Annotated in this window: 49 protein-coding genes (2 of these 49 running past the window's edge); 40 read left to right on the top strand and 9 right to left on the bottom strand. The window is 55.7% G+C overall.

Annotated elements, in window-relative coordinates; translation table 11 throughout:
- The 10 genes in view from STHERM_RS11505 to STHERM_RS07785 are tightly spaced (at most 59 nt apart) and all read left to right on the top strand, a layout consistent with a single transcriptional unit that may run on beyond the window.
- On the top strand, positions 1 to 1,242 hold the 3' portion of the coding sequence (locus STHERM_RS11505; RefSeq protein WP_071650343.1) for a flippase. 105 nt of this gene lie to the left of the window's left edge; the window shows 1,242 of its 1,347 coding nt (coding positions 106-1,347); its start codon lies off the left edge, out of view; the stop codon is at positions 1,240 to 1,242.
- Positions 1,229 to 2,257, top strand: a complete 1,029-nt coding sequence (locus STHERM_RS11595) for a nitroreductase family protein (protein WP_158304550.1) — start codon at positions 1,229 to 1,231, stop codon at positions 2,255 to 2,257. Before STHERM_RS11505 ends, STHERM_RS11595 begins: the two co-directional genes overlap by 14 nt.
- Entirely contained in the window at positions 2,254 to 3,558 is a 1,305-nt protein-coding gene (locus STHERM_RS11495; RefSeq protein WP_071650341.1) for a polysaccharide pyruvyl transferase family protein, read from the top strand. The genes STHERM_RS11595 and STHERM_RS11495 overlap by 4 nt, the downstream gene beginning before the upstream one ends.
- Positions 3,555 to 4,469 (top strand): glycosyltransferase, encoded by a 915-nt coding sequence (locus STHERM_RS11355; protein ID WP_052295676.1) that lies wholly within the window; start codon positions 3,555 to 3,557, stop codon positions 4,467 to 4,469. Before STHERM_RS11495 ends, STHERM_RS11355 begins: the two co-directional genes overlap by 4 nt.
- Positions 4,439 to 5,719 carry a glycosyltransferase family 4 protein gene (locus STHERM_RS07810; protein ID WP_237223227.1) on the top strand — a complete coding sequence of 427 codons (1,281 nt, stop codon included), beginning with the start codon at positions 4,439 to 4,441 and terminating at the stop codon, positions 5,717 to 5,719. The genes STHERM_RS11355 and STHERM_RS07810 overlap by 31 nt, the downstream gene beginning before the upstream one ends.
- Complete coding sequence (locus STHERM_RS07805; RefSeq protein WP_013314350.1) at positions 5,716 to 6,774, top strand: glycosyltransferase family 2 protein; 1,059 nt, start codon at positions 5,716 to 5,718, stop codon at positions 6,772 to 6,774. Before STHERM_RS07810 ends, STHERM_RS07805 begins: the two co-directional genes overlap by 4 nt.
- Positions 6,775 to 6,833: 59 nt before the next feature.
- Complete coding sequence (locus STHERM_RS07800; RefSeq protein WP_052295675.1) at positions 6,834 to 7,943, top strand: glycosyltransferase family 4 protein; 1,110 nt, start codon at positions 6,834 to 6,836, stop codon at positions 7,941 to 7,943.
- Entirely contained in the window at positions 7,936 to 9,273 is a 1,338-nt protein-coding gene (locus STHERM_RS07795; protein ID WP_013314348.1) for a hypothetical protein, read from the top strand. Before STHERM_RS07800 ends, STHERM_RS07795 begins: the two co-directional genes overlap by 8 nt.
- A complete protein-coding gene (locus tag STHERM_RS07790) occupies positions 9,264 to 10,376 on the top strand; it encodes a glycosyltransferase family 4 protein (protein WP_013314347.1) in 1,113 nt (370 codons plus the stop codon). Before STHERM_RS07795 ends, STHERM_RS07790 begins: the two co-directional genes overlap by 10 nt.
- A 3-nt stretch (positions 10,377 to 10,379) precedes the next feature.
- Positions 10,380 to 11,525 carry a glycosyltransferase family 1 protein gene (locus STHERM_RS07785; RefSeq protein WP_335322627.1) on the top strand — a complete coding sequence of 382 codons (1,146 nt, stop codon included), beginning with the start codon at positions 10,380 to 10,382 and terminating at the stop codon, positions 11,523 to 11,525.
- Here the strand turns inward: STHERM_RS07785 and STHERM_RS07780 are convergent.
- Positions 11,522 to 12,757: a glycosyltransferase family 4 protein gene (locus tag STHERM_RS07780; protein ID WP_237223435.1), complete on the bottom strand. Its 1,236-nt coding sequence runs from the start codon at positions 12,755 to 12,757 to the stop codon at positions 11,522 to 11,524. The genes STHERM_RS07785 and STHERM_RS07780 overlap by 4 nt on opposite strands.
- Before the next feature lie 142 nt (positions 12,758 to 12,899).
- Between STHERM_RS07780 and STHERM_RS07775 the strand changes: the two genes are divergently transcribed.
- The 11 genes from STHERM_RS07775 (at position 12,900) to STHERM_RS07725 (ending at position 25,670) form a co-directional block, all read left to right on the top strand.
- Entirely contained in the window at positions 12,900 to 14,024 is a 1,125-nt protein-coding gene (locus STHERM_RS07775) for a GumC family protein (RefSeq protein ID WP_041623446.1), read from the top strand.
- Positions 14,025 to 14,033: 9 nt separating this feature from the next.
- Positions 14,034 to 14,999, top strand: coding sequence for a glycosyltransferase family 2 protein (locus STHERM_RS07770; protein WP_013314343.1), 966 nt, complete (start codon positions 14,034 to 14,036; stop codon positions 14,997 to 14,999).
- Complete coding sequence (locus tag STHERM_RS07765) at positions 14,996 to 15,892, top strand: glycosyl transferase (RefSeq protein ID WP_237223224.1); 897 nt, start codon at positions 14,996 to 14,998, stop codon at positions 15,890 to 15,892. The genes STHERM_RS07770 and STHERM_RS07765 overlap by 4 nt, the downstream gene beginning before the upstream one ends.
- A gap of 6 nt (positions 15,893 to 15,898) precedes the next feature.
- Entirely contained in the window at positions 15,899 to 17,374 is a 1,476-nt protein-coding gene (locus STHERM_RS07760) for an oligosaccharide flippase family protein (RefSeq protein ID WP_041623444.1), read from the top strand.
- A 285-nt stretch (positions 17,375 to 17,659) separates the two neighbouring features.
- Entirely contained in the window at positions 17,660 to 19,255 is a 1,596-nt protein-coding gene (gene aepX / locus STHERM_RS07755) for a phosphoenolpyruvate mutase (protein WP_013314340.1), read from the top strand.
- Positions 19,255 to 20,367 (top strand): phosphonopyruvate decarboxylase, encoded by a 1,113-nt coding sequence (aepY, locus tag STHERM_RS07750; protein ID WP_013314339.1) that lies wholly within the window; start codon positions 19,255 to 19,257, stop codon positions 20,365 to 20,367. The genes aepX and aepY overlap by 1 nt, the downstream gene beginning before the upstream one ends.
- The gene (locus tag STHERM_RS07745) at positions 20,364 to 22,223 is read left to right on the top strand and encodes a 2-aminoethylphosphonate aminotransferase (RefSeq protein ID WP_013314338.1); all 1,860 of its coding nucleotides are present in this window, start codon (positions 20,364 to 20,366) and stop codon (positions 22,221 to 22,223) included. The genes aepY and STHERM_RS07745 overlap by 4 nt, the downstream gene beginning before the upstream one ends.
- Positions 22,224 to 22,475: 252 nt before the next feature.
- Entirely contained in the window at positions 22,476 to 23,351 is an 876-nt protein-coding gene (locus tag STHERM_RS07740) for a LicD family protein (protein WP_013314337.1), read from the top strand.
- 145 nt (positions 23,352 to 23,496) lie between these two features.
- Positions 23,497 to 24,612, top strand: a complete 1,116-nt coding sequence (locus STHERM_RS07735; protein ID WP_013314336.1) for a DUF362 domain-containing protein — start codon at positions 23,497 to 23,499, stop codon at positions 24,610 to 24,612.
- Positions 24,613 to 24,985: 373 nt separating this feature from the next.
- Positions 24,986 to 25,381 carry a HEPN domain-containing protein gene (locus STHERM_RS07730; protein WP_013314335.1) on the top strand — a complete coding sequence of 132 codons (396 nt, stop codon included), beginning with the start codon at positions 24,986 to 24,988 and terminating at the stop codon, positions 25,379 to 25,381.
- Positions 25,329 to 25,670, top strand: a complete 342-nt coding sequence (locus tag STHERM_RS07725; protein ID WP_041623442.1) for a nucleotidyltransferase family protein — start codon at positions 25,329 to 25,331, stop codon at positions 25,668 to 25,670. Before STHERM_RS07730 ends, STHERM_RS07725 begins: the two co-directional genes overlap by 53 nt.
- Before the next feature lie 283 nt (positions 25,671 to 25,953).
- Here the strand turns inward: STHERM_RS07725 and STHERM_RS07720 are convergent, their stop codons facing one another.
- Genes STHERM_RS07720 through STHERM_RS07710 form a run of 3 tightly spaced genes read right to left on the bottom strand, consistent with a single transcriptional unit; the run spans position 25,954 to position 27,220 of the window.
- A complete protein-coding gene (locus STHERM_RS07720; protein WP_013314333.1) occupies positions 25,954 to 26,541 on the bottom strand; it encodes a MarC family protein in 588 nt (195 codons plus the stop codon).
- 59 nt (positions 26,542 to 26,600) lie between these two features.
- Positions 26,601 to 26,903 (bottom strand): DUF86 domain-containing protein, encoded by a 303-nt coding sequence (locus STHERM_RS07715; protein WP_237223221.1) that lies wholly within the window; start codon positions 26,901 to 26,903, stop codon positions 26,601 to 26,603.
- A 26-nt stretch (positions 26,904 to 26,929) separates the two neighbouring features.
- Positions 26,930 to 27,220, bottom strand: a complete 291-nt coding sequence (locus STHERM_RS07710; protein WP_013314331.1) for a nucleotidyltransferase family protein — start codon at positions 27,218 to 27,220, stop codon at positions 26,930 to 26,932.
- A 207-nt stretch (positions 27,221 to 27,427) separates the two neighbouring features.
- Between STHERM_RS07710 and STHERM_RS07705 the strand changes: the two genes are divergently transcribed.
- From STHERM_RS07705 to STHERM_RS07680, 6 genes are all read left to right on the top strand, one after another.
- On the top strand, positions 27,428 to 31,861 hold the full coding sequence (locus tag STHERM_RS07705; RefSeq protein WP_013314330.1) for an acyl-CoA dehydratase activase: 4,434 nt from the start codon (positions 27,428 to 27,430) through the stop codon (positions 31,859 to 31,861).
- Positions 31,862 to 32,167: 306 nt separating this feature from the next.
- The gene (locus STHERM_RS07700) at positions 32,168 to 33,406 is read left to right on the top strand and encodes an IS256 family transposase (RefSeq protein WP_013314126.1); all 1,239 of its coding nucleotides are present in this window, start codon (positions 32,168 to 32,170) and stop codon (positions 33,404 to 33,406) included.
- A 137-nt stretch (positions 33,407 to 33,543) separates the two neighbouring features.
- Positions 33,544 to 34,089: a hypothetical protein gene (locus STHERM_RS07695; RefSeq protein WP_013314329.1), complete on the top strand. Its 546-nt coding sequence runs from the start codon at positions 33,544 to 33,546 to the stop codon at positions 34,087 to 34,089.
- A 19-nt stretch (positions 34,090 to 34,108) separates the two neighbouring features.
- Positions 34,109 to 34,306, top strand: coding sequence for a hypothetical protein (locus tag STHERM_RS07690; RefSeq protein WP_013314328.1), 198 nt, complete (start codon positions 34,109 to 34,111; stop codon positions 34,304 to 34,306).
- Positions 34,307 to 34,471: 165 nt separating this feature from the next.
- Positions 34,472 to 34,774 (top strand): hypothetical protein, encoded by a 303-nt coding sequence (locus tag STHERM_RS07685; RefSeq protein WP_158304549.1) that lies wholly within the window; start codon positions 34,472 to 34,474, stop codon positions 34,772 to 34,774.
- 36 nt (positions 34,775 to 34,810) lie between these two features.
- Entirely contained in the window at positions 34,811 to 35,608 is a 798-nt protein-coding gene (locus STHERM_RS07680) for a class I SAM-dependent methyltransferase (RefSeq protein ID WP_013314326.1), read from the top strand.
- A 169-nt stretch (positions 35,609 to 35,777) separates the two neighbouring features.
- On the opposite strand, the gene STHERM_RS07675 is transcribed toward STHERM_RS07680, so the two are convergent.
- From STHERM_RS07675 to STHERM_RS07655, 5 genes are all read right to left on the bottom strand, one after another.
- Positions 35,778 to 36,134, bottom strand: coding sequence for an FAD-dependent oxidoreductase (locus tag STHERM_RS07675; RefSeq protein ID WP_041623440.1), 357 nt, complete (start codon positions 36,132 to 36,134; stop codon positions 35,778 to 35,780).
- Positions 36,135 to 36,221: 87 nt separating this feature from the next.
- On the bottom strand, positions 36,222 to 37,259 hold the full coding sequence (locus tag STHERM_RS07670; protein WP_013314324.1) for a phytoene desaturase family protein: 1,038 nt from the start codon (positions 37,257 to 37,259) through the stop codon (positions 36,222 to 36,224).
- Positions 37,256 to 38,155, bottom strand: a complete 900-nt coding sequence (locus STHERM_RS07665; RefSeq protein ID WP_013314323.1) for a hypothetical protein — start codon at positions 38,153 to 38,155, stop codon at positions 37,256 to 37,258. The genes STHERM_RS07670 and STHERM_RS07665 overlap by 4 nt, the downstream gene beginning before the upstream one ends.
- A 50-nt stretch (positions 38,156 to 38,205) precedes the next feature.
- On the bottom strand, positions 38,206 to 38,862 hold the full coding sequence (locus STHERM_RS07660; RefSeq protein WP_013314322.1) for a TetR/AcrR family transcriptional regulator: 657 nt from the start codon (positions 38,860 to 38,862) through the stop codon (positions 38,206 to 38,208).
- Between the two features lie 237 nt (positions 38,863 to 39,099).
- Positions 39,100 to 39,786: a hypothetical protein gene (locus STHERM_RS07655; RefSeq protein ID WP_148223891.1), complete on the bottom strand. Its 687-nt coding sequence runs from the start codon at positions 39,784 to 39,786 to the stop codon at positions 39,100 to 39,102.
- Between the two features lie 137 nt (positions 39,787 to 39,923).
- On the opposite strand from STHERM_RS07655, the gene STHERM_RS11350 reads away from it, so the two are divergent.
- The 13 genes from STHERM_RS11350 to STHERM_RS07595 form a co-directional block, all read left to right on the top strand.
- The gene (locus STHERM_RS11350) at positions 39,924 to 41,837 is read left to right on the top strand and encodes an LVIVD repeat-containing protein (RefSeq protein ID WP_013314320.1); all 1,914 of its coding nucleotides are present in this window, start codon (positions 39,924 to 39,926) and stop codon (positions 41,835 to 41,837) included.
- Between the two features lie 135 nt (positions 41,838 to 41,972).
- A complete protein-coding gene (locus tag STHERM_RS11880) occupies positions 41,973 to 42,146 on the top strand; it encodes a hypothetical protein (protein ID WP_013314319.1) in 174 nt (57 codons plus the stop codon).
- Positions 42,147 to 42,215: 69 nt separating this feature from the next.
- Entirely contained in the window at positions 42,216 to 43,283 is a 1,068-nt protein-coding gene (locus STHERM_RS07645) for a LacI family DNA-binding transcriptional regulator (protein WP_013314318.1), read from the top strand.
- Positions 43,284 to 43,420: 137 nt separating this feature from the next.
- A complete protein-coding gene (locus tag STHERM_RS07640; RefSeq protein WP_013314317.1) occupies positions 43,421 to 45,289 on the top strand; it encodes a methyl-accepting chemotaxis protein in 1,869 nt (622 codons plus the stop codon).
- A 144-nt stretch (positions 45,290 to 45,433) separates the two neighbouring features.
- Complete coding sequence (locus STHERM_RS07635; RefSeq protein ID WP_013314316.1) at positions 45,434 to 46,831, top strand: ABC transporter substrate-binding protein; 1,398 nt, start codon at positions 45,434 to 45,436, stop codon at positions 46,829 to 46,831.
- 64 nt (positions 46,832 to 46,895) lie between these two features.
- Positions 46,896 to 47,813, top strand: coding sequence for a carbohydrate ABC transporter permease (locus STHERM_RS07630; RefSeq protein ID WP_041623438.1), 918 nt, complete (start codon positions 46,896 to 46,898; stop codon positions 47,811 to 47,813).
- Between the two features lies 1 nt (position 47,814).
- A complete protein-coding gene (locus tag STHERM_RS07625) occupies positions 47,815 to 48,681 on the top strand; it encodes a carbohydrate ABC transporter permease (RefSeq protein ID WP_013314314.1) in 867 nt (288 codons plus the stop codon).
- A 100-nt stretch (positions 48,682 to 48,781) separates the two neighbouring features.
- The gene (locus STHERM_RS07620; RefSeq protein WP_013314313.1) at positions 48,782 to 51,100 is read left to right on the top strand and encodes a glycoside hydrolase family 65 protein; all 2,319 of its coding nucleotides are present in this window, start codon (positions 48,782 to 48,784) and stop codon (positions 51,098 to 51,100) included.
- Positions 51,084 to 53,267: a glycoside hydrolase family 65 protein gene (locus tag STHERM_RS07615; protein ID WP_013314312.1), complete on the top strand. Its 2,184-nt coding sequence runs from the start codon at positions 51,084 to 51,086 to the stop codon at positions 53,265 to 53,267. The genes STHERM_RS07620 and STHERM_RS07615 overlap by 17 nt, the downstream gene beginning before the upstream one ends.
- Positions 53,255 to 54,025: a beta-phosphoglucomutase gene (gene pgmB, locus STHERM_RS07610; protein WP_013314311.1), complete on the top strand. Its 771-nt coding sequence runs from the start codon at positions 53,255 to 53,257 to the stop codon at positions 54,023 to 54,025. The genes STHERM_RS07615 and pgmB overlap by 13 nt, the downstream gene beginning before the upstream one ends.
- 44 nt (positions 54,026 to 54,069) lie before the next feature.
- A complete protein-coding gene (locus STHERM_RS07605) occupies positions 54,070 to 55,404 on the top strand; it encodes a glycoside hydrolase family 71/99-like protein (RefSeq protein ID WP_013314310.1) in 1,335 nt (444 codons plus the stop codon).
- A gap of 55 nt (positions 55,405 to 55,459) precedes the next feature.
- Positions 55,460 to 56,194 (top strand): hypothetical protein, encoded by a 735-nt coding sequence (locus tag STHERM_RS07600; RefSeq protein ID WP_013314309.1) that lies wholly within the window; start codon positions 55,460 to 55,462, stop codon positions 56,192 to 56,194.
- 144 nt (positions 56,195 to 56,338) lie between these two features.
- Positions 56,339 to 57,671: the 5' portion of a hypothetical protein gene (locus STHERM_RS07595; RefSeq protein WP_237223219.1), read on the top strand. 119 nt of this gene lie beyond the right edge of the window; only the first 1,333 of its 1,452 coding nucleotides appear in the window; its start codon is at positions 56,339 to 56,341; its stop codon lies off the right edge, out of view.

Here is a 57,671-nt window from a genome sequence, read left to right as displayed (position 1 = left end):
TTTCTTGTTGGGGTATGGGTAGCCAGATATCTTGGACCAGAGAACTATGGGATTCTGAGTTTTGCTCTTAGTTTAGTGGCTCTTTTGGGTGTAGTTGCCAAGCTGGGATTGGATGATATCGTTGTCAGAGAGGTTGTAGAGAATCCTCCACTTACAACCACTATTATAAGCACCTCGATGGTTATCCGTACAATAGCGGGAGCGGTTGCCTTCTTGATCTTGGTGTTGCTTGTGCTGATTCTTGATTTGGCATTCATTGAAAAAGTAGCGGTGATACTTGTAGGAATAAGTCTCTTTTGCTCAAGTTTCGAAACATTTGATGCTTTCTTCAGGGCAAAATTGAAAGGTATATACTCAGGTATTGCTGGGATGGTTGCACTCCTCTTGAGTTCAGCTCTCAAAGTTTTGTTCATACTCCTTAATGGTTCTTTATTCTATTTCGCTATCGTGGTTGCAATAGAAATGGTAGTCAAAGGAATTTTCCTTTTTCTCTTTTTTGTGCTTACATCTGATAAGCCCATGTCGCTTCAGGATTTCTCCTGGAAAATAGGGAAAAGACTTATTGCTGAGAGTTGGCCTTTACTCTTTTCGTCTTTTTCAGTAATTGTCTATATGAGAATAGATCAACTTATGATTAGATCAATGCTCAATGTAGAGGCTGTTGGATTATATTCTGCAGCAGTGAGAGTGGCTGAATCTTGGTATTTTGTACCTGTAACTATAGTCAATTCTTTATTCCCAGCGATGATAACAGCGAAAAAAAATAGTGAGTCTGTTTCGAAGCAAAGGTTGCAATATTTGCATGATTTACTCTTCTGGTTTGGTATAAGCATTTGTGTTGTGTTCTCTATAACATCTGAGGAGATTGTTTCGTTTCTTCTCGGATCAGAATACATCCAATCCGCAAAGGTTTTGAGCTTGTACGTCTGGGTAGGAGTCTTGGTGGGACTTTCTTATGTGAGAGGACGTTATTGGATTGCTGATAGATCTACACATGTAATAATGGTTTCTACACTGATTGGTATGTGTGCAAATGTATTTCTAAATTATTCATTTATAAAAACGGTCGGATTCGTAGGGGCTGCATGGGCTACTTTATTAAGTAGACTTCTGTCATTCTTTCTGATCCCTATTATCTACACGAAGTATGGTCATCTTAATTCAATGTTTTTTAGGTCTTTACTATTTCCTTTGTTCCTGTTTAAAAAACTCAGTGGAGGCAAGAAGAGTGGGTGCAATTAGTCTATTAAAAAGAATTTATAGAAAACTAAGGATAACTATTTTGAGAAAAAGTATACTATTGGCGTCAAAAAGCAAATTAGTTCTAGTATTATTCCTCATATTAGATAAACAATTAATATGGGAGTATGTGAGATATCTAAGAGGTTTGCACAGGTATAATAGATTAGAAAGATTAAGTAGAAATGAGTATTCTTTACGACGACATCTTCATGGAATTGAAAAAGGGTTGACCCAAAAGGCATTTCGTTCCGAATTTGCACTTTCGTATATTCTTGAGACAGTAATGACACTAAAAAATCTCGCTCCATACCTTCATAAAAAGAATCCCTCTTTCTTTAAATATTCCTTGCAGGTGCTTGAAGAATATTTCTTTAGAACACACAGTGATGATGAGAGATATATTAGAGCAATGGAGATTTTTAATGAATTGAAAGCGGGTCATAGTGTTGAGGAGATCCCAGAAGAAGAGAAATGTGCGAATGGTGACTCCTCTTTCTTCTCTTTTCTCTGTAGTAGGAGTAGTGTTCGTGTGTTCTCTAAAGAAGTCCCAACTGATGAAGTTCTCAAATATGCAATAAGATGCGCTCTTCAAGCCCCTTCTGGCTGTAACAGACAACCTTACAGATTTGTTATCATAAAAAATGATAAAGAGCTGCTCAGAAAGGTAGCGGCATTACCTCCAGGTGGAGGAAAAAAGGCATTTGATGCACCCGTTGTTGTTTTTGTAATTGGGGATTATAGTGCTTTTCCTACAACAAGATCATTCCATGAAGTATATGTGGATAGTGCTCTAGCCTCTTTGGCTTTTGTGTTAGCTCTGCATGAACAAGGCGTTGATTCATGTTTTATGAACTGGCCTCGTGATTATAAGCTCAGTCGGAGGGTTGAGACTCTCTTAGCTTTGAAGCCATATGAAACCGTGGTAACAAGTATTGCTGTGGGATATAGAGAGATGGACTCTCGTATTGCTCTTTCGATTAGAAAAACGATAGATGAAATTCTGGAGATAAAATGATTCGTAAAGAGAGAACGAAGGGGAGAATCAGATATCAGGAGGGGAGTATAGTCATAATAGGTGGTAACTTTGTGAATAAAGGAGCCCAACTTCTTCTGGACACCACCCTTGATCTCTTGTCTTGCTATTATCCTTATATGGAAAAGTATATTGTAGATTCTTTTCCCATCCGAGTAAGAAAGTCCTATGGGAAACATCGAGTTTTACAGATTCCCTATATTTATAACTTTTGTTGCATATTGTTTGACTCAGATATAAGTCGAGATATAAAAATAAAGATACTAATCAGAAGTATAAAGTTTTTTATGAAAAGAATTGTGGCGCTCAGATTAATACTTGACATTAAAAATATCTTTTACCTTTTGCGGGTAAAGAAAGAAGTTGTCTTAGTTATAGATATCTCCGGATATGGTTATAAGATCAAAGGAAACGACCACGATATTATGAATTTTATTCAACTGAGCTTTGGTAAGTTGTTCAAAAAAAGTACGTATGTTTTTTTTCCACAGTCTTTTGGGCCTTTTGACGTGAGAGGAGAGAATCCAATTGTAAAGCAAATACAAAAACACCTATCAAGGAGTGTGGTTTTTGCACGGGAGACCACATCTTTAGAAACGCTGAGATCGTTAGGTATAGAGGCTATTTTCTGGCCTGATATTTGTTTATTATATTCTTTTAAATCAAAAGATGATGTAATTTCCCTTTCGCGCTGCTATTTCCCTCAGAATAAAAGTGTCATCGTCATTCCCAATATGAGACTGTATGATTACTATCCATCGGAAATAGTGGACTCTTTTTATAAGTCATTATTAAAAGGGTTGATCGCTCTTGAAATTCCTACGATACTGCTCATGCATAGTTTAGATGATGCTCCAATATTCCTACGGCTAAAGGCTGAATTCTCGGATCACAATCGCTTTCTCTTTCCATTTGATAAGGATTTGACTCCTAATGAGATTGAAACGATAATCAAATCGTATGGTGCTGTAGTAGTAAGTGGCAGATATCATGGACTCGTAGTCTCATTGAGAAATCATATCCCAAGTATTGCTACGGGATGGGCTCATAAGTATGAGGATCTTTTTGAATTACTTGGTATTGGAAATTTTGCTTTTGATATTACTGTACCAGGAATATGCGAGCAGATTTTAAATAGAGTAAAATGCCTTTATTATAGCCCACATTCCAGAAAAGAATTGGTAACTTCTCTTCACGAGCGCATAAAAAGATTGAAAGAAAAATTTCCACTCTCTGAATTTATTAGTTACATATCGAATAAAACTGGAGGAATTTATTCATGAAAAGAATCACACCTGTAGTGATGTTTGTATATGATCGTCCGTACCATACCCAGCAGACACTTTTCTCAATCTGTCAGAATGAAGGAATTGAAAGAAGTGTCTTATATATTTTCTCTGATGGTCCTCGGACTGCCAAGGATGAGGTTAAGGTGAATAAAGTAAGAGAACTCCTCAAAAAAGCAAAAGGTTTTAAAGATATAATAATAATCAAAAGAGAGGAAAATTGGGGTCTTGCGCGCAATATTATTGACGGTGTCACCTCTGTGATTACCGAGCATGGGAGAGTTGTTGTCCTTGAAGATGACTTAGTGACGAGCCCTTATTTTCTTTCTTTTATGAAAGCCGCACTTGAACGGTATGAACACGACCCTAAAGTATGGCACATAAGCGGATGGAATTATCCTATAGATGCTACAGGATTGGGGGATGCCTTTCTTTGGAGAGTAATGAATTGTTGGGGATGGGCTACCTGGGCTGATCGTTGGGCTTATTATAAAAAAGATCCACAACAACTAATAACCCTTTTCTCTAAGGAGGATATCCGCAAATTTAATCTGGATGGAGTTGAGAATTTCTGGAGACAGGTCCTGGATAATTTTCATGGAAAGTTGGATACATGGGCAATTTTCTGGTATGCTACAATTTTCCAACATCAGGGATTATGTCTTAATCCTTCTATCTCATATGTAAAAAATATTGGACTTGATGGTTCGGGGATGCATTGCGGACGCACTCATTGGTTTGATACTTCTTTAAACATGAAGAAAGGAATAAACTTTCCGTCGATAACTGAAGAAAATTCACTTGCGGTAACTCGGATCAAGAGATTCTACCGGCAAAGCCGAGGGACCCTTCTTCAGCGGATAGTTAGAAAAATAAGATGGGCATATGGGGAGATAAAAGACAGATGAGGATTCTTCACATAAACACCAATGACATCTTCGGAGGGGCAGCTCGTGCTGCGTACAGGTTGCATAAGGGGCTCCAAAAAGTAGGGGTGGAGAGCTGGATGCTGGTGCAGCGGAAGATGGGGGATGACCTATCCGTCCTGGGGCCGAGAACGAGGTGGGAGAAGGGAGTGTCTTTGCTTCGCCCCTTTATCGATCAGTTACCAGTAAGAAGATACAAGAATAAATCGACTACTCTTTTCAGTCCCTCGTGGGTGCCTTCGCCGCGCTATGTGTTTGAGATTATAGATGAACTGGATCCCGATGTGGTGCATCTGCACTGGATCACAGGTGGTTTCCTCCGGATCGAGGATCTCAAAAAAATAAATAAACCGGTTGTATGGACCATGCACGATATGTGGCCCTTCAGCGGAGGTTGCCATCTCACCGGAGAGTGCCGAGCATATGAGGCTGTATGTGGGAAGTGCCCTGTGCTTGAGAGTGGGAGAGAGAAGGATCTGAGTAATTCAGTGTTTTCGAGAAAACAGCGCACATTTAGAGATGTCGCTCACAAAATACATATCATCAGCCCGAGCCATTGGTTAGCAGATTGTATATCAAGAAGTGCGCTTTTAAAGAATTGTGCTGTAGGTATACTGCCCAATCTCATCGATACAGCGGTATTCAAACCCGTAGAAAAATCATTCGCAAGAGAGTTGTGGAATTTGCCGAAAAATAAAAAATTAATCCTTTTTGGAGCAATATCTGCGACTGTGGATCCCAATAAAGGATTTCATCAACTGTTAGGCGCTTTAGAGAAATTACGCCATTTCCCTAGGAAAGTGGATGATATTTTGCTTGTGGTTCTTGGTAGTTCAGGTGGAGGAACTACTATCTATGGGTTTCCTGTTTATTATATGGGACATGTGAACGATGATACAAGTCTTGTAGCTTTGTATACTGCGGTTGATGTGGTCGTGGTTCCCAGTCGGCAGGAAGCTTTCGGCCTAGTGGCTGAAGAATCTCTCGCTTGCGGGACGCCGGTCGTCGCTTTTGGTGCTACGGGGCTTCTCGACATAATCGATCATCAACACAATGGCTACCTCGCCCGCCCCTATGATCCAGAGGATCTCGCGCGCGGGATAGAGTGGGTGCTTTACGAATCTGATTATGAGAGACTCTCGCGCAACGCAAGGAGAAAGGTGGTCGAACACTTCTCTTTCGAGAAGGTCCTCCCTCGTTATCTCGCTCTCTTGGAGGATCTGGTGTCATGAAATCACGGCAGGTTCTCTCTCTTGGTAGCTTGAGCACTACTCGTTATCTCATCCGACACATTCCACAGGTCGATATTCCTTCGACGGAAGAAGCCTTTTCTACTCTTCTTTCCCTTCCCCCCCATCCTTCTCGGAAAAGAGAAGATGGTCTCAGAAAAAACGGTCTCTATAAGTACTCCTTCCGCCAGGAAGATGGGAAATGGTGGGCAGTGGAAAATGGTGTGCTTCTTTTTCCAGTGGGAGGAAGGATCGTCTCTCCCTTTGAGGGTATGCTTCCTCTTGTCACGGTTATCACCGTCTCGTATAACGCTGAGAGACATCTCCGCGATGCGATAGAGAGCGTGCTCTCTCAGACGTATCCTAATGTTGAATATATCGTGATCGATGGGGGCTCTACCGATGGTACTCTCCGTATCCTCGAAGAGTATTCACCTTCTCTTGATTACTGGGTGAGTGAGCCTGATGAAGGGATTTATCATGCCTTCAACAAGGGGCTCCTGCTCGCCAGGGGCGAGATCATAGGGATCTTGAATGCAGATGACGAATATTTCCCCCATGCTGTAGAAGAGAGCGTGGGAGCCATTCTCTCTTCAGGTGTCGATTACAGCATAGGAGAGGTGATCCATATGGATCAGAAGATCCTTATGAAGCCTATCTTTCCTCTTTCCTCAAAGAGGATATATCAAGAGATGCCGTATCCCCACATAGGAGCATTTTTCAGAAGATCAGTGTACAAAAAAACGGGCCTTTTTGATACAAGATACACGATTGCGGCCGATCATGACATGGCGCTTCGGATCATAGAGAGGGGATTCCTCCCGGTATATGCGAAACGTGTGATAGGGAAGGTGAGAGGAGGAGGCATCAGCGATTCGATTGGTGCTAATGAAGAATTTATGAGCATAGCTATTGCCCATGGGAAGCCACGATGGAAAGCGTATCTGAGTTTTGCTCTCCAATTGGTCAAGGGCGGGATTCAGCGAATCCTTCCCGGTTTTCTCGTAAAGTGTATTAAAAGAATGAAGAAGAGCAGATTCGAGATGCTCCTCCCCTGATTCTTGCATCGATACATAAATATCTGTAGAGTTGAAACACACATGGAGAGTAGATCGAGATGCATGTAGTTCATGTCCTCACCAGGTCCGATACAAGAGGGGGTGTTCAGGTTCACGTAAGGGATATCGCTTCTTTCATGTTGCGTGAAGGACATAAAGTTACCGTGTTGGTCGGAGGTTCTGGACCTTTCCTGGAAGAACTTGAGAAGGAGAATATCCCATACAAAGTCGTATCTTTCCTCCACCGTGAGATTTCTCCTTTTCATGATCTCTTTGCGCTATGGCATCTCATTCGTTTATTCCGGCAACTGAAACCTGATCTCGTATGTACACACACCTCAAAGGCTGGGGTTCTGGGAAGATGTGCCGCCTGGTTGTTGGGAATCCCTGCTACTTTTACAGTGCATGGATGGGCCTTCACAGAAGGGATCACCTCCAGAATGCGGAGTTTTTATGTCTTGGTGGAGCGGATAGCGTCTCTCTTTGCGCGCAAGATAATTACCGTTTCAGAGTACGATCGTACTCTTGCGCTTCAACAACGTGTGGCAGATTCGAAGAAGATAGTTACCATCCATAACGGTATCCCGGTGGGCAATGCCTCTTCTGGTAGAAGAATCTGGAAGAATCCTCCTGGCCTCGTAATGGTAGCTCGTTTTGAATATCAGAAGGATCACCCTACTCTTTTCAAAGCCCTTTCGTTGCTGCGTGACCTCGAGTGGAGCCTCGTCTGCGTGGGTGATGGCCCTCTCCTTGAATCGATGAAGGAAGAGGCGAAGGCCTTGGGGATTGGAGACAGGGTGGAATTCCTCGGTTTCTGTGAGGACGTGGAGGGAGTACTCGCCTCTTCTCAGATCTTTGTGCTCGCTTCCAGATGGGAGGGGTTCCCCATCAGTATCCTGGAGGCCATGCGCGCCGGGCTTCCGGTAGTAGCTTCTGATGTGGGGGGGTGCAGGGAAGCTGTGGTTGAAGGGGAGACGGGCTACCTCGTACCTCGGGGCGATCACATGGTTCTTGCCGAGCGATTGCGCGAGCTTATTCTCGATCCCGGCAAGCGGGAGAGGATGGGTCGGGCGGGTCGTGAACGGTTTCTGGCCCATTTCACCTTTGATCATATGATGGAGTTGTTACTCGATCTCTACAAGGAGTTGACGGAGAGCCGGTATGAATAAGTCGTGGGGTGGGAAGAGAGAGCGAATACAGGAAATGGGTATCGTACTGGTTTCTCTTGTACTGATAGGGATAGCGCTTCCTGTCATCTTCAAAGCCGCCGGTGTGTTCTACTGGGAGTTCTGGCGATATAAGTACCTGGGTATGGATCTCTTCTGGGAGTTCGTGTATCCCCTCATTTGGTCGGGTATTCTCTTCGTCGTATCTTTGATGCTCTTGTACTATTTGGACTGGTATAAAAGCCTCTATGTGATGGGCTATCTCTGGAGGATGATCATTATCCTCTTGTTCTTTCCTTTCTATGAATCGACATATTTCGAGGCGTTCGACGCGTTTGTTTTCTACTCAGAAGGGGTCTGGCGATTCCGACCTTTCCTTGCACTCGGCAATGCCACACAGAGTATGTATACGGTAGTTTCCTGGATCCATGGAATTCTCGGACCCTCCTATCGATTGGTCATCGTGATATTCGGTACGCTCAGTTGGTGGGCAAGTATAGTGTTCGATAGAGTGCTCCTCAAGGAAGTAAAGGAGGGTCTGCGAAAGTCTTTTCTCGAAGTGCTCCTGTTCTTTGAGCCCATGTTTCTCTTGTGGTCGAGCCACTACGGAAAGGACCCTCTTATCTATGTGTTTTCCATTATCACTTCCCTCCTGCTCTATCGATTCTCGCGGGAACCCAGCGTAAAGAACGCCGTGTGGATCTTGCTCTCTCTGGTACCTTTCATGTATTTCCGTTTCTGGTACGTGGCCATCTACGGCGCGGTGCTCTATGTGCTCTGGGTGGTGTATGCGCGTGGAAGGAAACGGGTGGTGGGTGCGGTGCTGGGTGGTGTGGTAGCTCTGGGAGGGATGTGGGGCGTCCTCAGTTTGTTCGGAATAAGCAGCCTGGATGGTCTTCTCCTCTTTGTGGTGAAGTGGTCGCAGGCGTGGGCTCATGGGGGGGCGGCCCAGACGGCGTCCATCACTTCGTGGGGGGATCTCGTGAGGTGGTATCCCTGGATGTGGTTCACGGCTCTCTTCAGGCCTCTCCTGTGGGATGCGCACAATATGTTTGCCGCCTATGCGGCCCTGGTGAATACCGGTCTTCTCGCGTATTTCCTTTTTTCCTTGGGAAGGCTCAAGAGAATGACGAAAGAGGAACGAAGGCTCTTCTTTCTGGCTCTGGTGGTGATCACCATCTGGGGAGGGGCGTACGCCATTGTCTCTTATCAGAACTTGGGTACTGCGGTTCGTTTCAGGAGTCCCATATGGCACTGGATGCTGATCTTTTTCACGATAGTAGGGGTGGGAACGGATAAGGAGGAGAAAGAGAGGGAACCGGAATGCACATAGTGTATGTCCTTACCAGGTCCGACACCAGGGGCGGAGTGCAGGTCCATGTCCGTGATCTCTGCAGGGCGCTCATGGCTCTGGGGCATCGGTGTACCGTGCTTATGGGTGGGAGAGGCATCTTCCTTGATGAACTTGCCGAATGTGGTATCCCTTACGTGGTAATACCTTCATTGAAGAGAAGCATCTCCCCGTTCAAGGATCTCGAGGCGGTCTTGAAGATCAGGAAGGTGTTGAAGGATCTCCGTCCGGATCTCGTCTCCACCCATACGTCGAAGGCCGGTGTCCTCGGGAGATTGGCGGCGCGTTCCCTCGGCATCCCCGTGGTCTTTACCGCCCACGGCTGGGCCTTCACGGAAGGAGTGCCTGCTGCTTCCCGGTGGATCTATCGCCTGCTGGAACGTATCGTGGCCCCCTGTGCTCGAAAGATCATCACGGTGTCCGAGTTCGATAGAGAGATCGCCCTCAAGGGAAAGGTGGGAAGGTCTTCCCAATTGATTGCCATCCACAACGGGATGCCGGATGTGTCTGTCGAGCATCATGCGAAACCCGAACTCCAGCCTCCCCGAATGGTGATGCTCGCACGGTTTGAGCCTCAGAAAGATCACAAGACGCTCTTCCTCGCGCTCTCGAAACTGCGACATATGGAATGGCACATGGAGTGTGTGGGAGACGGTCCGCTTCTCGAGGAGACTAAGAAACTCGCCTACAGGCTCGGACTGGAGGAGAGGATATCTTTCCCCGGATTCCGAGGTGATATAGAAGCAGTCCTCGCCCAATCCCAGATCTATGTGCTCATCTCTCACTGGGAGGGCCTCCCAAGAAGCATCCTTGAGGCCATGAGGGCTGGGCTTCCTGTGGTGGCATCGCGTGTGGGGGGGGTGGAAGAAGCGGTGGAAGATGGCGTTACAGGATATGTGGTGGACAGGAGGGATGTGGATGCGCTCGCCCAGAGACTCGAGCGGTTGATCGCTGATCCCCGGTTGAGAGCTTCCATGGGCAGGGCCGGAAGGGCACGGTACGAAACCCATTTCACTTTCGAGAGGATGCTGAAAGAGACGCTCGAACTTTATCAGCAGGTCCTGGAAGAAGAGAGAAGAAACTGAGGCATGGATATGAAGATCCTCGTCGACGCCCTCGCGGTAGTGGAGCACATGACTGGAGTCTCACGGTATGCGTTTCAGCTTCTTACCCATCTGGCCCGTGTGGATGAGAAGAATTCGTACAGGGTCCTGGTGCCTTCTTCTTTGTCTCCAGATCACCCCCTGATACGGAGACTTGAGGGCTGTGCCAACTTTTCCCTGATGAAGGCGGATATTCCTCCGGTTGGACCGAAGAGGGATATAAGGTATAGAGCTCTCGCTGGGTTGGATTTCGATGTGTATCACTGTTTGAACTCGAATTATCCCCTTGGGTTCCATTATCCGAGGGGAGTGGTGACCATCCACGATCTGAAATATCTAAAGTATCCTCGTTTCATGGGAAACGCGTGGTGGCTCAAGACTCGCTACCTCGAGCTGGTATTCAAGAGTGCAGCCAAGCGATGCGCAAAGGTGATCGCTGTCTCCCATGCCACGAAAAGGGACATCGTCGACCTCTTCTCCATCCCCGATCCTGATCGTATCGTGGTCATCCACGAGGCGGGAGGTCTCTTTTCAGCCTCTTCGAATGTCCCTGAACAGGGAGACCGTATCCTCGAAACATACGGGGTGAAGAGACCGTATTTCCTTTTCCTCGGTGAGCACCGCCCGCACAAGAATATAGAAGGTGTGATCGAGGCCTTCGAACGCTTCAGGCAAATGTGTCGAGATCCGTTCCACCTTGTGATCACCGGGAAGGTCCATCCTTCTTACAGGGCGAGGATGACTCGACTGAAGTGGGGGCGAGACGACGTGGTATTCACAGGATTCATTCCCGATGAGCATCTTCCTGTGCTCTACCGGCATGCGTATGGGTTTCTCCTGCCTTCTTTCTACGAGGGCTTCGGCATTCCCATTCTTGAGGCGATGGAGGCAGGAGTACCGGTGATCACCTCGAATGTCTCTTCCATGCCGGAGGTGGGAGGCGACGCGTGTCTCACCGTCTCTCCATATGATCCCGAGGATATCGCCCGGAAGATGTACGTGCTTGCCACGGATGCGGGGTTGCATGCCCTCTTGAGGGAAAAAGGCTATGCGCGGGCCAAGGAGTTCTCTTGGGAGAAAGCCGCCCGTGAGACGCTTAAGGTATACGAACAGGTGGGTTCGAATAGTTAATCGTGTTCGAGGATATACTTGTACATTTCCACCAGTTTGTCTGTGGTGTGCCTCCACGTGAAAGAGGCGCTTCGCTCCAACCCCTTCTGTGAGAGCCGTTGCCGAAGTTCGGAATCAGTCACGATTCTACATATCGCTTCCGAGAAGCCATGGATATCATATGGATCGAGGAGGATCCCCGCATCTCCTACCACTTCGGGGAGCGATGAGGTGTTGCTGCAGATGACGGGAAGGCCGCAGGCCATGGCTTCGAGTGGAGGAAGGCCGAATCCTTCATAGAGGGAGGGAAAGACGAAGGCCTTTGCCGCGGAGTAAAGGGCTCTCACCCTGTCGTCCGGAAGAAATCCTGTAATGATGACGTGTGAAGCGATACTGAGTTCGTTGAGCACCGTGAGGATCTTTTCCCTTTCCTCTCTGGGGGTGTAGCCGATGAGCACATACCTCAATTCGGGAATTTCTTTTTTTGCGGCAGCGAACGCCCTGAGTGCAGTGAGGAGGTTTTTCCTCTCCTGAAGGGTGCTGAGGGAGACGATATAGGGCGTGCCCGGTTCGAGCCCATAGTATGCGAGTGTTTTCTCTATGGCCGACGTCTCTGTTTCCCGGAAGAAACGGGAGGAAATCCCGTTGGGAACCACGAAAACATGGCCCGGATCGAGGTGCGGTGCGTAGGTGAGAAGATCCTTTTTCGTGGCCTCGGAGATGCAGTGGATCCAGACTTCAGGATGCAGTTCACCGAGCTTCCGGATGAGAAAGTTCCTGAAAAGCGGGTCTTCTCCTGAGGGGAGGAACAAAGGTATGAGATCGTGCACGGTGATGACCATAGGAATGGGAAGGGAAGGTATACTCGGACCGATGAAAGAAGGAAGGTGGAGTATGTCGTAAGGTGTAAAGAACGATGGAGGGATCTCCATGATGGAAGAAAAGGTTCCCCACGATTTCCGAGTGAAGCGTTTGTAGATGTCGTGGAAGGGACGCCCCATCTTCAATATGAGGGCAGAAGCGTACGCCGGGAGCTTGGAAGAGGGGAAGGCAAATGGTATCTGGCGTTCAGCCGGCAGCCTTTTCGTATAGAAGTATGAGGCACCGCACAATCCCTTTCCCGCAAGAGAAGTGAGGGTGAGAGAGACCTCACTGTGTGGGCCCAGATGCTTCACGAGTTCTTCTATCACCCTGAAGATGCCTCTCTTCCCCCGGGGAAGATAATCGGTCCACACGTTTCCCAGTCGGGTCACATCGAACAAGAGTCGTATCATACAAAGTGGAGCTTCAAAGACAGAGACGGGAATGTCAAGGTATCAGGGACATACCTTACTGGATTGCAGCGGGATGGGGATTCTGATATAGTACTCCTACTGCCAGCATCTGGAAGGGACTATGCAGAGAGAGCAGGATCTTTCTTTGATCACCCTGATACAGATTTTCCGTGCGAGAATCAAGTTGTTCTGGCTCGTCTTTTTTCTGAGCATTATCGTAGCGATCGCTTATGCTCTACTCGCGAGGCATCTCTATACTGCACAGGCCGTAGTGCTCACCCAGAGCGTCTCCAGCTCTACGAGCAGTATCTCCAGTTCGGTTATGGACCAGCTCTCCTCTTTGGGATTGAGTGGGGGTACGGCTCCTTTGGAAGTAATTCTCTATCCTAATGTCCTAGAGAGTGACACGGCGGCACTCTATGTATACGAGAAGCTCGCTCTTTCCCACTACGAATTATTCAAAGGAGAGACCACGGAGGACAGGATAAAGGCCCTTCGTGACAGGGTGAGAATCCATGCCGATTCCTATAACAGAAGAGTGATCATCGAGGCCACCACCCCTGATCCTCAGCTTTCCGCGGACATCGTGAACGCCTTTGTGGAAGCCCTCGAAAAACTGGTGGCACAAGTGCAAGCCAGTCCGGCGCGCAGAAAGCTAGCTTACCTGGAAGACAAGCTGGTGAAGGTGAAACAGGAACTGGATGATGCTCAGAGAAAACTCAAGGAGTTCCAAGAGACGTACCTCTTGTGGGATGTGGAAGAGCAGGCTTCGAAGCTCATAGAAGAGGTGACCGAACTTTCAGTTGAAAAGGAACGTCTGTTGCTGAGCCTCAACACCGAGCAGAAACTTCTGGGTGGGAGCGGCCCTGGAGACAGTATCCAGCGAAGCAGGATAGCCGCCTATGATGACGCGATAAAGCGATATCAGGAAGAATTGAAACGTATCGCAGGGTTGAGTGGGGTGTTGGCCGACCTCATGCGGGAAGTGGAAGTGAAGGAAGCGGTATATACATTCCTCATCACTCAATACGAGCAGGCCAAGCTGGAGGAAATGAACGAGGTCTATGTGGTGCCCGTGTTGGAGTATGCCAGGGTCCCTGAGAAACGAAGCTGGCCCACCCGAAAACTTATTGCAGGTATAGGTCTGGTTGCAGGGATTCTTGGCGGACTCTTTCTGGTATTCTTCCTCGAGTTCTGGAACAGGTTCAGAGAGAAACTCCGGGAAGCAGAGCGGGAATCGCTATAGGGCGGATCGATGGAGTCTTCACTCGATCTCTCTGTCATCATCCCTCATTTCGATTGCCCTGAGCTGCTTTATAGGCTTCTCTCCACCATTCCCCCGCATCCAGGGGTGGAGGTGATCGTCGTGGACGACAACAGTGAGAAGAAGCCGGATCCCTCTAGGCTCTCCAGGTTTCCCCATGTCGTGTATTATGAGAATACTTCGGGGAAAAAGGGTGCGGGTACCTGCAGGAATATAGGCCTCGAGCACGCGAAGGGCAGGTGGGTGATATTTGCGGATGCCGACGATATCTTCCTCCCGGGATTCTATTCCATTGTGGCGAAGTACTTCACCGCTGAAGAGGATGTGATCTTTTTCGTTCCCACCAGCAGATATTCCGATTCCGGAGAGCCTGGCTTCCGGCACGAGGCGGATGCGGGTATTCTCTTGCGCTATCTAAAGGAACGGGACCACAAGTCGGAGCTCCTGGTCCGGTACTACATTGCAGCACCGTGGTCGAAACTCATACGGCGGGACTTCATAGAGATGCATGGGCTTCGTTTCGATGAGGTTCTCGCCTCCAACGATGTGATGTTTGCGACAAAACTCGGCTATCACATGAAGAGATTCCAGGTTTCTCCCGAGACCATCTATTGTGTGATGTTGAGGCATGGAAGCTTGGTCATGCGCAAGTCGAGAGAGGTGATCGAGGCCAGGATAGATACTCATATACGATATGTCCAATTTCTCAAGTCGCATCTTCCGGGGAAGGATGCACGATACGTATTTCTTAGTCGAGCCTTCAAGCGGAGTCTCGGATTGCTGAATGCTGCAAGAAGGATAGGTGTTACATATTTCTTATCCACCTGGTTTCGTTTTATCAGATCGGGTATCCCAATTGTGAGCTGGAGATTGATCACCCCCTCGTTTGTGTGGGAGAAGATTACTAAAACCCTCCCCAACATGAAGAGAGAATCTCGTTTTTATACCGGGAGATGAGTAAGATGCGAATTCTCACGAAGCTGTATCATAGAATAAGAAGGGGGACAAAAAAGAGGATCCAATATCTGTTTTACCTGTTGCGATTGAAAAAAGAGATCCTTGTCAGAAAGGATGTACATCTTGCTCTCGATTCCTCGTCTAATGATGAGGTGATCATCAGCCTCACCTCCTTTCCGGCACGATTCGGTGTATTGGGGGGGTGTCTCAAAAGTCTACTCTATCAACGAGTACGTCCTCACCGATTGATCGTCTGGCTTGCGGAGGAAGAGGTAGAGGGTTTAGATCTTTCGAAACAGATCCCGGAATTTGAGTTTTTTGTACGAAGCGGGATAGAATTCGCCCTCATAGAGGAAAACCTGAGGTCCTATAACAAATTACTGCCTGCTCTAAAGCGCTATCCAAGAGGAATAATCGTAACATGTGATGATGATATTCTCTATCCTCCATGGTTTCTGGAGAAGATGGTTCGTGCGTATAATCCAGAGGAGATATGCTTTTATAGGGCATGGGAGATGGAAACGGATCCTAGAGGGAGAATGGCTCCCTATCACACGTGGAATGATGCTTCTTCAAAGACTCCCTCTTCAAGGTTGTTCTTTACTGGGGTAGGAGGCGTGCTCTATCCCCCTGGTTCTCTTGCCGAGGAGGTATTCAATGTGTCCCGGATACGGGAACTATGCCCTTCGGGTGATGATATATGGTTCAATGCCATGGCCTTGCTCAAGGGGACAAAAAAGCGATTGTTACTTTCGAATTCCTATTCCTTTCCCATAATCAAGGAATCACTCTCCCAGAGGAGTGCCTTGAGAGAGCGAAACGTGGCCCAGGGCTTCAATGATGTGATGTTGCGTGCAGTCTTTGATTGTTATAACCTGTATCAGTTTTTGTGAGAGTATATGTCATCAAGAAGATCCTTAGTGAAGGGCTTTCTTTCTTTCTCGATCGGACCATGGCTCAGTGCTCTTGTCGCGTTTGTCACTACGCCTCTCATCACGTGGTTGCTTTCGCCTGAGGAGTTCGGGAGAGGCTCTCTTTTCCTTACCGCATATGGATTGCTCATTACCATGGTCCTGCTCGGTTTCGATGGCGCGTATGTACGGTATTTCCATCAGTACAATGATTCAAGGGAGCGGGCTTCCTCCCTTCTCCTTACCTTTCTCGTTACACCTCTTACGACGGTGTTTCTCTTTTCTTTGTTTCTAGGACTCTTCAAAGAGGAAATCTCTTTCTTATTGACTGGGACTTCGGATAATGCCGGGAGTATGATGTTGTTCTTGGGACTTCTGCTTCTGGTGGGAGTCTTGCAGAGGTTTGCCCTTCTGATAGTAAGAATGCAACAGAAAGGAGTATTGTTCTCGCTTCTCACGTTGCTGAATTCCCTGGCCAATGCGGGTTTCATCATCGGCTATAGTCTCCTGGTGAGAAAAGATTTCAATGCAATGCTCTGGGGACGTCTGGGGGGGCTCTCCCTCACTTTTCTGGCGGCGAGTCTCCTGGTGGAACGGACGTTATGGATCGGTTTTTTCAGGAAACGAGTGACTTTGAACGCTTCTCTCATGAAAGAGGGATTCCTCTACGGGCTCCCGCTTGTACCGGCCGAACTTCTCACCTGGGTGCTTAATTCCATGGATAAGATCGCGCTCCGGAGCTTCTCTTCCTTTTCCGAAATTGGACTTTATACGGCAGCGAATAAATTGCTCTCAGCCCTTCTTCTATTGCGGACGAGTTTTAGTATGTTCTGGGTCCCTGTTGCGTACCAGAAGTACGAAGATGACGGGGATGCAAGATTTTTTGGGAAGGTTGCGCGCATAATGACTGGTCTCCTTTTCCTCTTGGCCATGGGAGTGATTCTGGCAAAGGACCTCGTGGTACTCCTGCTCGCGGGAGAGTATAGAGGAGCGGCGAGCGTCATGCCCTTTTTGGTTTTCGTTCCCACAATGTACACGCTTTCTGAAGTGACAATGGTGGGAATAAACTTCAAGAAGCAGACCCATTGGCACATCGTCGTCTCGGGTATTTCTGTGGTGGTGAACTTGGTGGGTAATTATCTTCTTGTACCTCGTTTCGGAGCCAAGGGGGCAGCCATCGCTACGGGGGGTTCTTATATCGTATTTTTCTATATGAGGACGATTGTCTCCCGACGATTGTTCCCTGTGGACTACGGGATGGTTAGAATCACTGTCGGAGTTATTCTCCTTATGAGTGTAGCATTTGTGAATACTTTTCTCCCTTCCCTGTGGGGGATGGCTGCCGCAGGGGTCGGGATCGGGGTGCTAGGTGTGCTATATGTGCATGAAATAAGAAAGGGTTTCTCCTTTGGAATTGGAATACTCCGATCCCGAATGATGAGGAAGGACTTGGATTCGAGGTGAGGTTGTAGTTCTGATGATATGGTGTCTGTATATCTATGATCTATGCGTCCTCGTCCCCGTCACTATCGGAAGTCAACCTGAGGAGAAGAAGCGCCTCTCTATCCCCTCTCTTTGATCGAATCAGCGGGCAGGGGGCGGAGACTGATATCTGGGATCCTGATGGGCTTGTGTGGTCGTGGAGTACGAGTTTTGCATCTCTTGATATCTATGGAGCATGTGAGATATGATTATGCTTACATCTCTGATGAACCTGTTGGGAGTCCTATTCCAAGGTGAGTACTTACAATGAAAAAGACCACTCAACTGAAACGACTTTTACTCTCTGATGACGTTGAATTCCTCATGGAAGCACATAATGGAATCTCGGCGAAAATCGTAGAGGAAGCGGGGTTCAAAGGGATCTGGGCTTCCGGTCTTACTATCTCGGCCTCCCTAGGGGTCAGGGACAACAATGAGGCATCATGGACCCAGGTCCTGGAGGTGGTGGAGTTCATGAGTGATGCTACGAACATACCGATCCTGCTGGATGGCGATACAGGGTATGGAAATTTCAACAACGCGAGGCGGCTTGTAAGGAAATTGGAGCAACGCGGAGTTGCGGGTGTTTGTATCGAAGACAAGTTGTTCCCCAAGACCAACTCTTTCATATCCGGAGAGACCCAACCGCTGGCTAATACTGAGGAGTTTTGTGGCAAGATAAAGGCCATGAAGGATATCCAGGAAGATCCTGATTTCGTGGTGGTCGCGAGGGTGGAGGCCTTTATCGCCGGGTGGGGGCTTGAAGAAGCCTTGCGGAGGGCCGAAGCGTATCGCCAAGCAGGAGCAGATGCTGTTCTCATACACTCCAAACGTTCTGATTTTAGAGAAATTGAAGCCTTCATGCGGGAGTGGGGGAATCGTTTGCCTGTGGTGATCGTGCCTACCAAGTATTATTCGACTCCTACCGATGTGTTTCGATCCGCAGGGGTGAGGCTGGTAATCTGGGCGAACCATAACTTACGGGCTGCTATTTCTGCTATGCAGCATGTGAGTGCCGCCATTTTCAAGAGCGAGACACTCATGGTGGTGGAAGATCAGATAGCCCCACTCTCGGAGGTGTTCAGGCTCCAGGGAGCGTCTGAGCTTGAAGCTGCGGAGGAGAAGTACCTTCCCACAGCAGGGAAAAAGGTGAATGCTGTGATCCTTGCTGCGGCCCAAGGGGAGAAATTGGGGGATCTCACCTCAACAACTCCCAAGGCGATGTTGAAGGTGCACGGTAAGCCTATCTTGGGGCTTATTGTAGAGAAGCTCAATAGAGTAGGTGTCAAAGATATCACAGTGGTGCGCGGTTTTGCGAAAGAGAAGATACAGATGCCCAATACAACAACAGTAGATAATGATCGTTATGCGGAGACTTCTGAAGTGTACTCTCTCTATCTTGCGAGGGATAGAATCAAAGAAAACACGGTCATATCCTTCGGGGATATCGTATTCAAAAGCTGGATCCTCAATGAATTGCTGAACGATGATGCTCCTGTGACAATCATCGTGGATGCGGAGATTCAAAAGGATGATTCATGGCGGGATTACGTGGTATGTGATCGGGCATATTCCCGAACGTTGTTCAATACCCCTGTGGCATTGAGGACCATGAGTCATACCCTCTCCCCTGATGAAGCACATGGGGAATTTATAGGCCTTTTCAAAGTCACAAAGGAAGGGGCCGAGGCCCTTACCGCCCTTCTGCAGGAACTCGCAGATGAAGGAATTATCGAATGTGTGCGGATCGACGAAATGTTTACCCGTCTGGCCTCCCGTGTGAGAGTGGGGGTGAAATATATCCTTGGCTCATGGGTGGATGTGAACATGCTGGTTGATCTTCAGAGAGCAGGAGAGTTGTGATGTTAGACACAGAAGTCTTTGGGAAGGAACTCCAGAGAAGGGGGTTCGATTTCTACTCCGGTGTACCGTGCTCGTTTCTAAAATCTCTTATTAATTATGCCATCAATGAGTGCGAGTATGTGATGGCAGCCAACGAGGGGGATGCCGTAGCGATCTGCGCAGGCGCTCGACTGGGAGGGCGTAAGGCTGTAGTACTCATGCAGAACTCGGGGTTAGGGAACGCGGTTTCTCCTCTTACGTCTCTCACCTCCATTTTCCGGATTCCTGTGTTGGGATTTGTGAGCCTTAGAGGAGAGCCCGGATTGGGGGACGAACCTCAGCATGAGCTCATGGGTACGATCACAGATGAGATGCTCTCCACGATGAAAATCCCCTGGGAGTATCTCTCTGATGCTGTTGATGAGGCCGTTTCGCAGCTCGACAGAGCGGAGGAATGCCTTTCGCGGGGGGAGTCTTTTTTCTTTATCGTGAAGAAGGGCACTTTTTCCCCCGTGCCCCTTAAATCAGAAAGACAAAAAGCTCAGGATTCTTCTTTGCCTGATCGGGTGAGCATGCTACAGGCCGTCAGGGAGGCCCGCTCTGAAGACACTCTTCTACTTGCTACTACAGGATTTACGAGTAGAGAGCTCTATACCTTGGGCGATGAGGAACGTAATTTTTATATGGTAGGGTCGTTAGGGTGCCTTTCTTCATTTGCTCTTGGTCTCAACCTTGTGCGTCCCTCTCATGGGATAATAGCTCTGGATGGAGATGGTTCTCTTTTGATGAGGACGGGAGCTATGGCTGTGGTCGCAGCATATCGACCGCAGAAGTTGTTGCATATACTTTTCAACAACGAAGCCCATGAATCCACCGGGGGACAATCTACAGTGTCTCCAACTGTTGATTGGGAGAATCTCGCAAGGGGATTCGGATATCCGGAGGTCTATGCAGTACAGACCCCTGAAGAACTTAAGCGTGTGGTGAATGAGTGGGAAAGTCAGGGAGGGCTTGCCTTCGTTCACGTGAGAATAAGGCAGGGGACTCTGCCGGATCTGGGGCGGCCGAAGGTAAAACCTTTCGAGGTAGCGAAGAGGATCGCTCACTTTATTGAAAAGAGAGAGAGCATATGATACGAGAGGCGGTTATTCTCGGGGCGGGATTGGGATCCCGCTTGAAGGAAAGAACTGCGTCGATGCCGAAGGGATTTTTGGTAGTGGGGGGGATGCCTATTGTAGAGCATTCGGTGAGAAATCTTATAGAAGCCGGTGTAGAGCGCATCATCATCGGTACAGGGTACTGCGCGGAATATTACGAAGCTTTGGCCCGGAAGTATCCGGTGATAGAGACATTGAGGAATCCTCACTATGCTACAACCGGTAGCATGAGGACTCTGTACGAGTTGAGGGAGCTGGTTTCCTCGGATTTTTTCCTCCTCGAATCGGATCTCGTGTACGATCCCGCAGGACTGTTCGTCTTGGCGAATGATCCCAGAGAAAACGTGGTTCTTGTCAGCGGAAAGACCAATTCTGGAGACGAGGTGTACGTTGAAGTCGATGAACGAGGATGTCTCAGAAATCTGTCAAAGGATCTTGCAGACGTGTCTTCAGTATATGGAGAACTCGTGGGAATAACAAAACTCTCTCCCCATGCGCTCGCAAAGATGTGTGAATATGCCGAGGGTGTGTTCGCCGATCAGCCCTTGCTGGACTATGAGAGGGCTCTCGTTGCTGTTTCGACCAATGGCGTCCCGATCGGAGTGCGTAAAATCGAACACTATTTGTGGAGGGAGATCGATAACGAACAACACCTCTCGATGGCCGTAAAGGATATCTGGCCTGCTATACAAGAAGCTGAAGAGCTTCGGAAGGTCCGCCGCGAGGTATTGCTCAATCCTGGGCCTGCAACGACTACGGATTCTGTGAAATACGCCCAGGTGGTCCCTGACATTTGTCCTAGAGAAAAAGAATTCGGTGATCTGATGGATCAGATTCGTAGAGATTTGACTTCTTTCGTTGCAGACTGGTCGCACTATACCACGGTCTTGTTCGGGGGGTCGGGAACTGCGGCGGATGAAGCCATGATCTGTTCTGTGGTACCTGAGGATGGACGACTCCTGGTGATCGACAACGGAGTTTATGGGGAGCGAATGGCTCGTATGGCATCGGTCTATAAATTGAACTACGAAGTCTTCGAAAGTTCTCCTACCGGACCCGTGGATTTGGACGTTATGGAACATACCCTGAAGAAGGGAAAATTCACCCATCTCGCAGTGGTGTATCACGAAACGACTACCGGGCTGTTGACCGATCTGCCTTCAATCGGAGAAATATGCAAGCGTCTAGGTATTGTCACCCTTGTGGACGCGGTGAGTGCGTATGCGGGAATACCTATGGACCTGGAGAAACTCAATGTCCATTTCATGGCTGCCAGTTCGAATAAGAATCTCCAAGGTATGGCCGGAGTGGCGTTCGTAATATGCAATCGCGAGAGTCTGGAAGCGACCAGAAGTATCCCAATGAGAAGTTATTATCTTAATCTCTATGACCAACATGTTTTCTTTGAGAAAACAAAACAGACCCGGTTTACCCCCCCAGTACAGACGCTTTATGCATTACGTCAGGCCATCTTGGAGACGAAAGTTGAGACCGTGGAGGCGCGTTATGCACGGTACACGGCATGTTGGGAAATTCTGATGGATGGGATTGCACGACTGGGGTTGGAAGCCTTGGTTCCGCGGGAGTATCAGTCCCATTTGATCACAGCGATCGTGGAACCATCTCGCCCAGGATATAGCTTTGAAGATCTTCATGCATATGCGCGCAAGAGAGGATTCACGATATACCCGGGGAAATTGAGTAATGCACAAACGTTCCGTATTGCGAATATTGGAGATATACAACCTGAGGAGATGCAACGATTCGTAGAGATCCTCGGTGAGTACCTCCTCTCACTCGATGAGTCCGAGGAGAATCTGAAATGTGAATGATCTTGACCGGCGGATGACGGATGCTTTCTGTAGCCTCTCTTCAATCCGATGGAGCAGCATTCGGGAGTGACATGAATAACTGATGAGGGGCTTTGAGGCCCCGGTTGTGGATTTCCTTCTCGAATTTCTTTGGTTCGGATCGGTGTTCATGTGGTATTGGGAAGAATGAGACTTTCTTTTTTGTTAGAATAATGTTAAGGTGTTGAGATTCGGATAGAGTCCGTAGTGCGCTGAGCGTCGGGAGGCTCCATTTTGATTAGAGTAAGGTTGCCGAGAGCGCTGGTTTCCTTCCGGAAGGTGAAGGAGCCCACAGAGGAGGTGCTTTCCACCCTCAAGAGGAAACAGCTCGAACTGCTCAAAGAATTCGATAGGGTATGCAGGATCCTGGGTATCCCTTACAGTTTGAGTTCCGGAACCCTTCTCGGAGCCGTTCGCCATAGAGGATACATACCGTGGGACGACGATATCGATGTGATGATGGTGAGAGAGGAATACGAGCGATTTCTGAGGGAAGCTCCCGCCCATCTGTCTCCGCACGTGGTAATCCAGAACTATCGTACTGAGCCCTACTCGGTGGGATATTTCACAAAGCTTGTAGATAGTACCACCTTTCTTGTAGAGCTTGGAATGAGTGAGTTGCCCATCACGAAAGGTGTCTATATCGATATCTTCCCAGTCGATAGAGCGGCTTCCCGTTTCAGTGTCATGGTGATGGATAATATCGCCAAGCGAATATTGCATGCATTGAGGCGGTCTTATACGCTGGAAAGTTGTTGTGCTCCTTCTCGAAGATATGCAAGGATGTTCAGGCTCCTTTTGTTTCCTTTGGCTCGGCTCCTGGGTTTGTACAGAATCAATAAGATGGACACCTACGTCCGGATACGTCATAATTCGGGAGGACGAGAGGGGTATACCTATGCGGACTACGCTGAGATTCCGCTCTTCAGGAGGCCCCCCTTTCCTATGCGCATCTTTTTCGAGGTAGAAGAGATCTCGTTTGAAGACGGCAAATTCTTTGCGATAAAAGAGTGGGATCTGTATCTAGAGAAAATGTACGGAAATTATTGGAAGCTGCCTCCTAAGGAAAAGCGGAAGCCCGCCCATAAGATTCTTGAGCTCCAATTGTGATCCCCTGCGAGGAGTATGGGATTTTCCCGATCAACTTTCCATGGGGTTCCAATACGAAGCGGGCTGTCTGCGGATGGAGATTTGTTGGATTTTCCCTTATACACTATAAAAAATGGTGAAAGGGGACCCTCTAAGAGAGGATCGTATGAGTGATGTAGTGGTTGTCCGTGTCACCGACTATGATATAGAGGCGATCGAGGGGGTGGTGCGGGGGTGGGTAGGGGGGTGGGTGAGGGGAGGGGAGCGGGTGTTGCTCAAGCCGAATGTGCTGGGGGCGTATCCTCCTGAGAGGCATGTGACCACCAACCCCGCGGTGGTGGAGGCGGTGGTGCGGGTGCTTCTCGATATGGGGTGCCGGGTGTGGGTGGGGGATTCGAGCGGTATGCCGGTCCACAGGGGGACGGCGCGGGCGCTCGAGGCGGCGGGGATGAGTGAGCTCGCACACCGGTATCCGGTGAAGGTGCTTCCCCTGGAGGATGTGCCTGCGGTGGATCTTCCGGTGCCACAGGGGAGGGTGCTCGAGAGGGTGCGTGTGTCGGGGCTCATCGAGGAGGTGGACTGGGTGGTGAACCTCCCCAAGCTCAAGGCCCACCAGCTCACGCGGTACACCGGTGCGGTGAAAAACCTCTACGGCTGTGTGCCGGGCGGGATCAAGCAGCAGTACCACGCCCAGGCCCCCACCCCCTCCGCCTTCGCCCACCTCCTCCTCGACCTGTACAGCGCGCTCGCCCCCAAACTCCTCTTCTCCCTCATGGACGCGGTGGTCTCCCTGGAGGGCTCCGGCCCCGGCCCCACCGGCACCCCGCGCCGCACCGCCTTTCTCGCCTTCTCCCCCGACGCCCCCGCCCTCGACCTCGCCTGCTGCAGGGCGGTGGGCCTCGACCCCTCGTCGGTCCTCCACCTGCGGTTCGCGCAGGAGCGGGGTCTGGTGGGCCCCCTCCCCGGCGAGGCCCCTGAAGAGGCCGCGCCCCTGCTCGAGGCCCCCATGCGCTTCCCCGGCTCCAGCCCTGCCGGCTGGCTCGGCATGGCCGCGAGCCGCTGGGTGCGCTCCCGCCCCCGGGTGATCGAAGACCGGTGCAGGCGGTGCGGCTACTGCGCTCGCGTCTGCCCTGTCTCGTGCATCACCATGGACGGCCTGCCGGTGTGGGACTACAGCCGGTGCATCTACTGCTACTGCTGTCACGAGAACTGTCCCCACGAGGCCATCGAGCTCAAGGAGCCGCTCCTCCTCAGGCTCTACCGCGCCTTCTCGGGAAGGTGAGCCCCGCGGGGCACACGCCCCCTGCGCCTCGGATGCCCGCCGCGCTTCTGTGGCGGAAGGAGTGACGCTTCTTCTACATCCGGAGCTACCCTATGAGTGGAAGAGGTAAGGAACAGATACCTTTGTGGAGAACCTCTTTCGTCACTTGAGGGCGTTTCTTCATCGGTATCCTGAGCATCGAGAGGTGCCCATGTGGATGAGTCGGGAGGCCTCATTGTGGTGGGCGTACCCATACACCCACAGGGATGGGAGACCTGCCCCTCCGAGCTCTAGTTCACTTTCAACGCCCCACCTTGAGGGTGCCCGAGAGGGATGAAGGCTTTGCATCTCAAGGGAAAATGATGTAAAGTAATGTCAAAGGAGCGTGCAGGCTGTGGAACGGAGCCAAGACTGGATTGACGCAGCAGAAGGAGATCTCGAACACGCGCGTCATGATCTGGAGAAAGGGTTCTACAACTGGGCCTGTTTTTCCTCTCAGCAGGCTGCTGAGAAGGCCGTGAAGGCAGTGTTTCAGAAGATAGGAGCCGAAGCGTGGGGCCATTCGGTGTTCGATTTATTGGAGGAACTGAGTGGCTCCTATGAAGTGCCTGAGAGGCTCATCGAGATGGCACTCGAGCTCGACAAGGCCTACATCCCCACACGGTATCCCGATGCCCTCCCCTCTGGTTCTCCCAGGACCCGATACTCGAGGCTGGAAGCCGAAAGGATGATCACCTATGCCCAGGAAATCTTCGAGTACTGTAAAGGTCTTTTATCCTCGGTACAGTAGAGAGGAGGTGCTCCACCACATACGAGCATCCCTCCCTCTATTGAGAGAGGCGCTGCCGGTGCTATCCGTAGTGCTCTTTGGGTCCTACGCAAAGGGGACGAATACTGCTTTCAGCGATATCGATCTTCTCGTGGTCTACCAAGACCCCCCTCGGCAAGATGCGTACACACTGGTGAAGAGGAGTATCCCCCTCAGAGGCCTGGAACCCCACGTCTATGCACGAAGCGAATACGAGCAGGTGAACGACGTGGTGGAGAGAATGATAGAGGGAGGAGTGAGGGTGGTGTAGCATATGAGATGAATAAGCGCATAGGTGATCCTTGTGTACTCCTCCTTACTGGTTACTGGAGGGCTCCCTCGAGAGGGGTAATCACTTTTCTTCTTTACACGTTCTTACCCGGGAACTCTCCACGTAAGGAGTGGATGAACGGGGGGCGACCTTTCCCCCATGTGAATGAGTATGGTGTGAAGCCCTTGGAACGTGCGACCTTTGTTGGAGTATTCGTGAGGGCGTCTTGCCTCCCTTGTGGAGGAGGCGGTGCGGCTCCTGGATGAAGCCGGGTAGCCGCCCCCTATCCCGCGAGGGCGAGGTAGTCGCGGATCCCGTCGAGGAGCATCTGGGCCGCCATGGCGGTGAGGAGCATGCCCATGAGGCGCTCGACGGCCTCCAGTCCGTTCTTTCCCAGGAGGCGCTGGAAGAGCTCCGAGCCGAGGAGCACGAGCACGCTCACCAGCCACGCTCCCCCGAGGGCCAGGCCGAGCTCGAGCCTGTGGGCCGGGTAGCGGGTGGAGAGCAGGGTGATCATGGCGATGGCCGACGGTCCTGCGATGAAGGGCACGGCGAGGGGCACGATGAGCGGTTCCGACTCCTCCTCGGTATAGGAGCCGGTGCCGGGGAAGATCATGCGGATGGCGATGAAGAAGAGCACCACCCCGCCTGCGATCCCGAGGGCGGGCTTTTTTATCTGCATGGCGTCGAGGATGAGGTTGCCCGAGAGGAGGAAGATGAGGAGCACCGCCAGGGCGATGAACATTTCTCGGATGATGATGCGTCTCCGCTGTTCGGATGTGTAGTTTTTGAGCACGGCGAGAAAGGCAGGGATGTTGCCGAACGGATCCATGATGAGAAGAAGGGTGATCATGGTGGCCCACAGGTTCATGCTGCCTCCTTACGGTCTGGTGAACGATCCGGCGAGTGGAGATGGGGAGACTCTCTGTCTTACCGTTCGTCCAGAAGTCTCTCGAGGGATGCCTTCAACGAGGGGATATCATGCTCCACCGTGTACCATACTTCGTCGAGATCTATTCCAAAATATTCGTGTACGAGGAGGTTCCTCATGCCCACTATCTTCTCCCATGGGATAAAAGGGGTGCGTGCCCGGAGGTCTTTGTCCACCCGTGCAGCGGCCTCTCCAATGATTTGCAGGTGATAGAGCATCCATACCTGAATGAGCTCGTTTTCTTTAAATGCCTCATATCCTTTTCCCCTATGTCGCTCTATCTTGGATATGGCATCCAACATATCACGAAGGTACTCTCGGGAGTCCCTCATAAGGGTCTGGCCTCTTTGAGAATCCTTTCGCGGATGCGAGGTTTTATCCCCTTATCGCTTACCACATCGACCTTGCATCCTGTGATCCTTTCCAGGTCCCGCACAAGTTGGGCGTGATCGAGGAGCGAGACGGGCTGTGTGAATTCCACAAGGAGATCGATATCGCTGGCCTCAGTGGCCTCCCCGCGGGCGACTGAGCCGAATACCCGGACGTTGGAAACCCCGTAGGATTCACAGATCCGAAGGATAAGTGATTTTTTCGCATGAAGGATCTCTCGAGGTCTCATGTGTTCCAGCCCTTCTCTAGTCTTCTCTAACTACATTCTCTGTGATCCGGGCGGCTCTGTCAATCTGAACATCGAGGAGTGTATCCGGTGGGTTCCGGCAATAGCGGGGAAGAAGGCCGTCTCGTCAACATGTCATCTCAGGAGGGCTCTGCTACGCTCTTCCCTCTTTCGTGCCTTTTGTATAGGATGAAGGAAAGGGGTGTTTCTATGGATCGCGAGCTGCTGGTGGGGCTGGATGTGGGGTCGACCACGGTGAAGGCCGTGGTGCTCGATCCCGATTCGCACGAGGTGCTGCACGCCCGCTACAGGCGGCACCAGGCAGAGCAGGGGAGGTGCAGTCTCGAGCTGCTCGAAGAGGTGGAGGCGCGGTTTCCCGGCGTGTCCTTGAGGGTGAGCGTGTGCGGATCGGGAGGGGAGGGGATCGCCCGGGCGTTGGGGGCCTTCTTCGTGCAGGAGGTGGTGGCCAACGCGGTGGCGGTGCGTATCTGGTACTCCCACGTGCGGGTGGCGATAGAGCTGGGGGGGCAGGACGCCAAGGTGATCTTCTTCACCCGGGACGAGCGCACGGGTCAGCTCGTGGCCTCGGACATGCGGATGAACGGGAGCTGTGCGGGGGGCACGGGTGCCTTCATCGACCAGGTGGCCGAGCTCCTCGGGATCTCCATAGAGGAGTTCGAGCGCTATGCAGCGGCGGGCCGCACGGTCTACGATATCTCGGGCAGGTGTGGGGTGTTTGCCAAGACCGACATCCAGCCCCTTCTCAACCAGGGGGTCTCCCGTGAGGACATCGCCTTCTCCACCTTCCATGCGATCGCCAAGCAGACCATAGGGGGGTTGGCCCAGGGGATGGAGATACGCGGGCCGGTCATCTTCGAGGGGGGACCGTGCACCTTCAATCCCACGCTCGTGCGAGTCTTCGCGGAGCGGCTGGGGCTGGGGTCCGATGAGGTGGTGGTGCCCTCCCGGCCTGAGGTCTTCGTGGCCATGGGGGCTGCGCTCGCAGGGGTGGCGCTCTTCGGCGAGGAGGAGAGTCGGTACGAGCGCGGCAGGTCGCTCGAGCGGCTCGCGGAGCGGGTGGCGGAAGGTGGGGCCTCTGCAGGTGAGGGGAGGGTCTTCTTCGCCTCGCCCGAAGAGGAGGAGGCCTTCTTCGCCCGCCACAGACGGGAGGAGTTCCGGCCTCCTGTGGTCGCGCCTGGCACCGAGCTCGAGGTGTACCTGGGGATCGATGCGGGGTCCACCACCACCAAGTTCGTGCTCCTCGACACCGAGGGGAGGGTGGTGAACCTGTTCTATGCCCCTAACCGTGGGGATCCGCTCCTCATCCTTCGCGATGCCCTCATCCGCATGCGCGAGACCTACCGGAAGGAGGGGGTGAACCTCAGGGTGAAGGGGGCGGGGACCACCGGGTACGGCGAGTTGCTCTTTGCAAAGGCCTTCGGCGCCGACTACCACACCGTGGAGACCGTGGCGCACGCGCGGGCGGCCCGCGAGGTGGATCCCGAGGTCTCGTTCATCCTCGACATAGGCGGGCAGGACATGAAGGCCATCTGGCTCCACGATGGGGTCATCTCGGCCATCACCCTGAACGAGGCCTGCTCGGCGGGGTGCGGCTCGTTCCTCGAGACGTATGCCCGGTCGCTGGGGATCCCCCTCGACATGATCGCGCCTCTGGCTTTCAGGGCGCGCAGGCCGTCTCGGCTCGGCTCGCGGTGCACGGTGTTCATGAATAGCTCCATCATCACCGAGCAGAAGAACGGCAAGGGAGTGGACGATATCCTCGCAGGGCTATGCATGTCGATCATCGAAAACGTGTTCACCAAGGTGGTGCGGGTGCGCAACTTCGACCTGCTCGGGGATCACGTGCTCGTGCAGGGGGGGACGTTCAAGAACGATGCGGTGCTGCGGGCCTTCGAGCTCTACACCGGGAAGATCCCCCGCAGGCCGGCGCTCGCGGGGGAGATGGGGGCGTGGGGGATTGCCCTGCTTGTCAAGGAGTACGTGGAGCGGCGGGAGCGGGAGGAGGGGAGCTTTGTGAGCGGGTTCTGGGATCTGGACCGGCTGGAGGAGTTCTCGTTCGAGAAGGAGCCGGGGCTCGTGTGTCCGTTCTGCGCCAACAGCTGCAGGCGGACGGTGGTGCGGTTCTCGAACGGGGAGTACTTCGTGACCGGCAACCGGTGCGAGCGGGGTGCGGTGCTGGGCGACCCGGAGGATCCGGTGGTGCGGAGCAGGGTGCGGGAGGCCTCCCGCAGGGAGCGGGGGGTGCCGAACACGCTGGAGCTGCACGCCGCGCTCCTGGCCCGGCCGTACGAGGGGCCGGTGGTGTGGGACGGGTCTGCGCCGGGGGTGGGGGTGAGGGGGCGGGCGATGGTGGTGGGGATCCCGCGGGTCCTGGAGTTCTGGAACAGCCTGCCGTACTGGGTGGGGGTGTTCGGGGCGCTGGGGTTCAGGGTGGTGGTCTCGCGGCCGAGCTCCTACGCCCTGTTCGAGCGCGGGCTTGCGGGGGTGCCGTCGGATACGGTGTGCTTCCCGGCCAAGCTGGCGCACGGGCACGTGCTGGATCTGGTGGCGCAGGGGGCTGAGCGCATCTTCATGCCCATGATGATACGGGTCCCGAAGGAGAACCGCCGGGCACAGGGTTCGGAGGTGTGTCCCGTGGTGCAGGGCTACCCCATGGTGGTGGCGAAGCACGAGGATACGGGGCGGCGGTACGGGGTGGCCTTCGATCACCCGGCGTTCCACTTCTTCAACGAGCGGCTCCGGGCCCGGCAAACGGTGCGGTTCCTGGTGGAGGAGTGGGGGGTGGACGAGGCGGCGGCGCGGGAGGCGGTGCGGAGGGGCGAGGAGATGTTGGGGGCGTTCAGGGCGCGGATGCGGGAGGAGGGGAGGCGGGTGCTCGCGTGGCTTAGGGAGGACGAGCGGCGGTGGGCGGTGCTGGTGGCGTCGCGGCCCTACCACGCGGACGGCCTGGTGAACCACGGGCTTGGTAGGCTGTTCGTACGGGAGGGGGTGCCGGTGCTCACGCCGGATGCGGTGGAGGAGCTGGAGGAGCAGGAGGTGGAGCGGGCGCGGATGGACAGCTACAACCCGTTCCACACACGCATGCTCGCGAGCGCGCTCTGGGCGGGAAAGCACCCCCAGATCGAGCTCGTACAGATCGTGAGCTTCGGCTGCGGGCACGACGCCATCATAAGCGATGAGATGCAGCGTATCCTCCACGAAACCTCGGACAAGGAGATGCTCATCGTCAAACTCGACGAGGGCGACAACCCCGGCCCGCTCTCCATCAGGGTGAAGTCGTTCGTGGAGAGCGTGCGGCAGCGCCGGACGCGGGGCATGGGGAGGGTCAGCCGGCCGCTGGGCAGACCCTTCCCGCGGCCCTACACCCGCAGGGACAGGGAGCGGGTGGTGCTCATCCCCAACCTCTCCGAGAGCTTCACCTACATGAGCGCCCGCATCCTCCGGATGCTCGGCTACAAGGCAGAGCCCCTCCCCGTGGCCGACGAGCGGGCCATCGAGCTCGGCAAGAAGTACGTGCACAACGACATCTGCTTCCCGGCCCAGGTGAACATCGGCGAACACCTCGCCTTCCTCGAGCGGGGTCCCTACCGGCCCGAGCAGGTGGTGGCGAGCTTTGCCCGCAACTGCATCGCCTGCCGGGCAGGCCAGTACGCCATGCTTGCCCGCAAGGCCTTCGACGATGCCGGCTACACCGACCTCCCCATCGTCACTACGGGGAAGGACGACAAAGGGATGCACCCCGGCTTCCTCCTCTCCCCTGCGTTCCACCTCAACATGCTTGTGGGGATCGCCGCCTCGGACGGCCTGGAGTACATGCTCCAGCGGACCCGCCCCTATCTCGACGATCCGCGTATGGCCGACTCCCTGTTCTGGACCTGGCTCGACCGCGTGGCGAGCGCCCTCGAGCGGGGGTGGCGGGCAGCCTTCCGGGCCCTGGAGGCCGCGGTTGAGGCCTTCAACGACCTTCCTGTGGTGCGCACGCTCCGCAAGCCCCGGGTGGGGATCGTGGGCGAGATCCTCATGAATTACCACCCCGGGGCCAACCGGCGCATCGCCGAGTACCTCGAGCGTCACGGCATGGAGCCGCTCATCCCCGGGATAGTGGACTTCTTCAGGCGAAAGAACGTGGTGGAAGAGGAGATGAGCCGGAGGGAGCTCCATCCCTCCCCCCTCATCCTCGGGCTTTTTACCGGGATAAAGGACTGGGCCTTCGATCGGGTTATACGTCGCCTGCACGCGGCCCTCGAGCGGTTCACGTGGAAAGACCCCCTCTACACCATTCGTAATATTGCGCAGAAGGTGAAGGAGCTGATCGACCTCTCCTACCTCATCGGCGAGGGATGGCTCCTTCCCGGCGAGATCATGATGATGGCCGAGCAAGGGGTGCGCTCGTTCGTCATCCTCAACCCCTTTGCGTGCATGCCCAACCACATCACCGGCCGCGGGATGATCAAGCCCGTCCGCGAGCGCTACCCGCACATACAGATCCTCTCCCTCGACTACGACCCTGACGTGAGCTTTGCCAACATAGAGAACCGCCTTCAGATGCTCATCATGAACGCGAGGGAGCTGGAGCGGCTCCCCTGTCCCAGGTGCGGTCCGCCGGAACCGGTGGTGGAGTAGATTCTCAGGAGGGTTCGGATCTGTGGACGCACGACGGCTTCTCCATACCTGATCCCCCCTTGGGTGGTGCACGTGGGTGACTCCCCCTTGTCAGAGGGCTGATCAAGCAATGAGGATGATGCGGAAGAAGCCGGTGTCTCTCATCTGGTCGATCAGGAGCAATTCACTCCCGGTTCTTGGATCGTAACATCGCTTCTGCGTATTCGAACTCCGGGCCTGTAACATCGAGTGTTGAAAAACGCGGGGAAAAAAGATAAGGGGTATCTCCCACCACAAACACCTATTAGATTAAGGAGGAGATACCCCATGAAGCGCGGCAAGACACGCGCACTGACTGAGACACAGTATACCCTCTCTGGCCTCATGAAGCAAGTAGAGGCCCAGCTCCGGGAGGAGGTACGCCACACCTACAAGACGTACCTGGAGCACCTCCTTGAGGCACTGAGAGAGGAGGCAGTAGGGCGACCGCGATATGCACGAGGGGAGGCTGAGAAGCCACCGTACTACCGGTACGGCTACAGGAAGTGGAAGAGTGTGCAGACCCCATGGGGGCCGATCGAGGAGGTACGCGTGCCCCGGATCCGCACCGGCGGGGGGAAGGAGGTGAAGTTGGTCGCCTATGAGCAGAGGCTCGTGGCCCTCACCGAGCAGCTCCTCCTTGGGTATGTGGGAGGGATGAGCGCGCGGAGATATGCCATCCTGTTACGGGAGTTAGGGATAGGCGAGGCCCACCCTCAGACGATCTTACGGATCATAAAGCGTCTTCGTGAGGAGAAGGAGCGGTGGCGGAGGCGGCCGCTTAGTGGGGTGAAGGCGCTCGTGCTGGATGGGGTGTGGGGAAAGCTGAGGGGAAAAGGGAGGAGGGGGCTGGTGGTCTTGAGTGCCGTGGGGGTGAAGGAGGACGGGTCTCATGAGCTCCTCGACTGGGTCGTTGCGGAGCGGGAGGAGCGAGCGAGCTACGAGCGACTGCTTACCAGGCTCTATGAGCGGGGGCTTCATGAGGTGGAGCTGGTGGTGGCCGATGAGGCTGAGGGGATCTGGCAGGCCGTGGAGACGGTGTATCCTGAGGCGAAGAAGCAGGTATGCCTCTGGCACCTTGAGCGGACCCTTGAGCGGACGCTCCTCAATGAACTGAGAGGTAAGGAGAAGAGGCACGTACAGGAGATGCGGCGGGCATTTCGGGATGCCTACCGGAAGCTTTTGGCGGCACGAGAGAAGGAGGAGGCGGAGAAGGCCCTTGAGGGGTTCTGGAAGGAGTGGGGAGCCCGTGCGCCGCGGATGAGTGCCGCACTCCTGTGGCGGAAGGAGCGGCTCTTCTCCTATCTGGAGTTACCCTATGAGTGGAAGGAGAAGGTGAGGACGAACGCCCTTGTGGAGAACCTCTTTCGGCACATGAGGACATTTCTTCGACGGTATCCTGGGTATATGAGCCGTGCCCATGCGGATGAGGCGGTAGGCCTCTACGTGGTGGGCATGCAGATACACACGCAGTGTGGGAGACGCACCCCTTATCAGCTCCAGCTCAATTTCAACACTCCTCCTTGACAGTGCCCGAACTCCGATTTCTTTGCATCTTTTCGAGTGATGTGGTATGATGATTTCTATCGGCTATCCCGCACCTTCGAGCTGCAGAAACCTGTTTCAGAAGATATGAAAAGAATAGTATAGAAGGAGGTTTTTATATGGAAGAGCATACCTTTCGCACTTTTTTGTGGCGAGTGGTGTCCATTCATACCATCGTATATTTCATTGCGGGAATACTTGCGCTTGTATTCATGAACTACAAGGAACTCTTTGCCGGGGAGATGCTCTCCGTATTCATGAGGCCGGTGGACTCCCCCTGGGTGGCAGCTGGTCCTGCGTTGCAGGTCTTCAGGGGGATACTCCTTGCCTGCATCCTCTATCCATTCAGGAAGGTCTTCCTCGAGGCCTCATACGGCTGGCTCACATTGTGGCTTCTCGTGCTGGGACTCTCGTTCGTCTCGACGATAGGTCCTACCGTGGGATCGTTTGAAGGGTTCATCTACACGAAATTCCCCATCCCGTACCATCTTCTTGCAATACCGGAGGCAGTCGTATACTCCTTCGGCTTTTCCTATCTCCTCTGTGCGTGGTACAGAAGACCCCGGAGGCTCTGGGCCGTGCTCTCTATTGTGCTTGTCGCCTTTATCCTGTTGATGAGTGTAATGGGAGTGTTGTCCAGTCTCGGCATCTTGAATGCCGCGTGACGGCGTGGAGGATGCGGGAATGAGTACCGATGCAAAATCCCGGATTGGTGGAATGGGCTGCATTATCCTCGGTGTGTTCGCCCAGTTCGTGGCGGATCTGCATGGCTTTGTGAGCCTGTATCAGGGCAGACTCGTCGTCCCTTCCGACATCTATCTGGTGATAGGAAGCGTGGGGGAGCCCGTTCTGATCGTCTCGATACTCTTTGTGGGCATCTGATTCACCGGAGCGTGGGAAAGGTTCGGGGAGAAGCCGGCACGGTTCCTGTCCGCCTCCTTTGTGCTCTACGCCGTGGAAAGATGCTTCTGGGCCTTTTCCGATATCAATTTCGCCCTTTCCATGAACAAGGGGGCCGATCATGTTCTGAGCCCGGAGGTGTCTGGTATGCTCCTGGGAATCTCTGCTCTTTTCGCAGGGATAACAGCGGGCGTGATCATATCCTCCCAGATGGCCCTCTTCTTTCACAGGATCGGAGATGGGATGGGTTTCAGGGCGAGTATTGCGATCATCGTCTCCATGGTAGTGGGCATGGCTTCCAAGATCGCCACGATGTACGTATTCCCGATGGAGCTCACGATAGTATTCCTCCTTTCGATGGGGGTGAAGAGCGTGGGGCTCTGTGTCATCGGTATGACCTTCTTCAGGTTCTCGGAGGAGGACCGCCGTGTGCGTTTGGCTGAAGCGTGAGGCGGACTCCCCTCTTCTCGAGCGGCGGAGGGGGTAATGGATTTCTCCCGGATCTCAGGAACATATGAACGGGCGGCTTCTGTTCAGCGTGCAGCTTCGGATGTCCTGCTGGATCTGTTGGGGATAAAGGGCAGTGAGGATGTCCTGGATGTGGGGTGCGGTACAGGAGGCATCACGAAGAGGATCAGGGGGTTGACGCGCGGTAAGGTCGTGGGGATCGATCCCTCTCCGGGGATGATAGAGGAGGCCAGGAAAGGGGTCGAGGGACTCGATGTGAGTTTCGAACTCAGGGGCGCGGAGGAGATGGAGTACCAGGAGGAATTCGATGTGATCTTCGCCAATTCCTCGTTCCAGTGGTTCGAGGACCCCGAAAAGGCGATACGGAACTGTCATCGGGCGCTGAGAAGGGACGGCAGGATCGGCATCCAGGCTCCGGCGAGGAACGTCTATTGCCCTAATTTCCTCCAGGCGATCGAAATGGTGATGAGAGACGATCGAACCAAGAGGATCTTCTCCCGCTTCAGGAACCCGTGGTTCTTCCTCGAAACGGCTGAAGAGTACAGATCCTTTTTCGAGGATTGTGGATTCAAGGTGACCTTTGTGGAGCTCAGGAGCATCGTGACATTGCATACCCCCCAAGAGGTGTTCAGGATATTCTCATCCGGGGCGATAGCAGGGTATCTGAACGAGGCCTACTACGATATCGCGCTGACTCAGGAGTACATCGAGCGCTTCGTTGAGATAGTGAAGGGGGTTTTCGAGAGGCAGGCTGAAGAGGATGGTATGGTCCGTCTGCGCTTCAACAGGATATTCCTCACTGGGGTGAAGGAGTGATGTGCCATCGATTCCCCCTTCTCGGCCGTACACGTGGACTGTTGCCCGTTCCATCGCTCAGGAGGTGAGAGCCTCGTGCAAGACACGCCGGCCCGGCTGAGCTGGCGTGTGATCTTGCAGGTGAAGGACGCGTGAGCAGGAGTCTCTCCCCGAAGCGAGGCCCTCCTTGTCACGGCGCGGTGTCGTACCCCTTGCCCGTATTCCTTTGCAGAAGCCCCTGAGCGACGTACCATGCCGTGATCATGGCGGTGGGCACCCCTCCGGGGGAGTGTGCCCAGTGACCTGCGAAGTAGAGCCCTCTTATGCCCAGATCCCTGGAAGGGTGAAGGCGGGGATTACGGGATGGATCCCAGTTCCATCCCGCGGTGGCCCCGCGCCAGTTCCCGGTATACCGTTCGAACGTGAGAGGGGTGGCGCTCTCCATCACCCTTATGTGCGCACTGAGCCCGGGTATGAATTCCTCCACCTCTTTGATGAGCCTCCAGGCTTCCTTCTGCTTTTGCTCTCTATAGGCTTCACGGCTCATCCCTTTCCACCGTTCGTAGGGACTGGAATATCCCAGCCACAGGGCATGGCATCCTTCTGGAACCACGGAGGGGTCGTCCCTGTCGAGCTATACCACGTGAAACGGTTCCCTCTCGCCAGGATCGAAGGTGACATGGTTCGCATGGAATCGATTCAGACTCGATGCGAGCTCTTCGTCATGATCGATACCCAGATATACCACGAACATCGACTCCGAAGGGGAACCCTTCTTCAGCGCCTCGAGGAAAGGCGTCGGGAGGTGCTCTTCCCCGAGCAATCCCAGGAGGGAAGTGCGCATATCTGCGGCGGTTACCACGTATCGGGCGCTCACTTCGCTTCCGTCTTCCAGCCGGACCCCTGTGACCCTCCTGTCCTTTACCAGGATGCGACTCACCCCCTTCCCGAGATGGATCGTCCCGCCGTGGCCCGTGATGTACGAGACGAATGCCTCGGGGATTACCTGCATCCCTCCGATGGGCATGTGGTAGTCGTGGAAGAAGGAGTACCACATGCCCAGGGTCACGAGGCCATCCATCACGGGGTAACCGAGAATGCCGAGGAGCCTCCTCAGCGTTGGATCGGCGAAATACCTGGTGAGGAGATCGTGATTGGTCTGCTTATGGGCCTTCGCCATGGCCCATGGGGCGCGGGGATTCTTGAGTATCAGGCGACACATGGTGCGGAGGGCACCCTTTCCACCCCCGAACATCACGTTGCTCTCGTGCATGGCTTTGAATGCCGCCTCTCCCGCCTTCACCCATGAGAAGTAGCGTTTGAGGTGTCGGCGCTCGTGAGGAAATACACGGGAGAACGCCTCGCACACCTGTGTGGAGGAGTGCAGGGGGATATCGTAGGTTTCCCAGCTCAACTGGTAGTCCGCCCTGATGAATCGGAGTCGGTCATGCAGCCCGAGATCCTCCAGGATGGGAAGGACGATCCCGCTCGAACAGAGGGAAGTGGTCCCCCCAGGGAAGGTGAACCCCTTCCTTTGAAACGAGGAGACGTATCCTCCGGGAACGGTGTGCTGTTCGAAGACATGTACGTCCATACCGGCTCGGGCGAGATAGGCGGCCGTGGTGAGCCCCCCGATACCGGCCCCGATCACGATGACATCGGTGTCTCTCATGTCGTTCCTCCTTCGATCGATTGAAGTTCCATCTGTCTTCGTGCGAGGAGACCCGATCCCACGATGATGAGAAGGGCTCCCGTACCCCCAAGGGGGAGGGACGACGGCCTCGGCGGTGAAAGGGCGAACACTGTAAAGTAGCTCACAAGAGGGAGGACCTGCTGGGGAAGATTCTGGATCGGAACCAGCCTTACCGCATCCCCTGATCGGAAAGCCCGCTGGGTTTCGGCGATCCCGAAGATGCTTGCCGTGAAGATCACCAGAGAGGCCAGTCCCATGAAGGTGAGCTCGGAATGGCTGAGGCTACCCGAACTCCACCGCATGAGATGTCCCATGAGGAAGGCGAGCCAGAGGTTCGATTGCACATAGAGGAGCCCGGCATTGAGAATGTGCAGGATCCCTTCGTGCCTCTTCATACTCCCTTTGAGCGTGTGACAGAGTATGGAAAGGGATGCGACCGCCGTGGTGAAGATGATGAATCTCATGAACAGAACCGGATCGCGCAGGTCGACCCCCTTCATGTCCACCGTGAGTCCGCTGAGACCGAAGAGGGTGACCGCGATCATCACCAGGATGATCCCCGCTACATCTTCGAGCCGGACGGATTCCCGGGCGATGAGCATGCCTGCCAGGGCCAGGACGATGAGTCCCATGCTCATCAGCCCCGGTACGATGGCAGGTCCGAGGTGCCCCAGGGCGAGCATGTTGAGAGGGGTGCCGAAGAGGAACTGGAGACCGAATCCCACGAGCCAGAGAGGGCTTTGTACCACGTGACGCATGAGGTGGGGGGTCTCCTTGGGCACGCGGGCCACGGCCACCTTCTGGAGGACGAGGCCGAGATTGAAAGCGACTCCTGCTGCGAGTGCCGAGAGGATGCCGAGAAGGTAGGTGGGCATAGCACACTCCTTTCTTTCTCGTGTGATGTGACGATTCCTGGAGAAGATACTCACTCGGGAGTCTGCTCCAAGGAACGCTCGGTGCGTGGCTCCTCCGTACTCCGACGGGATTCGATGAGTCTCAGGAGGGTGGCCGCGTCCACCGTCACCGGTTCCCCTCCCATCTTGAGGCTCGTGTTCCGGGTAATGGCGAGCCCGGTGATCGCCGAATAGAGAAGGACGAAGTGCTGGAGGGGGTCTCCTTCGCGGAAACAGCCTGTTCTCTGACCTTCGGCGATCACCGCGGCAACGGCACGGGCGCTCTCCATGCCGCTCCTGAATATGTCATTTGCTTGGGAGGGGAGGGCCTCCGCCATCAGCATGATCTGAGCGGCCAGGATGTAGTAGGCCGGTTCCTTCTCCATCCCCTGAAGCATGAGATCCAGTACACGAAGGAGCGTGGACCGCGGATCCCCGGATTCGTGTGCGACTCGGGCGGTTGCTTCCGTGCTCCTCACGAGACGGCCGACCAGTTCTGCATAGATCTCTTCTTTCGATCTGAAGTAGTGGTAGACCAGTCCGTGGCTGATACCGGCGACTGCAGCGATCTCATGGATCTTTGTCGCCGTGTAGCCCTTTTGGATGAAGACCTCCAGTGCGCCGGAGAGTATCTGTTCCCTTCGCTCATCCCGGATCCTTGTATTTTCTTCCCGATCTCGTGGTGACATGTGACTTCCTTTTTTGATTTACTAGTCAATCAAAAATATTGTATCACTGTTTTCCCGTCCTGTCAAGTCGCTCGATAGGATCTCATCATGAGATGGCATCGCGTTCAGACCTCTCGGTACACAGAAGAGGAGGTGTTATCGGTTCATTACTAGAGTAGCGCTGTACGAGATGCAGTGAAGACGTGACCTTTCACATGGGCCTCGGATATGGAGGACTCGGTTCTCACGAGGCCTGGATCAGGGGACGAACGTTATGGGTACCGCCTGGTCCTTGAAGTGACATTCGGCTGCCATGTCGATGTGGAATTCGTATACTTCTGCTTTGTAGAACGTGACCTCGGAATGGAAGATGAGACTGATTCCTTCGTCGGTCGTCTGATCCAGAGGAGGATCTATGTCGAAAAATACGAGGCGGTCAGCGTATAAGTCCGGAGGGCCCTGTATCCGCAACTTACCGTCGCTGAATGAGAAGGCATCGTAGAAATCGAATCGGTTGGCCGCTCCCGCGTCTTCGAAGTAGTCGTACGAACTTATGTCCTCGACGTTTGCGAGTATGATTTCCAACCTGTCGTATTGTGTGGAATACTCCACCCGTTCCACCACCCACTCCTCTTCGCCATGGGGACCGGTGATACAGGTGATACACAACGAACAGCCCACCACTATGCTTGCCAGGAGGACGTTGGGGAGATGTTTCATCGTATCCTCCCCCTTTCTGCTCCTTTTCCGCCGGAGGCACCTTTCCTCGTCCATGGTGACCGCATTCCCGTTCTCTCCTTGGCCGGAGCACGAGATTCCGATGGTCCAGGGTGCCGGACTGTGATGCCTCTCAAGCCCCCATACAGTATAGTGCGGTTCTCTGTGTCCCACAAGGACTTCGGGTCGGTTCCGCGCTTCGACCTGTGCGAGCTTCTGTTGTCGCACGTATTCCTCTTCCTCCGCTGGATCCTACGCACCTGCAGGTGGGCTCGCGCATGTTCATGACCTGATCATCGAGTGACTGTCATGATGTGACCGTGTCTCTGGATGAGGTGAGGCCACAGGGGTATATTGTTACTGTTATGGTAGAAGGAGTACTCTTCGCCGGGAAGTGTGTCGCGGTGAAGAGGTTTCTGGTGGTAGGCCTGGGCCTTCTCTTCGTGGGACTTTCTCTCGGCTGTTCGTTCTCCGAGGATGCCGAGACTCCCATGCCGCCGGTGCCGGTGGAAAAGATGGGATGGGTCTCTACAGGTGCTCGTCCGTACGGGGTTGCAGTAGAGGAAGCCTATGCCTATGTGGCGGCTGGATCGGCTGGGTTCATGGTCGTGGATGTGAGCGACCCTACCACTCCCCAGGTGGTAGGACATCTAGGTACAGGAGGCTTTGCGAACGAGGTGGACGTGAGTGGGGGATACGCCTATGTGGCGGCTGGTGAGGGCGGGCTTCTGGTGGTGGATGTGACCGATCCTGTGTCCCCTCGGCCGGTGGGGCATGTGGAGACAACCGGTTATATGACAGGGGTGGACGTGAGCGGGGGGTACGCCTATGTGACGGCTGGTTCCGAAGGGTTCGTGGTGGTGGACGTGGGTGATCCTGCTGCCCCTCGGGTGGTCTCACGGGTGGAGAACGTCGGCCGTGGGAGTGGAGTAGTGGTGGCCGGCGACTACGCCTATGTACACACTGGGTATGAGTCCACTGTATTCGTGGTGGATGTGAGTGACCCTTCAGAGCTCCAAGTAAAGGGAACATTGGAGGCGAGTGGAGATGTGGAAGGACTCGCCGCAGGGGACACGCATCTCTACGTGGCGGATTGGTCCGCGGGTCTTCTCGTGGTCGATGTGAGTGATCCCGGGAACCCACAGGTTGAAGCACGGATGGATCAATTGAGAGGTATCCGCGCGGTGGGACTGGCCGGACAGTATGTCTATGGCTATAGCAGCGGGAATATCCTCGTGGTGGATGTGAGTGATCCTGCCGCCCCTGAGGTGGTGGGAGAAGTGGAAGCAGGAGGATATCGAGTGGAGGGACTTGTCGTCTCAGAGGGGTATCTCTACGCGGCAGAGTGGTCTACCGGCCTTTTCGTGGTGGATGTGGGGAGCCCCGGTGTGCCTCAGGTGGTCGGGAAGGTGGATACAGTGGGGAGTCCCACAGGCGTCGACGTGGCGGAAGGGTATGCCTGTGTGGTCGATGATGCCGGTCGTCTTCTCGTGGTGGATGTGAGCGATCGCTCTCATCCCCGGCTGGTGGCTCAGGTGGATACAGACGGCCGGGGCTATGGGGTGGCTCTCCATGGGGGGTATGCGTACATTGCGGACGGTCCGGAGGGACTCGTCGTGGTGGATATGACAATCCCGACTGCACCTGAGGTGAGGGGACGACTTTCCTGCTATGCGGAGGGGGTTGCGGTGGTTGGGGAGTATGTCTATGTGGCGGATTGGGCTACCGGGGCCCTCGTGGTCGATGTCGGTGACCCTGCTCATCCCGAGGTGAAGGCCCTGATTCCTGCGAAAAAAGGAGCGAGAGGAGTGACCGGGACTGGAAGGTATGTTTACGTGGGTGATGGGAACGAACTCCTTGTGGTGGATGTGAGTGATCCCCTCTCTCCTGCGCCCCCTAAAAAGGTGGAGATACTTGAGAATCTGCCCATAGCTGCTCTTGCAGCGGATGAAGACCATGTCTATGTGGCCGCCGGTCCCGAGGGTCTTGTGGTGGTGGATGTGAGCGATCCTGTTTCGCCTGCGGTGAAGGGACGGGTGAGTACGGATGGAAATGCGCAGGATGTGGCTCTGATCGGACCTTACGTCTGTGTCGCGGCCGAGAATGAGGGACTCGTTGTGGTGGATGTGAGTGATCCCGCCGTTCCTGAGGTGAGGGGACGTGAGGATACGGATAGCTGGGCGAGGGGAGTGGCGGTGGAGGGCCGTTATGTCTATGTGGCGGATGGCTCTCCCGCAGATTATGACGGCGGCCTCGTGGTGATGCGTATAGGTGAGTAGGAATCCGGAGCTTCGAGATGGTGGCGTGGGGTATCGCACTGATCACCGACCGGCGGACCCGGCCCTTTCTCGACGATCCGAGGACGGCCGACTCCCTGTTCTGACCTGGCTCGACCGCGTGGCGGGCGGCCTCGAGTGGGGGTGCGGGCGGCCTTCCGGGCCCTGGAGGCCGCGGTTGCAGCCTTCAACGAACTTCCCGTGGTGCGCACCCTCCGCAAGACCCGGGTGGGGATCGTGGACGGGATCCTCATGAACTGCACCGCCGAGTACTTCCGTCCCTTATCCTTGATACCCTGTCGATATATGTAGTGGATGATCGAACGAACCCCGTGACGCGGAGGGGGAATTATGGTAAAGAAGGTTTCATAAGGAGCGTCTATGGCACGGACCGGCGACCGGAGGGGGCGGAAGCCCCAGCCTGACAGCGTCACCATAAAGGATATCGCCCGCGAGGCCAATGTGAGTGTGACCACGGTGTCGAATGTGATCCATGGACGGTACCACAGGGTCTCGCCCGCCACGGTGGAGAAGGTGAGGAGCATCATCCGCAAGTACAACTACACCCCCAACATGTTCGCGCGGTCGCTCGTGAAGCAGCAATCACGCATCATCGGGGTGATCAACCACCTCATTCCCAGTCAGCATGGAAGCTTCCTCCAGGATCTCTTCCACGGGACCTTCGTCGGGGGTATAGAGCGTACGCTCAGGGGGCGCGACTACTTCCTCATGCTGCGGACGGTGGACGACACCAGGGAGTTGTACTCGCTCCTCAAGCACTGGAACATGGACGGCGTGATAGTGGTGGGGCTCTTCAAGGACGAGTTCTTCGACCTCCTCCTCTCCTCGGGTACACCCCTCGTGCTGATCGACAGCTACATCGACGTGGAGAGCGACAGGGTCTTCAAGGTGGGGCTCGAAGACTACAAGGGAGGTTATCTCGCCACCAAGTACCTCATCCAGAAGGGACATACTCGCATCGCGTTCGCAGGGCCGGAGATCCTGGACGGTGGGGTGGTCGCCGAGCGCTTCCGCGGGTATCGCGACGCTCTCGAGGAGGCGGGACTTCCGTTCAGGGAGGAAGACGTGTTCATCCAGGACATCACCGTGGAGGAGGGGAAAAAGCTGGCCTACAAACTCTCGCGGGATGCCGGTATCACGGCGGTATTCGCAACGGCCGACAGCCTCGCGGCGGGTATCCTGCTGGGGACGCAGGATCTGGGAAGGCGGGTGCCCGAGGATCTCTCGATCGTGGGCTTCGACGACCTCCCGATGAGCCGGTTCACCCATCCGCCTCTCACCACCATACATCAGGATGTGGAGGAGAAGGGGGTGATGGCGGCCAACCTCCTCATCGACTTTCTCGAGGGAAAGCCCATCCCGCAGAGGGAGGTGGTCTTCTCGGTGCGCCTGGTTGAACGTTCCAGTGTGGCCGAGAGGCGGTCCTGAAGCGGGAGTGCATGCGCCTCTGGCGCCGGTGCGGAAATCCTTGACGGAGTGGAAAGAGGGGGGTACTATGTAATCGTGTTTAACGTTAAACCGCCGGAATGGAGTTCCCGTCATCCTTACCGTGACAGGATGCTCACATGAAGATCAGAACGCGTCTCCTCCTGCTCGTGAACAGTGTGATCGTACTCTTCGTCTCGACGGTGGCCCTCTATTTCTTCCTCCTGGCGCCGTTCCAGGTCATGCGTCGGGAGCAGGAGGTGCTCGTTCGGGCCGAGACCTCCTTGAGGAATCTGCGCTACGTGGTGAACCGCCTCGATACCCTCGCGTTCAACCGTGGCCGTGAACTCCTCCGGGGGGCTATGGATGTGCTCTCGCGCGAGTTCGCAGAGGTCGCCGGCATCCGGGAGATCCGGAGGCGGGGGGCGGCTCTCTCCGATGCCCTCGCCACCATAGAGGAGCTCCAGGAGCTCAACGATCGCAATCTCACGGGGTTCCGCCGGCTCTACGAGTCGCTCTACGAGTATGCGGCCGAGGTGTACGGCAATCCGTCTCCGGTGATCCCCCGCAGGTTCTATAGCGACACCGCCATCCTGCGGGGGAAGGAGGAGCGTTACGCAGAGGCTCTCAAGACCCTCGAGCTCTTCTACACCGTGGGGGAGACCCTCTCCTCCAGCCTGGACTCTTCGCTCGCCGTATTCGAGGAGCAGAAGGCCTTCATCAATGAGGCGCTCGACCGCACGGAGCAGCGTGCCTTGCTCGTGACCGGCGGGTTTCTCGTGCTCCTCTTCTTCGTTGCGTTCTTGCTCTCGTTGCGGACGGGGCGGGGCCTTTCGCGTGCCACGGAACGGGTGGTCGCCGGGCTCTCGACCCTGGGCACGGGTGATCTCTCGGTGCGGTTCAAGGTGGAGAAGGTGAAGGACGAGTTCCAGCAGGTGATGGAGGGCATGAACCGTTTCGTCGGTGCCCTTTCCCGGGTGATCGCCTCGCTCAGGGAGACGGTGAGGCTGAACCGGGAGGCGGGGGATCTGCTGTTCCACGGCACCCAGATCGCGGATGCGAGGGTGAAGAGGATAGGTGAGGAGCTCTCGACGGTGCTCGGGGAGGTGGAAGAGCTGGAACGGGTGGCGGGGGCCACGTCGGATGCCGCCCGTGGGATCTCCCAGCAGATCGATCGGCTGGAGGAACAGGTGCGGTCCCAGACGGCGATGGTGGAGCAGTCCTCGAGCGCGATCGAGGAAATCATCGCGAGTCTCCGGGGCGTGGCTTCGCTCGCCGAAAGGGACAACGCGGTGGCCCTGAGGCTGGAAGGGGAGACGCGGGAGGCCCGGGAGGTGGTCTTCGCGGTGGGCGAGCGTATAGAGCAACTCGGTCAGTGGATGGACAGGGTACAGCGCATGGTGGATGTGATAAAGGACGTGGGCGACAGGACGAACATCCTGGCCATGAACGCGGCCATAGAGGCGGCGCGGGCGGGTGAGGCGGGGAGGGGCTTCTCTGTGGTGGCCCAGGAGATACGGAAGCTGGCCGAGACCGCCACGAGGGAGGCCGAGGGGATACACCGGGGGGTGCTGGAGATGATGGATGAGCTGCGGCAGATCCAGGAGGGGAGCGGGAGGATGCTCGCCGCGTTCGGGGTGATGGAAGGACACATCGGGGAGGTGTCGGCCTCGTTTCACGAGATGCACGAGCGGATCAGGGAGAGTGCCGCGGGGAGCCGGGAGATCCTGGAGGCCGTGGAGGAGCTGCGGACCGCGTCGGGGTTGATCAAGGAGTCGTCACAGGTTCTGAGCGGGCAACGCGACGTGGTGCGTGAGGGGAGCGAGCGGCTTCGGCGGGTGGCCGCGGGGGTGCGAGAGGCGATGCACAGGATCGCCGGCGAATCGGAAGAGCTCACCAGGGTGGCCGACGAGACGGCCCTCACCGCGGAACGGCTCAACAGGGCGGGGGAGGTCCTGGAACGGGAGATGGGGTATTTCTCGATATCCGAAGAGGTCATACAGTACTAGGCTCCGACGGAGCCGGGAGTGCACGAAGAGCAAAGAAAAGCTTGACAGGTGGAGTAACCGGGGTTAGAATAGTTTAACGTTAAACCTGCGGTGCAGGTTTCGCCCTCGGGGCGAAAAGACCCTGTGTATTGTGAGGAGGGTTTGATGAAACGAGTTGTTTCCCTGGTGGCCCTGCTGCTCCTTCTCGTAGGCACCCTGAGTGCCGGCGGTGCGGGCGAGCAGTCGGCCCAGAAGGAGATGGTGGTCCTCAAGCTGGGCATCTGGCCCGAGGAGACCATGACCGGCGACATCGAACTCCACAAGGAGTACGTGAAGCGGTTCCAGCAGAAGTATCCCAATGTGAAGGTGGTGCCCCAGCACTACAAGTACAGCGTGGATACCTTCGTCCCGCTCGCCGAGTCGGGCCAGCTTCCCACGATCTTCGAGACGTGGTTCACCGAGCCCCAGAAGCTCATCGCCGGCGGCTTCGTGAAGGATGTCACCGATGAGCTCGTCCAGCTCGGCTGGATCGACAAGATGAACCCCTCGGTCCGCCAGCTTCTCTCGGATGAGAACGGTCGGGTGTACGGCGTGCCGCGTGATGCCTATGCCCTCGGGCTCATGCTGAACGTGGCGCTCTTCCGCGAGGCGGGGCTTGTCGATGCGAACGGTCTTCCCAAGTATCCGAAGACGTGGCAGGAGCTCGCCGAGACCGCGAAGATCATCAAGGAGAAGACCGGCCAGGCCGGTATGGTCATCCTCGCCAAGGACAACGCGGGCGGCTGGCACTTCACGAACATCGCGTGGAGCTTCGGTGCGCGCTTCGAGGTCCAGAAGGACGGCAAGTGGATCGCCCAGATCGATACCCCGGAGGTGAAGGCCGCCCTCCAGTTCGTGCGCGATCTCAAGTGGAAGTATGATGTGCTCACTCCCGATCCCACGAGCGAGGACTGGGGTACCGGGTTCAGGGGGATCGGTACCGGGACTGCTGCCATGTATCTCGCGGCCCAGGACGCCGTGAACCAGCCCACCATGACGTACGGGCTTCCTGTCGAGGATCTGGCGCTGGTGCCGGTGCCTGCCGGTCCGGGGGGACAGTATTCGCTCATGGGTGGTACGCCGTACATGTTCGCCGCGAACGCCACGAAGGACGAGGTCCTGGCGGCGCTCGGATATCTCGAGATCATGGGTAAGGCCCCCGTGCTCACCGACGACGTGATCGAGGGGCTCAGGGCCGATGCGGCCAACCGCAAGGCCAACGGTGTGCCCGTGATCCCCACCTTCCCCGCATGGACCGATCCTGAGTACCTCAAGGTGCAGGACGAGATCCTCGCCGAGTACCGCAACGTGGACATGAGGCTCTACCAGGACTACTATGACGTGATCAAGAAGCCCGGTGTCCTCAGGCCGGAGGAGCCCATGCTCGCGCAGGACCTCTACGCCGAGCTCACCAAGTTGCTCCAGGCGGTGCTCACCGACGAGAACGCCGACATCGATACCCTGCTCGCGAGGGCCCAGAAGAACTTCCAGTCGCTCCTCGATGCGCAGGTGAACAACAAGTAGTATGCCTCGGGGCGTGCCTACGGGCACGCCCCTCTTCCGGATCTCTCAACCGCAAGGAGTATTCATGGGTACGTTACAGCGAGGGATTTCAGGCACAGGAAGGGGGAGGGTTTCTCCCTGGGATGCGGCAGGGTGGCTCCTCATGCTTCCCACGGTGGTGCTCTTCGCCTTCTTCGTGTGGGAGCCCCTTCTGGAGAGTATTCGACTTTCCCTCTATTCGGCGAAGGGGGTGCGTCTCCAGGAGTTCGTGGGGTTCAAGAATTACGTGGATGTGGTGCGGCATCCAGACTTCTGGGCAGCGGTCCGCAACACCTTCCTCTACACCTTCTGGTCGCTGGTGATCGGGTTCATGGTGCCGATAGTGATGGCTGTCTCCATCAACGAGATGTTCGCATTCAGGTCGTTCTACAAGATAGGGGTATACCTCCCCAACGTGGTGCCGGGGATGGCCACGGTGCTGCTGTGGGCCTTTCTCTTCAGGCCCGGAGAGACGGGTGCGCTCAACATCCTCCTGGGGAAGCTTGGATATCCTCCTCAGCCCTGGCTCAGCAATCCCCAGTGGACGATCCCCCTCATCGTAGCGACGCTCACCTGGAAGAGCGCAGGGGCGACCACGCTCATCTACATCGCGGGGTTGCAGGGAATTCCCTCGGAGCTCTACGAGGCTTCGATTATAGACGGGGCGGGGATATGGGCGAGGGTCCGCCACATCACCATTCCCCAGATCTTCAACCTCGCACGTACCTTGCTCATCCTGCAGATCATCTTCGTCTTCCAGATCCTCTACGAACCGCTCGTGATGACGAACGGGGGGCCCAACAACGCATCGGTGTCCCTCATGCTCCTGGTCTTCAGGTATGCGTTCGAGAAGTACGACTATCCCAAGGCCGGGGCGGTGTCGGTCATCATCTCGCTCATCCTCGTGTTCCTCACCTGGTTGTATTTCAAGCTGGTGAAGGAACAGGACACCCAGGGGGCCTAGCATGTTCATTCAGAAGCAGTACGGCATCATCCGAGACCACGACCTGCGTTCGCCCGTGGTGCTCATGGGCTACATAGGGCTCATCCTGCTGTGTGTCTTCTTCGTGGTGGTGGCGTTCGCTCCCATTCTCTGGCTCTTCTTCGCGAGTTTCAAGGATATCCGGGAGTTCGTGAGGGAGCCGACCTTCCTCCCTCGGTCGTTCGATTTCAGCAGGTTCGTGAAGACGTGGAACGATCTCAAGTTCGTGCGGTACTACCGGAATTCGCTCATTTCGGTGACGGGGTGTGTGATCTCTGCGGTCTTCTTCAACGGTCTGCTCGCGTACGCCCTCTCGAAGGTGAGGCCGCGGGGGTCGAAGCTCGTCTTCACTTTAGTGCTCTGGAGCCTCCTCATACCGCCTACCACGAGCATCGTGCCGCTGTTCATGAACATCGTGCGTTTGGGGATGGTCGGTACGTTCTTTCCCATCTGGTTCTCGTTCGGGGCGAATGCCTTCTACGTGATCCTCTTCAAGAACTTCTTCGATACCATCCCGCAGTCGCTCGTCGAGGCTTCGAGGCTGGACGGGTGCAATGAGTTCCAGATCTTCCGGAGGGTGGTGCTGCCGCTGAGCAGGCCGATCGTGATGGTGGTGGTGATCTATGCCGTGAATGCGGCCTGGTCGGATTTCCTCCTGCCGTACCTGGTGCTCACCAATTCGGGGCTCGAGACGGTGATGGTGCGGCTCTTCCAGTTCAGGGGGAGCTACACCACCGAGGTGGATATCCTCAGGGCCATCGTGTTCGCGGTGATTCCGCCGGTGGTGCTCTTCGTCCTGTTCCAGAAGCAGATCACCGAGATGGCGGCTCATTCGGGTATAAAGGGATAAGGTGTGTGCTCGAAAGAGGGGTGCCTCGGTATGGTGTGCCGGGGAGGGTATGTACTGTCTGTAGAGGTGTGTGTAGATGTCTTCTCTGTGAGGAGGTTGTATGGCCAAGGTTGCTGACAGGTATCTGGTGGTGGATCCCTGGAAGGTGATCGAGGAGGGGTTCCATCCTGAACGGAGTATGGTGAGCGAGTCGCTCTTCTCGCTCGCGAACGAGTACATGGGGGTGCGGGGGTACCTCGAGGAGGGGGCGTCGTGCGCGTCGATGCGGGGGAGCTACTTCAACGGTGTGTACGAGGTGGAGAAGGAGGGGGAGACGGGGTACAAGGGGATCGTGACGACCACGCATTTCATGGTGAATGGTCCGGACTGGCTGGATGTGCGCGTGGAGGCGGATGGGGAGGTGCTCGATGTGGCGAAGTGTAACGTTACCTCTTTCCGGCGGGTGCTCCACCTGGATCGCGGTGTGCTCGAGCGTTCGCTGGTGTGGGAGACGGGTTCGGGGGCGGTCCTGGAGGTGCGGTCCGTCCGGTTCCTCCACCGCGAGGTGCCGCAGCGGGCCTATCACCTGCTGGAGGTGCGGGGTGTGAGGGGCGAGGCCGCGGTGAGGCTGTGGGCGGGGCACAACGGGGAGGTGATGCACTACAGCAGGAAGAAGTGCTACTGGGAGGGGGTGCGGAGTGGTGGGGGGGATGGGGTGGTGGGGCTCCTGGTGCGGACGACGGGGACGGGGCAGCGGGTGTTCACGGGGAGTGTGGTGGAGGTGGAGGGGGGCGGGGCCTCCCCGGTGGTGGAGGATATGAGGGTGGGGTTCACGGTGGAGGGGAGGGTTCGCGAGGGTGGGGCGCTCCGTGTGAGGCGGTTCGTGTACAACCTGGTGGAGAAGGACCAGGAGGTGGAGGACACGGAGGTGTGGCGGCGGGGGATGGCGGGGCTCGGGGCGCAGCGGGAGGAGGGGTTCGGGGAGGCGTTGGAGGCGGTGGAGGCCTACTGGGCGCGTGTGTGGGAGCGCTACGATGTGAGGATAGAGGGGGATCCGCTCACCCAGCAGGGGGTCCGTTTCTGCATCTTCCACCTGCTCCAGACGTACCAGGGACAGGATCCCTCGCACAACATCGGAGCAAAGGGGCTCACCGGCGAGGCCTACAACGGCCATGCCTTCTGGGATACCGAGACCTACTGCCTCCCCTTCTACCTTCTCACCAACGTGAAGGCGGCGCGGAATCTCCTCGAATTCCGCTATCGGACCCTGCCCCAGGCACGGAGACGCGCGGTTGAGGTGGACTGCCGCGGGGCCTGCTATCCCGTGGCTACGCTCAACGGTGATGAGGCCTGTACCCTCTGGCAGCACTCGAACCTCCAGCTCCAGCCCGGCACGGGTGTCGCCTATGCGATATGGCACTATCTCAAGGTCACCGGTGATCTCGACTTTCTCTACGACTACGGAGTGGAGATGCTCGTGGAGATAAGCCGGTTTCTGGTGTCGCGTGGCGACTTCAGCCAGCGAAGCGGACTGTTCGGTTTTTACGGTGTCATGGGGCCCGACGAGTTCCACATGATGGTGAACAACAACTGCTACACCAACTTCATGGCGAAGAAGACCTTCGAGTTCACCCTCTGGGCCCTCGACCGGATGGCGAAGGATCAGCCCGAACGTCATCAACACCTGGTGGAACGGTTGGGCCTTTCCGATGAGGAACGAAGGCAGTTCGTCACCTGTGCCGAAAAGATGATCATCCCCTACGACGAGAAGACAGGGGTGTTCGAGCAACACGAGGGGTTCTTCGACCTCCCTCACATCGACATCGACTCGATTCCGGTCACCGACTTCCCGCTCTACAGCCACTGGTCGTACGATCGCATCTACCGGTACGACATGATCAAGCAGCCGGACGTCCTCATGTTCCTCTTCCTCTATAACCGCGAGTTCTCTCTCGAGTGCAAGAGGGCCAACTACGACTACTACGATCCACGCACGGTGCACGAGTCCTCACTCTCGCCGGCGATCCACTCCATCCTCGCCGCCGAGCTCGGGCGCGAGGATGAGGCCTACCGTCTCTTCGGGTTCGCCACCAGGCTCGACCTCGACAACTACAACAGGAACACCCACGAGGGACTCCACCTCACCAGTATGGCGGCTGCGTGGCTCAACATCGTCTACGGGTTCGGCGGGCTCCGCACCGATGGCGACCGGCCCGCGCTCGCGCCCATGCTCCCGTCTGCCTGGAAGGGCTACTCCTTCTCGTTCGGATGGCGGGATGCGCGGATCGGGGTGGAGGTGGAAAGGGAAGGGGTGAGGCTCCGGCTCCTCGAAGGAGAACGCGTGGAACTCGACCTCTACGGAGAACCGGCGGTGCTCACCGATGAGGGGCTTGTCCGCCCGTTTCCTGAAAAGGGGAGGCCGCATGGGCTGGTATCTTGAGCACAACGAGGTGCCGTCCGACCGGGAACGGATCCTCCAGCTCGGTGTCACCTATGCCGTGGCGAACGGGTACATGGGCTACCGGGGGACGCTCGAGGAGTACACGGCCGACCAGTTCGTGGCGTGCAACCTGAATGGGGTGTACGACCGGGTGGGGGAGAAGTGGCGGGAATCGGTGAACGCGCCCAATCCGTTCTACGTCACCGTTTCGGTGGACGACGAGCCCTATTCGGTGGTGGATCGGGAACCGGCGTTCCACTGCCAGAAGCTCGACTTCCGCTACGGCCTCCACCGGAGGAAGACCTCGTGGAAGGCGGGAGGGCAGGCCGTCACCGTGCACGTGGAGCGTTTCGCGAGCATGGACGACGTGCACCTGCTCGCCATGTCCTATACGGTGAAGGTGGGAGCGGGGGGCAGGATCTCCGTCCGGACCGGGATAGATGGCCGTGTGTGGGACCTGAACGGTCCCCACCTCCACATCTACGATCGGGGAGTGAAGGGGGACGCGATCTACCTCGCCTCCCTCACGCAGGAGCTCCACGTTCCGGTGGTGGTGGCCGAGATCTGCAAACGGGATTTCTCCGCAGAGGAGCGCATCGTCACCACCGAGGAGGGCATCTACCGGGACTTCGTCTTCGAGGCCGAACCGCAGACCGAGTACACCTTTTGGAAGTTCGCAGTGGTCTATCACGGAAGGGACGGCGAGGAGGATGCCTTCCGTCTCGCCCTGGATGCGGTGGGCCGGGCAGCGCACACAGGGTACGATGCCCTCCTCAAGGCCCACAAGAGGGTGTGGGACCGTCTGTGGAAGACCTCCGACGTGAAGATCGAGGGCGATCCTGAGGCCCAGAAGGCCCTCAGGTACAGTATCTACCAGCTCTTGAGCTGTGCGCCCCGGCACACCGATCGGCTTTCCATCCCGGCCCGGGGGCTCTCGAGTCAGACCTACAAGGGGGCGGTATTCTGGGACACGGAGATGTTCATGTTTCCCTTTTTTCTCGCCACGCAGCCGGAGATCGCCCGCAACCTCCTCGGCTACCGCATACACACCCTCGAGGGGGCGAGGCGGAAGGCCCGGGAGTACGGCTACGCTGGGGCTTTCTATGCATGGGAGAGCCAGGAAACAGGCGACGATGCGTGTTCGCACTTCAATGTGGTGGACGTGTTCACGGGACGTCCCCTTCGTACCTATTTCAGGGACAAGCAGATTCACGTAAACGCCGCCATAGTGAAGGCCTTCCGCGACTATGTGGAACGTACGGGCGATGAGGGAGTGCTGATAGAGGGTGGGGCCGAGGTGATTCTAGAATGTGCCCGCTTCTACCTCTCGTACCTGTACTACCGTCCCCACCTGGAACGTTACGAGATCCTCGATGTGACGGGTCCCGACGAGTACCACGAGCGGGTGCACAACAATGCCTACACCAACCGGATGGTGAAGTACACCCTGGAGACCGCCCGATGGGTGGAAGACCGGCTTGGGGAGGCGTACCCCGACGCGTGGGCCGAACTGAAGGAGCGCCTCGGGTGGGAACGGGAGGCGAGGCTGATGGAAGACGTGACGGCCCGCCTTTACGTGCCTGATCCCGATCCCGAGACAGGAGTGATGGAGCAGTTCTCGGGATACTTCAAGCTCGAGGATTGTCCGCTCGAGGAAGTGAGATCCAGGCTCCTCGATCCCCGGGAATACTGGGGCGGTGACCTCGGCGTCGCCACCCACACCCAGATCATCAAACAGGCCGACGTGGTCCTCCTCCTCGCCCTCTTTCCCCATGAGTATTCCCGGGAGGTGATGAGGGCCAATTGGGAATACTACGAGCCCCGCACCGAACACGGGTCGAGTCTGAGCCACTACGTCTATGGCCTCGTGGCCTGTCATCTGGATATGCCGGAGCGGGCGTATCCCTTCTTCATGAAGAGTGCGACCATCGACATTACAGGGTCCTCGAAGCAGTTCGCCGGGCTCATCTACATAGGCGGGGCGCACCTCGGTGCCTGCGGGGGAAGCTGGATCCTCGCAGTCCGGGGGTTTGGTGGGTACCAGGGCGATGGAGTGCTCACACCCCGACTCCCGCAAGAGTGGAAGGCCCTTGAGTTCACCGTGTATGAAGGCGGTACGCCGCGGACATATCGAGTAACACCGGAGGGAACGACATGTCGCGCATAGAAGGTTTCGAACCGGAGAGGGATCTCCTCCCGTGGTGCAAAGGAGCCATCTTCGATCTCGATGGTGTCATCGTGGACACCGCACGGTACCACTATCTCGCGTGGAGGAGACTGGCCGAGGAACTCGGCTTCGAGTTCACTCCTGAACACAACGAGCGGCTCAAGGGAGTGAGCAGGATGCGCTCGCTCGAGATACTCCTCGAGGTGGGAGGTATCTCCGTGAGTCCCGAGGAGAAGCAGCAGCTCGCGGAGAAAAAGAACCGCTGGTACGTGGAGTACATCTCCGCCCTCACCCCCGATGCGCTTCTCCCCGGCGCCCGCGAGTTTCTCACGTGGTTGCGGGACCGGGGGGTGAAGATCGCCCTCGGTTCTGCGAGCAAGAATGCGCCCCTCATCCTCGACCGGCTCGGTATAACCGGGCTCTTCGATGCGGTGGTGGACGGTACCATGGTGGAGAAGGCCAAGCCCGATCCGGAGGTCTTTCTCAAGGGGGCCGGCCTCATGGACGTGGATCCAAGGGAGTGTGTGGTGTTCGAGGATGCGGTGGCCGGGATCGAGGCGGCACGACGGGGAGGGATGAAGGCAGTAGGAGTGGGCGATCCTGAGGTACTCGCAGAAGCCGACTGGGTCGTGCGGTCACTCGCCGAGTGCCTTCCCCCGGGGGGAGCATCCGAAGGGAGCTCGGAAGAGAAAAAACTTGACAGCTCGCCAGAGGGGGCCTACAATGGTGACGCCAAGTGTAACGTTAAACCTTTTTAGTTTAACGTTACATCTTACATGAAACCGTCGTATGGGAGCATGCCATGGAATCCAGAAAGGGGATTGTACGTTCGATGATCCTACCCGTTGTCCTTCTTTTCCTTGGAACCGTTGTCCTCGTTTCGATGCTCGGGTGCAAGACCGTCTACAGCCCGGAGGCAGATCAGAAACTCGTTGAGGAGGCCCTCGGGAGGATACGCATAGAGACGCCTCCTAACAGGAACGTGACGCGGCCTCTCGTGCTCGCGCACTACATGCCCTGGTACGAGGCTGTGGTTGATCCCGATCATCCCGAGAACGAGTACTTCGGCTGGCACTGGCACATGGGCTTCTTTGATCCGTACACCGTTGGTCCCGACGGCAAGCGGGAGATCGCCTCGCACTACTATCCCCTCACCGGGCCGTACGACTCACGTGATCCGGATCTCATCGAGTACCAGCTCCTGCTCATGAAGATGGCGGGGATAGATGGCGTGATCGTGGACTGGTACGGCATCAAAGACGCCCTCGACTACGGGTTCATCCACGAGGCCACCCAGGCCCTTTTCCAGAAGATCGAAGAGGCGGGGCTCAAGTTTGTGGTCTGTTACGAGGATCAGACCATCCGCCATATGATCGACACCGACTACATCAAGTCCACAGAGGCGGTGGACCATGGGAAGGAGGTCTTCTCCTGGCTCGAGGCCAACTGGTTCCAGAGCCCTTCCTACGTGAAGATAGAGGGAAGGCCGGTCGTGATGGTCTTCGGCCCCCAGTACTTCACCTCGGCCTCCGAGTGGGACGCGATATTCTCGGGCCTTGCCGTCAGGCCCTATCTCGTGACCCTGGATGCACACCTGGAGAACGCCGCCGATACCCTCTACCCCTGGCCTCCCATGTACCTCTCGGGTGGGGGAGAACTGAGCATCCTCAATGTGGTCGACTACCTCAACGGTTTCTACGCCAAGACCAACCAGAAGGAGCACCTCATTGCCACCGCCTTCCCGAGATTCCATGACATCTACCGCGAGGCGGGTGTGGGGCCGAGCTATGGGTACCTCGCGGACCTCGCAGGAGGCACCTTCCACGTGACCTTCATCGCGGCCGTGAGAGCAGTGCCCGACATCGTTCAGATCGCCACGTGGAACGACTACGGCGAGGGCACCGTGATAGAGCCCACCGAGGAGTATGGCTACCGCGACCTGGAGTACCTCCAGGAGTGGCGGAAATCGGTGGAAGCGGGCTTCCCCTTCTCCAAAGCCGATCTTCGCATCCCACTTGGGGTCTTCACACTGAGGAAGCAGGGGAACACCGATCCACGCATCGACCAGCTCGTCTCCGCGGTGTTCGCAGGCCAGGTGGAGACGGCCAGGAGCCTCGCACAAGAGCTTGGGCTTTGATCCGGCGTTGCCGGTACGGCATACCACAACCTCGTGATTATTGAGGAGGGCAGCAATGAACCTTAAACGATTCTTCATTCTGGTGGTGGGAGTGGGCCTCCTGCTCCTGGGAGCATGCTCGAATCCCGCAGGGAGCGAGGAGAAGAAAGACTCCGGGACCACCCTCGTTTCCGAGCAGGTGTCCATGTGGACCATTGCTCCGGGATCCGGAAACGAAGACCAATCTGCTGAAAACTACTCGGTTGCACCTGATGTCGACAACGTGAATCCGAATGGTGGCGGAACAGGCTGCATGAAGGTGACGTTCTCTTCCAATCCATGGGCCATGACCGAGCTCTACGCACCCATTCCCGACGATGACTACAGCGGGTACGAAGGGGTGGCCTTCGATATCAAGATCGATTATTCAGAAAACTTCTGTGTCATCGTAAGAGGGGACAATACGAGTGTGGGTGAGCAGCAACACTGGAAGTATGAGAACTACGTGTACTACGGAGGTACTCCGGATACCTGGCAGACCGTCCAGTTCGCCTTTGCCGATTTCACGGATCCCGGCTGGGCGACGAGCGGAAGCAATGTGGATGCGACGATCTATGATTTCTTCTCCAATCCAGACACCGTAGTGACGCAGCTCAACATCAATCCGATTCTCAATCTGGGTGACAGCGAAGCGGGGGAAGCTGAGGATACCCCCATCACCTTCTACATCGATAATATCCGTCTCTACGATGAGGATGGGGTGTTGGAGGATCTCGTGCTCTTTGATTTCGACGACGTCCAGGAGCAGTAATACCTGACTGAACAGGACGGGAACGTGTTCGTTCCCGTCCACTTCTTTTGGAGGTACCACATGGGCAAGCGATTGGTTTCTACCATTACCTTCTTGAGTATCTTCCTGATACTCGCCCCAATTCTTCCTGCCAAGGAAGTGCAGATGGAGCAATCGGCCCAGCTCGTCATCACCACCCGCACTTCCTTCGGCGTGGATCTCGACGAGCCTTACAAGTTCGGGCTCCTCACCGAGTTCCCCCGGCTGGGCCTCTACTACCGGCTCTCGCCCTGGCAGCCCCTCACCAATCTGGTGAAGAGCCCTGATCCTGTGGGATTCGTCGAGGTGTCGCTCCACCTCATGGAGATCCGGTTCACCAATGGACAGTATCCAGACGACAACAATCCTGGCGAGATCATAGGGTGGGGATGGAACGATCCCTCCACCGCCACCGGCTACTTCGCCCCGATTTATCTCGAGAACATGCGGGCGGGGATCGCCTGGAACAACTGGATCCTCCAGCTCGCGGCAGGCGGGGACGACGAGTTCTGGAAGCCGTGGAACCGGAGCCTGGCGTACGCGAACGAGCGCGTTCTCGCAAGCTGGGCCTACATGGACACCCGGGTGCAGTACCGCAGGGACATCGTACCCAACATGCCGACCATGGGTGAGACCTACTACTGGACCTTCTCGGATCAGAACAGCCCCATGGATCAGCTTGCCGCAGCTTACGGCGGTTCCATGATAGGGGTTCAGTACACCGGCGAGGAGTTCGTGGGCATGCTCAAGTTCGCCACGGAGTTCCCCTGGACCGCCCCCCAGATCACCGAGGAGAACAGCAACGGCCTGGCCGCAGGTTTCGACTATGCGATCACGCCGGCGGCACTCCCCGGATTCAGGACCATAGGGAGCATCGTGGGCAAGTACCAGTACGGTACCGATGCCGATCCCGATCCCATCGTGCTGGGCACCAAGGTCTCCTACGACATACCCATCGAGGTGGCGAGCGGCTTCGGCGGGCTCTCGGTGGAGCCGTACCTTGGCTACGACATCGCCGCCCAGATCCCTGAGACGGGAGATCCCCTCTGGTCCCACGAGATGGGTGTGGGAGTCACCTTCCATTGGCCGGGCACGTCGGGCTGGGCCTACGACTACCTCGCCGACCGCACCGGTGTCACGCAGCCCGGTATGAGTATTGCGTACAAGCTCTACCAGGAGGATCTCTCTTCCTCCGACGAGCCGGTGCAGAGCCTCCTCGTGACCCTCTTCGAGGATCCGGGCGACGAGGGCATCCTCTACGACGTGGGCATGGAGCTGGTGGCCGAGTGGATGGACTTCACCAATCCGGACAGCAAGATCCTCATCTCCCTCTATACCGACTACCTCACGCCGGTTTCCGCCGAGGGTATGCTCAGGCCGTGGGTGAAGCTTTTCTGGGACACCCTCTCCCCCGGTGGCGAGGTGGATCACAACCTCAAGTCCGACGTGGGCGTGAAGC

Origin of the sequence: Spirochaeta thermophila DSM 6192, from assembly GCF_000147075.1 — a bacterium.
Lineage (GTDB): Bacteria > Spirochaetota > Spirochaetia > Winmispirales > Winmispiraceae > Winmispira > Winmispira thermophila_A.
Note: the sequence above shows the minus strand (reverse complement) of the source record. Positions and strands in the feature narration are given on the sequence as shown.

Bases quoted from the DNA above. Each gene is read 5' to 3' on its own strand.
- STHERM_RS11495 (WP_071650341.1), top strand. From the start codon at position 2,254: ATGATTCGTAAAGAGAGAACGAAGGGGAGAATCAGATATCAGGAGGGG.
- STHERM_RS11355 (WP_052295676.1), top strand. From the start codon at position 3,555: ATGAAAAGAATCACACCTGTAGTGATGTTTGTATATGATCGTCCGTAC.
- STHERM_RS07810 (WP_237223227.1), top strand. From the start codon at position 4,439: ATGGGCATATGGGGAGATAAAAGACAGATGAGGATTCTTCACATAAAC.
- STHERM_RS07805 (WP_013314350.1), top strand. From the start codon at position 5,716: ATGAAATCACGGCAGGTTCTCTCTCTTGGTAGCTTGAGCACTACTCGT.
- STHERM_RS07800 (WP_052295675.1), top strand. From the start codon at position 6,834: ATGCATGTAGTTCATGTCCTCACCAGGTCCGATACAAGAGGGGGTGTT.
- STHERM_RS07795 (WP_013314348.1), top strand. From the start codon at position 7,936: ATGAATAAGTCGTGGGGTGGGAAGAGAGAGCGAATACAGGAAATGGGT.
- STHERM_RS07790 (WP_013314347.1), top strand. From the start codon at position 9,264: ATGCACATAGTGTATGTCCTTACCAGGTCCGACACCAGGGGCGGAGTG.
- STHERM_RS07785 (WP_335322627.1), top strand. From the start codon at position 10,380: ATGGATATGAAGATCCTCGTCGACGCCCTCGCGGTAGTGGAGCACATG.
- STHERM_RS07775 (WP_041623446.1), top strand. From the start codon at position 12,900: ATGCAGAGAGAGCAGGATCTTTCTTTGATCACCCTGATACAGATTTTC.
- STHERM_RS07770 (WP_013314343.1), top strand. From the start codon at position 14,034: ATGGAGTCTTCACTCGATCTCTCTGTCATCATCCCTCATTTCGATTGC.
- STHERM_RS07765 (WP_237223224.1), top strand. From the start codon at position 14,996: ATGAGTAAGATGCGAATTCTCACGAAGCTGTATCATAGAATAAGAAGG.
- STHERM_RS07760 (WP_041623444.1), top strand. From the start codon at position 15,899: ATGTCATCAAGAAGATCCTTAGTGAAGGGCTTTCTTTCTTTCTCGATC.
- aepX (WP_013314340.1), top strand. From the start codon at position 17,660: ATGAAAAAGACCACTCAACTGAAACGACTTTTACTCTCTGATGACGTT.
- aepY (WP_013314339.1), top strand. From the start codon at position 19,255: ATGTTAGACACAGAAGTCTTTGGGAAGGAACTCCAGAGAAGGGGGTTC.
- STHERM_RS07745 (WP_013314338.1), top strand. From the start codon at position 20,364: ATGATACGAGAGGCGGTTATTCTCGGGGCGGGATTGGGATCCCGCTTG.
- STHERM_RS07735 (WP_013314336.1), top strand. From the start codon at position 23,497: ATGAGTGATGTAGTGGTTGTCCGTGTCACCGACTATGATATAGAGGCG.
- STHERM_RS07725 (WP_041623442.1), top strand. From the start codon at position 25,329: ATGCCCAGGAAATCTTCGAGTACTGTAAAGGTCTTTTATCCTCGGTAC.
- STHERM_RS07720 (WP_013314333.1), bottom strand. From the start codon at position 26,541: ATGAACCTGTGGGCCACCATGATCACCCTTCTTCTCATCATGGATCCG.
- STHERM_RS07715 (WP_237223221.1), bottom strand. From the start codon at position 26,903: ATGTTGGATGCCATATCCAAGATAGAGCGACATAGGGGAAAAGGATAT.
- STHERM_RS07710 (WP_013314331.1), bottom strand. From the start codon at position 27,220: ATGAGACCTCGAGAGATCCTTCATGCGAAAAAATCACTTATCCTTCGG.
- STHERM_RS07705 (WP_013314330.1), top strand. From the start codon at position 27,428: ATGGATCGCGAGCTGCTGGTGGGGCTGGATGTGGGGTCGACCACGGTG.
- STHERM_RS07700 (WP_013314126.1), top strand. From the start codon at position 32,168: ATGAAGCGCGGCAAGACACGCGCACTGACTGAGACACAGTATACCCTC.
- STHERM_RS07695 (WP_013314329.1), top strand. From the start codon at position 33,544: ATGGAAGAGCATACCTTTCGCACTTTTTTGTGGCGAGTGGTGTCCATT.
- STHERM_RS07690 (WP_013314328.1), top strand. From the start codon at position 34,109: ATGAGTACCGATGCAAAATCCCGGATTGGTGGAATGGGCTGCATTATC.
- STHERM_RS07685 (WP_158304549.1), top strand. From the start codon at position 34,472: ATGCTCCTGGGAATCTCTGCTCTTTTCGCAGGGATAACAGCGGGCGTG.
- STHERM_RS07680 (WP_013314326.1), top strand. From the start codon at position 34,811: ATGGATTTCTCCCGGATCTCAGGAACATATGAACGGGCGGCTTCTGTT.
- STHERM_RS07675 (WP_041623440.1), bottom strand. From the start codon at position 36,134: ATGAGCCGTGAAGCCTATAGAGAGCAAAAGCAGAAGGAAGCCTGGAGG.
- STHERM_RS07670 (WP_013314324.1), bottom strand. From the start codon at position 37,259: ATGAGAGACACCGATGTCATCGTGATCGGGGCCGGTATCGGGGGGCTC.
- STHERM_RS07665 (WP_013314323.1), bottom strand. From the start codon at position 38,155: ATGCCCACCTACCTTCTCGGCATCCTCTCGGCACTCGCAGCAGGAGTC.
- STHERM_RS07660 (WP_013314322.1), bottom strand. From the start codon at position 38,862: ATGTCACCACGAGATCGGGAAGAAAATACAAGGATCCGGGATGAGCGA.
- STHERM_RS11350 (WP_013314320.1), top strand. From the start codon at position 39,924: ATGGTAGAAGGAGTACTCTTCGCCGGGAAGTGTGTCGCGGTGAAGAGG.
- STHERM_RS07645 (WP_013314318.1), top strand. From the start codon at position 42,216: ATGGCACGGACCGGCGACCGGAGGGGGCGGAAGCCCCAGCCTGACAGC.
- STHERM_RS07640 (WP_013314317.1), top strand. From the start codon at position 43,421: ATGAAGATCAGAACGCGTCTCCTCCTGCTCGTGAACAGTGTGATCGTA.
- STHERM_RS07635 (WP_013314316.1), top strand. From the start codon at position 45,434: ATGAAACGAGTTGTTTCCCTGGTGGCCCTGCTGCTCCTTCTCGTAGGC.
- STHERM_RS07630 (WP_041623438.1), top strand. From the start codon at position 46,896: ATGGGTACGTTACAGCGAGGGATTTCAGGCACAGGAAGGGGGAGGGTT.
- STHERM_RS07625 (WP_013314314.1), top strand. From the start codon at position 47,815: ATGTTCATTCAGAAGCAGTACGGCATCATCCGAGACCACGACCTGCGT.
- STHERM_RS07620 (WP_013314313.1), top strand. From the start codon at position 48,782: ATGGCCAAGGTTGCTGACAGGTATCTGGTGGTGGATCCCTGGAAGGTG.
- STHERM_RS07615 (WP_013314312.1), top strand. From the start codon at position 51,084: ATGGGCTGGTATCTTGAGCACAACGAGGTGCCGTCCGACCGGGAACGG.
- pgmB (WP_013314311.1), top strand. From the start codon at position 53,255: ATGTCGCGCATAGAAGGTTTCGAACCGGAGAGGGATCTCCTCCCGTGG.
- STHERM_RS07605 (WP_013314310.1), top strand. From the start codon at position 54,070: ATGGAATCCAGAAAGGGGATTGTACGTTCGATGATCCTACCCGTTGTC.
- STHERM_RS07600 (WP_013314309.1), top strand. From the start codon at position 55,460: ATGAACCTTAAACGATTCTTCATTCTGGTGGTGGGAGTGGGCCTCCTG.